General features: G+C 52.2%; 53 protein-coding genes and 1 riboswitch (1 of these 54 running past the window's edge). Of the genes, 44 read left to right on the top strand and 9 right to left on the bottom strand.

Going from position 1 to position 57,671, the window contains the following annotated elements; translation table 11 throughout:
- The 10 genes from TJ79_RS15990 to TJ79_RS15950 form a co-directional block, all read left to right on the top strand.
- Window positions 1–485, top strand: partial view of a hypothetical protein gene (locus TJ79_RS15990; RefSeq protein WP_040951335.1) — the 3' portion only. Its footprint begins 142 nt before the window's first position; only the last 485 of its 627 coding nucleotides appear in the window; the start codon falls outside the window, past its left edge; its stop codon occupies window positions 483–485.
- A complete protein-coding gene (dxs, locus tag TJ79_RS15985) occupies window positions 439–2,358 on the top strand; it encodes a 1-deoxy-D-xylulose-5-phosphate synthase (protein WP_040951334.1) in 1,920 nt (639 codons plus the stop codon). The genes TJ79_RS15990 and dxs overlap by 47 nt, the downstream gene beginning before the upstream one ends.
- A gap of 35 nt (window positions 2,359–2,393) precedes the next feature.
- On the top strand, window positions 2,394–3,221 hold the full coding sequence (locus TJ79_RS15980) for a TlyA family RNA methyltransferase (RefSeq protein WP_040951333.1): 828 nt from the start codon (window positions 2,394–2,396) through the stop codon (window positions 3,219–3,221).
- A 143-nt stretch (window positions 3,222–3,364) separates the two neighbouring features.
- Window positions 3,365–3,835 (top strand): hypothetical protein, encoded by a 471-nt coding sequence (locus TJ79_RS15975; RefSeq protein WP_052339646.1) that lies wholly within the window; start codon window positions 3,365–3,367, stop codon window positions 3,833–3,835.
- A complete protein-coding gene (ahrC, locus tag TJ79_RS15970; RefSeq protein ID WP_040951332.1) occupies window positions 3,832–4,281 on the top strand; it encodes a transcriptional regulator AhrC/ArgR in 450 nt (149 codons plus the stop codon). Before TJ79_RS15975 ends, ahrC begins: the two co-directional genes overlap by 4 nt.
- 7 nt (window positions 4,282–4,288) lie before the next feature.
- Entirely contained in the window at window positions 4,289–6,013 is a 1,725-nt protein-coding gene (gene recN / locus TJ79_RS15965) for a DNA repair protein RecN (RefSeq protein ID WP_040951331.1), read from the top strand.
- 113 nt (window positions 6,014–6,126) lie between these two features.
- Window positions 6,127–7,452 carry a SpoIVB peptidase gene (gene spoIVB, locus TJ79_RS15960; protein ID WP_238323031.1) on the top strand — a complete coding sequence of 442 codons (1,326 nt, stop codon included), beginning with the start codon at window positions 6,127–6,129 and terminating at the stop codon, window positions 7,450–7,452.
- Between the two features lie 251 nt (window positions 7,453–7,703).
- The gene (gene spo0A / locus TJ79_RS15955; protein ID WP_040951329.1) at window positions 7,704–8,510 is read left to right on the top strand and encodes a sporulation transcription factor Spo0A; all 807 of its coding nucleotides are present in this window, start codon (window positions 7,704–7,706) and stop codon (window positions 8,508–8,510) included.
- Window positions 8,511–8,712: 202 nt separating this feature from the next.
- Window positions 8,713–8,880, top strand: a complete 168-nt coding sequence (locus tag TJ79_RS28215) for a hypothetical protein (RefSeq protein ID WP_238323030.1) — start codon at window positions 8,713–8,715, stop codon at window positions 8,878–8,880.
- 161 nt (window positions 8,881–9,041) lie between these two features.
- Complete coding sequence (locus TJ79_RS15950; protein ID WP_040951328.1) at window positions 9,042–10,337, top strand: ammonium transporter; 1,296 nt, start codon at window positions 9,042–9,044, stop codon at window positions 10,335–10,337.
- Between the two features lie 87 nt (window positions 10,338–10,424).
- Here TJ79_RS15950 and TJ79_RS15945 read toward each other — a convergent pair whose 3' ends face one another.
- Window positions 10,425–10,811 carry a hypothetical protein gene (locus tag TJ79_RS15945; protein WP_052339645.1) on the bottom strand — a complete coding sequence of 129 codons (387 nt, stop codon included), beginning with the start codon at window positions 10,809–10,811 and terminating at the stop codon, window positions 10,425–10,427.
- A 374-nt stretch (window positions 10,812–11,185) separates the two neighbouring features.
- Here TJ79_RS15945 and TJ79_RS26785 point away from each other — a divergent pair, with 374 nt between their 5' ends.
- Window positions 11,186–11,521 (top strand): site-specific integrase, encoded by a 336-nt coding sequence (locus TJ79_RS26785; RefSeq protein ID WP_337588952.1) that lies wholly within the window; start codon window positions 11,186–11,188, stop codon window positions 11,519–11,521.
- 23 nt (window positions 11,522–11,544) lie between these two features.
- On the opposite strand, the gene TJ79_RS15940 is transcribed toward TJ79_RS26785, so the two are convergent.
- From TJ79_RS15940 to TJ79_RS15930, 4 genes are all read right to left on the bottom strand, one after another.
- Window positions 11,545–12,282: a C1 family peptidase gene (locus tag TJ79_RS15940; RefSeq protein ID WP_052339644.1), complete on the bottom strand. Its 738-nt coding sequence runs from the start codon at window positions 12,280–12,282 to the stop codon at window positions 11,545–11,547.
- Between the two features lie 175 nt (window positions 12,283–12,457).
- A complete protein-coding gene (locus TJ79_RS28210) occupies window positions 12,458–12,799 on the bottom strand; it encodes a class I SAM-dependent methyltransferase (protein ID WP_052339643.1) in 342 nt (113 codons plus the stop codon).
- 22 nt (window positions 12,800–12,821) lie between these two features.
- Window positions 12,822–13,064: a class I SAM-dependent methyltransferase gene (locus TJ79_RS28205; RefSeq protein ID WP_052339642.1), complete on the bottom strand. Its 243-nt coding sequence runs from the start codon at window positions 13,062–13,064 to the stop codon at window positions 12,822–12,824.
- A gap of 236 nt (window positions 13,065–13,300) precedes the next feature.
- Entirely contained in the window at window positions 13,301–13,963 is a 663-nt protein-coding gene (locus TJ79_RS15930; protein ID WP_040951326.1) for a hypothetical protein, read from the bottom strand.
- Window positions 13,964–14,218: 255 nt separating this feature from the next.
- Window positions 14,219–14,361: riboswitch (FMN riboswitch) on the top strand.
- 130 nt (window positions 14,362–14,491) lie between these two features.
- On the opposite strand from TJ79_RS15930, the gene TJ79_RS15925 reads away from it, so the two are divergent.
- The 12 genes from TJ79_RS15925 (at window position 14,492) to TJ79_RS15870 (ending at window position 26,908) form a co-directional block, all read left to right on the top strand.
- Entirely contained in the window at window positions 14,492–15,442 is a 951-nt protein-coding gene (locus tag TJ79_RS15925) for a DMT family transporter (RefSeq protein WP_040951325.1), read from the top strand.
- A 172-nt stretch (window positions 15,443–15,614) separates the two neighbouring features.
- Window positions 15,615–16,892: an MFS transporter gene (locus TJ79_RS15920; protein ID WP_040951324.1), complete on the top strand. Its 1,278-nt coding sequence runs from the start codon at window positions 15,615–15,617 to the stop codon at window positions 16,890–16,892.
- A gap of 107 nt (window positions 16,893–16,999) precedes the next feature.
- Window positions 17,000–17,563: an ArsR/SmtB family transcription factor gene (locus TJ79_RS15915; protein ID WP_040951323.1), complete on the top strand. Its 564-nt coding sequence runs from the start codon at window positions 17,000–17,002 to the stop codon at window positions 17,561–17,563.
- Between the two features lie 139 nt (window positions 17,564–17,702).
- Window positions 17,703–18,074, top strand: coding sequence for a GntR family transcriptional regulator (locus tag TJ79_RS15910; protein ID WP_040951322.1), 372 nt, complete (start codon window positions 17,703–17,705; stop codon window positions 18,072–18,074).
- Between the two features lie 67 nt (window positions 18,075–18,141).
- Window positions 18,142–18,912 (top strand): hypothetical protein, encoded by a 771-nt coding sequence (locus TJ79_RS15905; protein ID WP_040951321.1) that lies wholly within the window; start codon window positions 18,142–18,144, stop codon window positions 18,910–18,912.
- A gap of 24 nt (window positions 18,913–18,936) precedes the next feature.
- Window positions 18,937–20,271 (top strand): hypothetical protein, encoded by a 1,335-nt coding sequence (locus tag TJ79_RS15900; protein ID WP_040951320.1) that lies wholly within the window; start codon window positions 18,937–18,939, stop codon window positions 20,269–20,271.
- An 11-nt stretch (window positions 20,272–20,282) separates the two neighbouring features.
- Entirely contained in the window at window positions 20,283–20,975 is a 693-nt protein-coding gene (locus tag TJ79_RS15895) for an ATP-binding cassette domain-containing protein (protein WP_040951319.1), read from the top strand.
- 108 nt (window positions 20,976–21,083) lie between these two features.
- Window positions 21,084–22,148: an ROK family protein gene (locus TJ79_RS15890; protein WP_238323029.1), complete on the top strand. Its 1,065-nt coding sequence runs from the start codon at window positions 21,084–21,086 to the stop codon at window positions 22,146–22,148.
- Window positions 22,149–22,176: 28 nt separating this feature from the next.
- Complete coding sequence (locus tag TJ79_RS15885; protein WP_040951318.1) at window positions 22,177–23,397, top strand: MFS transporter; 1,221 nt, start codon at window positions 22,177–22,179, stop codon at window positions 23,395–23,397.
- Window positions 23,398–23,478: 81 nt separating this feature from the next.
- Complete coding sequence (locus TJ79_RS15880) at window positions 23,479–24,432, top strand: AAA family ATPase (RefSeq protein WP_040951317.1); 954 nt, start codon at window positions 23,479–23,481, stop codon at window positions 24,430–24,432.
- A gap of 20 nt (window positions 24,433–24,452) precedes the next feature.
- A complete protein-coding gene (locus tag TJ79_RS15875; protein WP_040951316.1) occupies window positions 24,453–25,592 on the top strand; it encodes a DUF58 domain-containing protein in 1,140 nt (379 codons plus the stop codon).
- The gene (locus TJ79_RS15870) at window positions 25,589–26,908 is read left to right on the top strand and encodes a DUF4129 domain-containing protein (RefSeq protein WP_040951315.1); all 1,320 of its coding nucleotides are present in this window, start codon (window positions 25,589–25,591) and stop codon (window positions 26,906–26,908) included. The genes TJ79_RS15875 and TJ79_RS15870 overlap by 4 nt, the downstream gene beginning before the upstream one ends.
- A gap of 92 nt (window positions 26,909–27,000) precedes the next feature.
- Here TJ79_RS15870 and TJ79_RS15865 read toward each other — a convergent pair whose 3' ends face one another.
- Window positions 27,001–27,561, bottom strand: a complete 561-nt coding sequence (locus TJ79_RS15865) for a GNAT family N-acetyltransferase (RefSeq protein ID WP_040951314.1) — start codon at window positions 27,559–27,561, stop codon at window positions 27,001–27,003.
- A 167-nt stretch (window positions 27,562–27,728) separates the two neighbouring features.
- Between TJ79_RS15865 and TJ79_RS15860 the strand changes: the two genes are divergently transcribed.
- From TJ79_RS15860 to TJ79_RS15810, 11 genes are all read left to right on the top strand, one after another.
- Complete coding sequence (locus TJ79_RS15860; RefSeq protein WP_052339641.1) at window positions 27,729–28,826, top strand: hypothetical protein; 1,098 nt, start codon at window positions 27,729–27,731, stop codon at window positions 28,824–28,826.
- 16 nt (window positions 28,827–28,842) lie between these two features.
- Window positions 28,843–29,892, top strand: coding sequence for a VanW family protein (locus TJ79_RS15855; RefSeq protein ID WP_238323028.1), 1,050 nt, complete (start codon window positions 28,843–28,845; stop codon window positions 29,890–29,892).
- A gap of 110 nt (window positions 29,893–30,002) precedes the next feature.
- A complete protein-coding gene (locus TJ79_RS15850) occupies window positions 30,003–30,950 on the top strand; it encodes an MBL fold metallo-hydrolase (protein WP_052339640.1) in 948 nt (315 codons plus the stop codon).
- 157 nt (window positions 30,951–31,107) lie between these two features.
- Window positions 31,108–32,079, top strand: coding sequence for a carbohydrate ABC transporter permease (locus TJ79_RS15845; protein ID WP_040951313.1), 972 nt, complete (start codon window positions 31,108–31,110; stop codon window positions 32,077–32,079).
- Window positions 32,076–32,909 carry a carbohydrate ABC transporter permease gene (locus TJ79_RS15840; protein WP_052339639.1) on the top strand — a complete coding sequence of 278 codons (834 nt, stop codon included), beginning with the start codon at window positions 32,076–32,078 and terminating at the stop codon, window positions 32,907–32,909. Before TJ79_RS15845 ends, TJ79_RS15840 begins: the two co-directional genes overlap by 4 nt.
- 93 nt (window positions 32,910–33,002) lie before the next feature.
- Window positions 33,003–34,421, top strand: coding sequence for an ABC transporter substrate-binding protein (locus TJ79_RS15835; RefSeq protein WP_040951312.1), 1,419 nt, complete (start codon window positions 33,003–33,005; stop codon window positions 34,419–34,421).
- Between the two features lie 179 nt (window positions 34,422–34,600).
- Complete coding sequence (locus TJ79_RS15830) at window positions 34,601–35,071, top strand: low molecular weight protein-tyrosine-phosphatase (protein WP_040951311.1); 471 nt, start codon at window positions 34,601–34,603, stop codon at window positions 35,069–35,071.
- A 228-nt stretch (window positions 35,072–35,299) separates the two neighbouring features.
- Window positions 35,300–36,121 (top strand): type II pantothenate kinase, encoded by an 822-nt coding sequence (coaW, locus tag TJ79_RS15825; protein ID WP_040951310.1) that lies wholly within the window; start codon window positions 35,300–35,302, stop codon window positions 36,119–36,121.
- 21 nt (window positions 36,122–36,142) lie between these two features.
- Window positions 36,143–36,844 (top strand): SDR family oxidoreductase, encoded by a 702-nt coding sequence (locus TJ79_RS15820; RefSeq protein ID WP_040951309.1) that lies wholly within the window; start codon window positions 36,143–36,145, stop codon window positions 36,842–36,844.
- Between the two features lie 25 nt (window positions 36,845–36,869).
- Window positions 36,870–37,409 (top strand): GNAT family N-acetyltransferase, encoded by a 540-nt coding sequence (locus TJ79_RS15815; protein ID WP_040951308.1) that lies wholly within the window; start codon window positions 36,870–36,872, stop codon window positions 37,407–37,409.
- A 16-nt stretch (window positions 37,410–37,425) separates the two neighbouring features.
- The gene (locus TJ79_RS15810; RefSeq protein ID WP_040951307.1) at window positions 37,426–37,947 is read left to right on the top strand and encodes an NUDIX hydrolase; all 522 of its coding nucleotides are present in this window, start codon (window positions 37,426–37,428) and stop codon (window positions 37,945–37,947) included.
- Window positions 37,948–38,022: 75 nt separating this feature from the next.
- Here TJ79_RS15810 and TJ79_RS15805 read toward each other — a convergent pair whose 3' ends face one another.
- From TJ79_RS15805 to TJ79_RS15795, 3 genes are read right to left on the bottom strand one after another with little or no spacing between them, the layout of a single operon-like run.
- Entirely contained in the window at window positions 38,023–38,823 is an 801-nt protein-coding gene (locus TJ79_RS15805) for an SDR family NAD(P)-dependent oxidoreductase (RefSeq protein ID WP_052339638.1), read from the bottom strand.
- A 48-nt stretch (window positions 38,824–38,871) separates the two neighbouring features.
- The gene (locus TJ79_RS15800; RefSeq protein ID WP_040951306.1) at window positions 38,872–40,074 is read right to left on the bottom strand and encodes an enolase C-terminal domain-like protein; all 1,203 of its coding nucleotides are present in this window, start codon (window positions 40,072–40,074) and stop codon (window positions 38,872–38,874) included.
- Window positions 40,075–40,092: 18 nt separating this feature from the next.
- Complete coding sequence (locus TJ79_RS15795) at window positions 40,093–41,202, bottom strand: substrate-binding domain-containing protein (protein WP_040951305.1); 1,110 nt, start codon at window positions 41,200–41,202, stop codon at window positions 40,093–40,095.
- Between the two features lie 192 nt (window positions 41,203–41,394).
- Here TJ79_RS15795 and TJ79_RS15790 point away from each other — a divergent pair, with 192 nt between their 5' ends.
- The 10 genes from TJ79_RS15790 to TJ79_RS15745 all read left to right on the top strand — a co-directional run.
- Entirely contained in the window at window positions 41,395–42,198 is an 804-nt protein-coding gene (locus TJ79_RS15790) for an SDR family NAD(P)-dependent oxidoreductase (protein ID WP_040951304.1), read from the top strand.
- 219 nt (window positions 42,199–42,417) lie between these two features.
- Window positions 42,418–43,233 (top strand): response regulator transcription factor, encoded by an 816-nt coding sequence (locus tag TJ79_RS15785; RefSeq protein WP_040951303.1) that lies wholly within the window; start codon window positions 42,418–42,420, stop codon window positions 43,231–43,233.
- Window positions 43,234–43,259: 26 nt separating this feature from the next.
- On the top strand, window positions 43,260–45,056 hold the full coding sequence (locus tag TJ79_RS15780) for a sensor histidine kinase (RefSeq protein ID WP_040951302.1): 1,797 nt from the start codon (window positions 43,260–43,262) through the stop codon (window positions 45,054–45,056).
- Window positions 45,057–45,184: 128 nt separating this feature from the next.
- Window positions 45,185–46,135: an ABC transporter permease gene (locus tag TJ79_RS15775; RefSeq protein ID WP_238323027.1), complete on the top strand. Its 951-nt coding sequence runs from the start codon at window positions 45,185–45,187 to the stop codon at window positions 46,133–46,135.
- Between the two features lie 39 nt (window positions 46,136–46,174).
- The gene (locus tag TJ79_RS15770; protein ID WP_040951301.1) at window positions 46,175–47,050 is read left to right on the top strand and encodes a carbohydrate ABC transporter permease; all 876 of its coding nucleotides are present in this window, start codon (window positions 46,175–46,177) and stop codon (window positions 47,048–47,050) included.
- Between the two features lie 48 nt (window positions 47,051–47,098).
- Window positions 47,099–48,754 carry an extracellular solute-binding protein gene (locus tag TJ79_RS15765; protein WP_040951300.1) on the top strand — a complete coding sequence of 552 codons (1,656 nt, stop codon included), beginning with the start codon at window positions 47,099–47,101 and terminating at the stop codon, window positions 48,752–48,754.
- Between the two features lie 392 nt (window positions 48,755–49,146).
- Window positions 49,147–50,193, top strand: a complete 1,047-nt coding sequence (locus tag TJ79_RS15760; protein ID WP_052339637.1) for a glycoside hydrolase family 88/105 protein — start codon at window positions 49,147–49,149, stop codon at window positions 50,191–50,193.
- 29 nt (window positions 50,194–50,222) lie between these two features.
- On the top strand, window positions 50,223–55,916 hold the full coding sequence (locus TJ79_RS15755; RefSeq protein ID WP_040951299.1) for an OmpL47-type beta-barrel domain-containing protein: 5,694 nt from the start codon (window positions 50,223–50,225) through the stop codon (window positions 55,914–55,916).
- Between the two features lie 129 nt (window positions 55,917–56,045).
- On the top strand, window positions 56,046–57,095 hold the full coding sequence (locus tag TJ79_RS15750; protein WP_040951298.1) for a LacI family DNA-binding transcriptional regulator: 1,050 nt from the start codon (window positions 56,046–56,048) through the stop codon (window positions 57,093–57,095).
- Window positions 57,092–57,671, top strand: a 580-nt coding sequence (locus TJ79_RS15745) for a Gfo/Idh/MocA family protein (protein ID WP_040951297.1), incomplete at its 3' end; no start/stop codon positions are given. The genes TJ79_RS15750 and TJ79_RS15745, both read left to right, overlap by 4 nt.

The raw sequence follows: 57,671 nt of genomic DNA, 5'->3' as shown, positions 1-57,671 counted from the left end.
TGATCGTCATGGTTGGCATTATTTTCGATATCATGGGGCTTGCGGCTGCCGCCGCTACCGAAGCGCCGTTTCACGGCATGGCTTCCAAGAAGCTTCCGGGTGCGAAGCATGCGATCTACATCGTGCGCAATGCGGACCGTTTTTCTAACTTTTGCAATGACGTAGTTGGCGACGTGGCCAGCGTCATCAGCGGTGCAGCCAGTGCAGCGGTCGTTATCAAACTGCTAGGCGGAAACGGCGGAATGGCGGAAACCTTTATCAGCATTGTATTTACAGCATGCGTTTCAGCTATGACCGTAGGCGGTAAGGCCCTTGGAAAATCATACGCCATTCATAATTCGACGAAGGTTGTTTTGTTGATCGGCAAGCTGTTCTATTTTTTGGAAAAAAGGTTGGGAATTCGTATTTTTACTCCGAAACGCAAAACTAAATCGCAGAATGGGAAGCGGGGAAACAAACGTGCTCGAACGAATCAATCGGCCTGAAGATTTGAAAGCCTTATCCATCCCTGAGTTGGAGCAGGCGGCCGAGGACATCAGACGTTTTCTCATCGAGAAGCTGTCGGTTACAGGCGGTCATCTATCCTCCAACTTAGGCGTGGTGGAGCTTACCCTGGCGTTACACTATCATTTTACAAGCCCCCGGGATCGGATTATTTTCGATGTCGGGCATCAGTCGTATGTCCATAAAATCTTGACGGGCCGGAAGGATCGGTTTGATACCTTGCGCAAGTCAAACGGGCTCTGCGGTTTTATCAAACGCAGCGAGAGCGAGCATGACGTTTGGGAAGCGGGTCACAGCAGCACATCGCTAAGCGCCGCTATGGGCATGGCCACCGCCAGGGATCTCACAGGGGGCCAAAACAAGGTCGTCGCCGTGATCGGTGACGGAGCTCTTACGGGCGGCATGGCTTTTGAAGCGCTGAACCATATCGGTCATGAGCAAACAAAGCTTACTATCGTGCTCAATGACAATGAAATGTCCATTGCTCCCAACGTAGGGGCGATGCACAATTACTTAACGAAAATCCGGGCAGACCGTCATTATAAAAAAGCAAAAGAAGAAATCGAAGCGCTGCTCAAAAAGATCCCGGCAATCGGCGAGTCCCTGGCCAAAACGGTGGAACGGGTGAAGGACAGCATGAAGTATTTGCTTGTTCCCGGCGTGTTGTTCGAAGAGCTGGGCTTCACCTATTTTGGGCCTGTTGACGGCCATAACCTGACGCAGTTGTTGGAAACCTTCAAGCAGGCAGATAAAGTAAAAGGCCCTGTGATGATTCACGTCGTCACCTTGAAGGGCAAAGGGTATACCCACGCCGAGGCGGACTCCCATGCTTGGCATGGAGCAAGCGCCTATAAAATCGAGTCCGGGCAGATGATCAAAGCCGTCGGTCCAGCCATGTATACCGAGGTTTTCGGCAGCACGCTCATCGATTTGGCGGAGCAGGACGAGCGGATCGTCGCCGTCACGCCGGCAATGCCTGGCGGATCGGGGCTTATGAAGTTCGCCGAGCGCTTTCCGAAACGAATGATCGATGTCGGAATTGCTGAACAGCATGCGGCGACACTTTGCGCTGCCTTAGCCCAGGAAGGCTTAAAACCGGTTTTCGCCGTTTATTCCACCTTCTTGCAACGGGCTTATGATCAGGTTGTGCACGATATTTGCCGTCCGAACCTCAATGTCGCCTTTGCCATTGACCGTGCTGGGTTTGTCGGTCCTGACGGGGAAACCCATCAAGGAGTTTACGATATTGCCTTTCTGCGGAGCTTGCCCAATATGGTGATCATGATGCCCAAAGATGAGAATGAGCTGCGGCGCATGATGAAGACGGCGCTGGACTATGACGGCGGGCCTATCGCTTACCGTTATCCTCGGGTTAACGGGTACGGGCTAAAGCCCCTTCATGAACTGGAGCCGCTTCCCATCGGAACCTGGGAAACGGTCCGTGAAGGCGAGACGGTTGCTATTCTGGCCGTCGGGCCGATGGTGAAGGTAGCGGAAGAAGCCGCCGATTTACTGCGTTCTCAAGGAATTCAGCCGAAGATCGTCAATGCCCGCTTCATCAAGCCGATGGACGAAGAGATGCTGCTGCAATTGGCGAAGGGGCGTTACCATATTCTTACGGTGGAAGAAGGAGTCCGGAAAGGCGGGTTCGGCAGTGCGGTGCTTGAGTTCTATGCGGACCGGGGCATATACGGTTTACACATCAAGAACATCGGTGTGCCGGACTATTTCGTCGAGCATGGCAGCATTCCGGAGCAGCGGCGGGAAGTGGGCCTCACTGCTGAAGGGCTAGCAGCGCAAATCCAATCCTTGTTGCCGCGTTCGGCCAGAGCACATGCCGCAAGGTCCATTTAACCGGCTAGCCGCCGGTAACCGAAAAAGGAGAGCTTATGTCCGCTATTGAGCGAGAGCGCATAGACGTCCTGCTTGTGGAGCAGGGATATTACGAAAGCAGGGAAAAAGCGAAGGCCGCCGTGATGGCTGGCCTGGTTATAGCCGATGGAGAACGGGTGGAGAAAGCCGGCACGAAGCTCCCCCGAACAGCAGCCATTACGGTAAAAGGCGCAGTACATCCCTATGTGAGCCGGGGAGGACTGAAACTGGAGAAGGCGCTTAAGCATTTTTCGCTGAATCTTGAAGGCGCGGTCATGCTCGATATCGGGGCTTCTACCGGCGGTTTCACGGATTGCGCTCTTCAGCATGGGGCTGCCCATGTATATGCCGTTGATGTTGGCTACAATCAACTGGACTGGTCACTTCGGTCGGACAAGCGGGTGACGGTGATGGAACGCACCAACTTCCGCTACTTGAAGTTGGCGGACTTGCCAGGTCCTCAGCCTGATTTTGCCAGTATCGACGTATCTTTCATCTCCCTGAAGCTGATGCTTCCTCCCTTGGCGGGCATCCTAAAGCCGGAAGGCAAAGTTGCGGCGCTGATCAAGCCACAGTTCGAAGCAGGGCGGGACAAGGTAGGCAAGTCGGGTATTATACGCGATTCCGCCGTTCATCGGGACGTGCTGGAGACCATTGTGATGTTCGCCTATGCTGCCGGATACGCTTTAGAGGGATTGACTTACTCCCCCATTACGGGCGGAGAAGGAAATATCGAATTTTTGGCGTTGTGGAAACTGGTGGGGGAACCTGTCGATTTCGATGAGCAAGAGGTACGGAAGCTTGCGGCTGAGGTTGTTGCTGCAGCTGCCCAGACCTTTGCCTGAGCCTGTCCTTTACGGATAGGTTTTTTGCGTTTAAAGATAGGTTATATTAAAGGTTCTCCGATGGAGGATACCGCATTCAGGCAGGAAAATGGACGGCACAAAGCGAATGTTAGCGAGTAAACCAACTTTCGGGGTGAGTTTTCATGCTGGAACCTGGGGACGGGCTCGTTTTCCTGCTGGTATTGGTAGTACTTGCCCTTTGGCTAGGCTGGGGGGCTAAACGATGGTGGATGGCTCCGCCCAGAAGAGCGTGGCCGGTAGAGACGGACCCGGAGATTCCCGTTACGGACGCCGTAGAGCTGTTGGAGCGAAACGGTTATGAAGTGATGACGGTGAAACGGCGCATCCCTTTATCCATTAAAATTGACGGAGGAGAGGCTGCCGGTGGGCTCAATATGGAAAGCCGCCTCTATATTGATCATTTTGCCCGTAAAGACGATAAACTGTATATCGTGAAAATCGCCAGAGAGCGGATGCCGCTGGAATGGACAGGCAGCGGACTGCGGGACCGGCTTTTGGTATACGGGCTTGTGTATGAAGAAGCGTCAGGTATTCTTTATGTAGAACCGGAAACAAAAAAAATCCGAAGTATTGAGTTTGAGGTGGAACGATGAAGGGTCAACGGCATGTCAAAATCAAAGAAATCTTAATGTCAAAGGAAATTGAGACTCAGGACGATCTGGTGGATGCCCTCCGAAACGCTGGGTTCAATGTTACACAAGCCACGGTATCTCGCGATATCAAAGAACTTCACCTGATCAAGACGCCAACGGCAGACGGGCGCTACAAATACGCTCTGCCTGCCGAGCAGAAATTCAATCCTTTGAACCGGTTGAAACGGGCCTTGGTCGATCAGTTTGTAAGCATCGATTATACGGACAATCTGGTGGTGATGAAGTGTTTACCCGGTACGGCTAACGCCATCGGCGCTCTCATCGACGGCATCGATTGGAACGACGTAATGGGTACGATCTGCGGCGACGACACCATCTTGATCATTTGCCGATCCAAGGACAAGAGCGTGAATTTTGTGAACGAGATTATGGCGATGCTGGGGTGAGATAACGTTGTTAACGGAACTGAACATCCGCAACTTGGCTGTCATCGAAGAAGTACAATTGTCCTTTGAAAAAGGTTTTCAAGTGCTGACTGGGGAAACTGGCGCAGGTAAATCCATCATCATCGATGCCCTCGGTCTTGTCGCCGGTGGGCGTGCATCCGCGGACCTTGTTCGCTACGGCAGCGACAAAGCCGAGATCGAGGCCATGTTTGACATGGACGCCGATCATCCCGTATGGACGGCTTTGGAAAGTCTGGGCGTCTCCTCCGACGCTTCCGAGCCCATCGTCATTCGCCGTGAGATTACGTCCTCCGGAAAAAGCACAAGCCGCATCAACGGCCAGCTGGTCAATCAGACGATGCTGCGCGAGATCGGCGATTGGCTGGTGAATATTCACGGACAGCATGAGCACCAATCGCTTTTGAAAATTGAACAGCATATTCACTGGCTCGATTTGTACGGGGGGACGGAACTGCAGGATGCCTTGACGGCATATCAGATCTCTTATGACCGGTACAGTTCCTTGAAGAAACAGTGGCGTGAGCTTCTGGAGAGCGGCAAACAAGCTTTGCAGATGCAGGATCTATACCGTTTCCAAATCGAAGAAATCACGGCTGCAGCACTTAAGCCCGGAGAGATGGAGGCCCTTCAGGAGGAGAAACGGAAGCTGGCCAATGCCGAGAAGCTGTATTCTAACATCAACGAAGCATATGACAGCATTCAGTCGGGCAAAGGCTTGCAAGCGGTGGGCCGCTCCATGCAAAAGCTGCAGGATATCGCCTCCCTGGATGCCCCAAGCTTGAACCCTCTGCTGGAGCAGATACAGTCAGCTTATTATCAGTTGGAGGATGCGGCTTTTCAACTGCGGGATTACCGTGACCAAATCGAGTTCAATCCGGAACGAATCAATGAGATTGAAAGCCGTTTGGACGTCATCGCTTCTTTGCGGCGGAAATACGGGGACAGCATCGAGGACATTCTTCATTATCTGGAAAAAATCAAGCAAGAGCTCTCCCTCATTGAGCATAAAGACGAGCACATCCAAAAGTTGGCGCAGGAAACGGAAGTGGAGCTGGCAGTGCTGACCGGTCTTGGGATGCAGCTATCCCGTTTGCGTCGGGCTGCTGCAGACACATTGTCGTCTGCCATTGAGAAAGAACTTGTAGATTTGCAGATGGAACGCACCCGTTTTGCGGTGCGCCTCGAATCGCTGGAGGATCATCATGGTCCCATGGTAGAGGGGCGCAATGTCAGGCTGACGCGTGGCGGATTTGACGAGGTGGAGTTTCTTATATCCGCCAATCCTGGGGAACCTCTGCGCGGACTAAGCAAAATCGCCTCCGGCGGGGAGCTCTCCCGAATAATGCTGGCGATGAAAACGATCTTTGCCAAAGTTGACCGTATACCCGTGCTTGTTTTTGACGAAGTGGATACGGGGGTAAGCGGCAGAGCGGCTCAAGCCATTGCCGAGAAGCTATCGCGTTTGTCCCGGGATTGCCAAGTCTTTTCCATTACCCACTTGCCGCAGGTCGCTTGTATGGCGGACGCGCACTACTTGATCCAAAAAACCGTTAGTGGAGAACGAACCTATACCAAGGTCATTCACCTGGATGATAACGGCAGGATTGAAGAATTGGCGCGGATGCTGGGCGGCGTGGAAGTGACGGGAACGACGCTGAGCCATGCCAAGGAAATGATCACCATGGCGGAGACTCGAAAATTTGCCGGGTAAGGGCGAAAAAGTTCAGGAATGACGCGGCTTATTCGGAATCATTTTCAGTAATAAAACAATAGGCACGGGGTTAAAGTATAGGTACGCCGACGACGAAAAGGAGCGTGATGTGCTTGAACCCCGGCAGCCTCAAACGTTTATTTGGACTCATTTTAGCTTCATCGCTTATTTTCTTCTCCTTCACCGCCCCTTTCCGCTGCCTTGCCAACTTTCCCAGGCAGCTCGATATGTTTTCCGGTCAAGACGCCAAGCTCAATTTGGATATGCCCGTCATGGGCCGGATCACCGTAAGCGATCCTTCGATTGTACAAATCAACGGCTCTAACCGGTATTCTTCCCAATTCAACCTGAAAGAACCCATTCGATTAAAGTCCGCCCATGCCGGACAAACGGAAATGCGCGTCAACTTGCTGGGCAAGATCCCCTTTAAAACGGTAAAAATCAACGTCATTCCCGATCTCAAAGTGATTCCCGGCGGTCAGACGATTGGTGTGAAACTGAAGTCGGAAGGAATTATGATTGTCGGTCATCATATGGTAAATGTTCCTGGGAACAAAAAGGTGTCGCCTGGTGAAATGGCCGGCATTCGGGTAGGCGACACGATACTCAGCATTAACGGCGTATCGGTGAACGATGTTTCTAAAGTATCGGGCTTTGTCAATACGGCCGGCAAGACCAAACAACCTCTACGGCTTATTGTAAAAAGACGCGGAGAAACGATGAAAGTGAATCTGAATCCGGTCTATGATGAGATGGAGAAAAATTACCGCCTCGGCCTTTACATTCGCGATTCGGCAGCAGGTGTCGGGACGTTGACGTTTTACGCCCCTGAGCAGAAGCGCTACGGCGCTTTAGGACACGTGATCAGCGATCTGGATACCCAGATGCCCATTGCGGTCGGGAGCGGCGAAATCGTCCATTCCATCGTCACATCCATATCCAAGAGCCAAAATGGAGATCCCGGCGAAAAAATCGCCAACTTTTTCAGGGAGAGCCGCAAGCTTGGCAACATTGAAAAAAATACGGCTTTCGGAATCTTCGGCAGAATGGCCAGCGTTCCGGACTTCGGCGTAGAGAATCGAGCCATTCCCGTTGCCCTCGCACATGAAGTAAAGGAAGGCCCTGCTCAGATTTATACAGTGGTAAACGGCCAGAAGGTGGAAAAATTCGATATTCGGATCACCAAGGTGGCCCGGCAGGATTATCCGGCTACAAAAGGGCTGGTAATCAAGATAACCGATCCCCGTTTGCTTGAACAAACCGGAGGCATCGTTCAAGGGATGAGCGGCAGCCCCATCATCCAAAATGGAAAAATCATCGGAGCCGTAACCCATGTCTTTGTTAACGATCCGACTTCAGGCTATGGCTGCTTTATCGAGTGGATGCTGCGGGATGCAGGGCTCATGAGTCGATCCACCTTGTCGCAACAAGCCGGATAAAGGGAAACCCCGCTCAAGCTTTGGCTTGGAAGCGGGGTTTTGTCTTCTTTTTTCTCAAAGGATGTCGTTCTGTTATCATCCTTGTCGAAAAAGTACGAAAATTAAAATAAATTATTCATTATAACCTAATTATAATGAATAATAAAGAAAAATGTTTTTCGACAGAAGGAATTGTATTTTACTTGTCGAATATGTGTTACTAGAAAGATTTGTAAATGGATTTGGACCCACTAAAAAGGAGGATCAGAACGTTGCAAAAGATTGATGTGCTTTTGGCTGATGACAACCGGGAGTTTACAGCTTTGCTTGCGGAGTTTATCAATGAACAAGACGACATGACCGTCGTCGGGATCGCTTATAACGGGAACGAGGTTCTCCGTTACATGGAACAGGCGAAGAAAGCTCCAGATGTGCTCATCCTGGATATCATCATGCCCCATCTCGACGGATTGGGCGTGTTGGAGCAACTGAGGGAATCGAATTTGAATCCGCAGCCGAAAGTCATCATGCTGACCGCCTTCGGTCAGGAGAATATCACCCAGAAAGCGGTGCAGCTCGGAGCTTCGTATTACATATTGAAACCTTTCGATATGGACGTACTAACGAACCGAATCCGTCAGCTTGTGGGCAACAACGTGCAATCCTCTATCACCACTTCTCACATATCCGCTCAGAAAACCAATGTCATTCAACTGGGCAAAACGAAAAATCTGGACGCCAACATCACCAGCATCATCCATGAAATCGGCGTGCCGGCTCATATCAAGGGATATCAATACCTGCGGGAAGCCATCACGATGGTGTACAACAACATCGAGATTCTCGGCGCCATCACCAAGACGCTATATCCGGCCATCGCCGAGCGTTACAAGACGACGCCGTCCCGTGTGGAACGCGCCATTCGCCACGCCATTGAAGTGGCCTGGACCCGGGGCAACATCGACAGCATCAGCTTCATTTTCGGCTACACGATCAACATCAGCAAATCGAAGCCGACCAATAGCGAGTTCATCGCCATGGTCGCCGACAAGCTGCGGATTGAGCATAAGGTGAGCTGAACGAAGAGGTGACGTGGGGTTGAGCGTGTCAATAGCAAATGCAGGGATGGCGAAAAATATCCGAAAACGGGTGTTTTAAGCCGATAAACTTCGAAATAATAAACCAACCAATACCGCTTATTTATTGGGTTTACAAAAACCTATGAATGGCGGTATTTGTGTTGACCGGATATGAATTTCAATTGGATAATTTCATGCTTTATTGTCGGGGGATGAAGGAGGGCCCCGGTGCGCAGAGTTATGCCAGCCGTCGAAGGAAGGTCCTCTCCGAGAAGGCGGAGGCGGCAAGTCGTCCGCCGTTCCGTTGGATGCCGAGCCGGAAGACGAATACGGCATCGGAGGCAGATCATCCGCCTTATGGCCGCTCTGATAGGCTATCACGAAAGCGTTTGCTGCTGTTCAAAAAAACCTCACATCACTTGTTATATATGTCAGTTTAGCTGTCATAAGTTCGTTGACATATTTCTTAACACCGACTTATAATGTGAAATGCGCCACAATAAGAAAACGCTTGTAAGGAGTGATTACATCATGGACATCAGTCCCCAACAGATTTCCCAGGGACTGGATACGATCTGGGTCGTCTTAACCGCAGCCATGATTCTCTTGATGGAAGGCGGCTTCGCCCTTTTGGAAGCGGGCTTTGTCCGCCAGAAGAATGCGGTCAGCATCATTATGAAGGTGTTCGTCGACATCGTCTTCGGCGCCCTGATTTTCTACATATTCGGCTTCGCCCTTATGTACGGGAAGGATGCTTCCGGACTGATCGGCACTACCGGTTTCATGTTGAAAGGAGATCTCTCCCACATCAAGCTTTCCATCAGCCACGATACGTACTGGCTGTTTCAATGCGCCTTCGTCATTGCCGTCATCTCCATCGTCTCCGGCGCGGTGGCGGAGCGGATCAACTTCCGTGCCTACATCCTTTATACCATCGTCATGACCGGCCTGCTCTATCCCACCTCCGGACATTGGATCTGGGGTACGGGCGGTTGGCTCAACAAGTTGGGTATGATCGACTTCGCCGGATCGGCGGCAATTCATGCACTGGGAGGCTTCGCCGCCCTTGCAGCTGCAATCTTCATCGGACCCCGGATCGGGAAGTTCTCCTCTAGCGGCACGGCGAACATCGTTCCGCCTTCCAACCTGCCCCTCGCCTCCGTCGGCGCCTTCATCCTCTGGTTCGGCTGGTTCGGCTTCAACGCCGGCAGCACCTTAAGCGCGAGCAACCCGGCCATCGGCCATATCGCCGTAACGACGATGCTGGCCGCCTCGGCAGGAGGAATGACCTGCATCCTGTTCACCATGTTCCGCTACCGCAAGGCAGACCCGCCTATGGTCATCAACGGAGCCTTGGCCGGCTTGGTGGGCATCACCGCCGGCTGTGCCTTCGTAACGGATACCGCCGCCATCCTGATCGGCGCCGTCTGCGGCTTGGCCATGGTCTTCGCCACGGAGTTCCTGGAGGGCCGCCAGGTGGACGACCCGGTAGGCGCCTTCGCCGTGCACGGCGTCAGCGGCAGCTTAGGCACCTTGGCCGTGGGCCTGTTCGCGACACCGGCCTTGACCAAGGGAACCGGCCAAGGCTATTACGGCTTGTTCTATGGCGGCGGCTGGAAGCTGCTTGGCGTACAAGCTTTAGGGCTGGCCACAGTCGCTGTATGGGGCTTCGTTCTTACCTGGATCGCCTTTACCTTGATCAACCGCATCGTTCGCGTTCGCGTCAGCCGAGACGAGGAGCTGGTCGGTCTGGATGTGGGCATACATGGCGTTCCGGCCTACAGTCAAGATCATGACTTCATCGATGTAGACAGTCTGAGATCATGAGATCATAGCGATCTGGTTTGGCAAAAGAAAGAGCCGGTTGTAAAGGCGACTACCGCCTTCTTCAACCGGCTTCTACTATGCTGCATATTACATATTCGAGATGATCTGATTGCGAATTTCTTCCGGCAGATCTTCTTTCTTCAGCGGATTCTGGGCCAGCGCCTCCTGGACGGCTTCAATCTCCGCACGCAGCTTCCGAACCTGCTCCATCGGCTTCTTCACATAGTGAATGTATTCGACGGCCAGATGATGATCCGGTTTCTTGCCGGACAGCATGCGGCGCAAGGGCGACATGGTTTGGTAGGCGCGTTCTTCCGCGGCCTGCTTCTTCTCGTAGCGTTCAACAACCTGTGTAATCTCATCGATCTGCTGCTGCTTCCGGGCGATATAGGCTTCCAAGAACGGCAGAAGCTCTCCGGGTTTGCTGGATATGGGTCGAGGAAGGGAATAATCCGCGATAAGCGCGAATATCATGATAGCTCACCTGTCTTCATATGTGAAGTATAATTACACTATGAATAGTTTACACCATTCTAGCGAGGATGAAAACCCCTAAAATTTAACCCGAACCCGAGGAGCAACAGCTTCCGAACAAGAAGAAAGGGCCTCACCTGCGCCCGTAAACGGCAGGGACAGGTGAAGATAACGATTACATTGCCGACTATATAGAAAACTGCTTTATTGCCATCCAAAAGGTGTGCTCCGATGCCGTCTTGCATCATATACCAACTCACTTATCAAAAGAACATCAGACAAACTCCGTTTTGCTCTGATTGCCTTCCTTGCAACATACAGTTACGGTTTGTCGAACATTGAGCGGTTTGTTTACTTCTCGTTCAATTCGTCAAATGAGATTAAACTGGATGCAATACAAAGACCGTTATTCCGATAGTCCGTTCTTAATTCCAACAACTAGAGGAACACAATTGGAGATTGGGAACTACGAAAGGGCATTGAGGGAAGCAGGAGAACGGGTAGGAGTGCGACTTTATCCGCATCAATTAAGGTCAAATTTCGCGAAGTATTACATTTTGAATAATGGTGATTGGTTCAGCTTATGCCGCAATTTAGGGCATAGCTCCGTGGAAGTAACCAAGTCCGCATACCTTGACTTCACCGATGAAGAGATCGGGAGGAACTATATTGGCTATAGAATTGATGCAGATCATCCACATTGGAGCTGATGGAGGCTGGCAAACCGGTGTTGTTATTGTGCAATCCACATGTCGGATATATATTGCCTGGTACTGAACATAGCGTACGGCAAGAAAAAGTAGCCTTTATCTCCCCAGCCTGCACCCCACGAATTGCGGACGATAACCACACGCTTCGTGTCGTCATAACCGACTGCAAGTACGGCATGACCGCCTAGATATTTTTCCCCCGCTCCCGGCATGGGTACGATCCCTGTATTAGCCACGCTCTGAGACTCGAAAGACTCATAAACCGCGATACCCAAAACGACAGGTTTATCAACAGCCAAGGCGCTTTTTAAGCTGCTCAGATTCGTTACGCGGTGATAGGTGCTAAGCCGATATTTCGGCGCATCAGCGTCTGCCTGCGGGGATGGTTTCTTCGTGAAGTTTTTGATGATGTACGGAAAGTCTTTTTCCAAAGCACAGCCGACAGAGGTAATCACTTTCATTCCGTCGCGGAGTGACGCACCGCTGTCCTCGTTAATTGTACCTTCCCGTTCACGCTCTTTATAGTAAAAATAAAGGCGGGAAAGCTGAGTATCATTTCCCATTTGGTGCATGTAATACTCCCGTAACCCAGAAACAATCGCATTAGCCGTGCAAGAACCTAGTTGCCCTTGGTCAACGATAGGTTGGAAATGCGGGCGCAAGTCCACAATTGGCGGGATTGCGATGTGGGTGGCATGGTTAAAGATATAATCCCTTGAATCATCAGCGTCTTTCTTTAACGAATAAACAATGTTACTCATTAGAATCGCTCCTTCATCACTTTGAAATCGGATAATAATCTCTATGAAATAATGGATGTTATTCTATTTGACAACATATTCGATAACTTCGTTCTGGTGTCCCCAAATTGACGTAGTGCCTCTCTCACTGCTAGGATGAGAACAATTGATTTACGCCGCTTTATGTCCTTCCGTTTTATACTTCACCCGGTTTCCCCCGGATTAGGTGGACCATGTTCATCCAGCGACTTTCCGAGCTGACGATTTCGATTCCGGACTGGTGCACCAATGCAGGAATGTTTCTTGTAAAATGACAGCCGACGGTTCGGTGCAGGAGAGGGTCGAGAGTTCGTTGGATGAGGGAAAGTGGTAAATTGGTGCTGATACCGTGCTCCATCAGCAGGATTTGTCCATCAGGCTTGCACCACCGGTTGATCTTTTCCAACACAACGGAAGGGCGCTCGTAGCTGCACATGGATAGCGTGGATACGATGGTGTCGAAGGACCGGTCGGGAAATTGCATCTCTTCCATGTCCATGCAGTGAAATTCTACATCTAGCCTATACCGGGTTGCGGCTTGGCGCTTTATCCAGCATAGCGGAGCTGAAGTCGGCTGCGGTGATTCTGACGGACGGAGGATAAAAAGGAAAATTGGCTCCTGCTCCAACCGCAAGCTCAAGTACGCGGCCTTTGGCATGAGCAATCAAATGTTGACGCCATAACTTCTGCTGGAGGCTTTCCCGGGACTTGTCGTATTGATCGGCTTGTTTGTCAAATATGCGGATTCGTTTCGCTTTTTCCATGGCTTGCACCTCTGGGATCAGAATGAATCGGAGATTGAGAAAAATCGACCATGTGAACGATGTCGCAACATTTACTCCATGTACTGGGTTTTACGGGGGAACGGGTATATAGTTGCACTAGCAATTTTACATCGGAATAGGATCTTCGGGATGGTAAAGACTTTTACCTTTGATAAAATAGAGGCGCCCACTAACGAGACCCTGTCGGGAGATTTCGTTGGTAGGCGCTAGTTCGATTATTTCTCGCCAACAAGTTTGAAATTGCCGGCAGTTGAATTGCCTATGGGGAAATTCTTGATCGTTAGGGTAATGGGAATCGAATTATCCCATTTTGGCAACTCTTCAGGAGCATTCTTCGAGTAACAATTCTTGACTGCGTCGATTATCGCCTGGCTTTTCGCTCGCAATTCGCGGTCGGAAAGATCGAAAGCACCTTTTCCCGTGTAGTGATGAGCCATCGGTGGTTGAGTATTGATGTCAATGATAACGTCCAATTCTCCGCTGTTATCCGAACTTAGGAATATCTTGTCTACATAGAAATCATCCGTGACGATTCCGCCTTCTATCTCGTGTTCAATTATGCCCAGATAGGCGCTTTTTGCGATTGAATCCGTCCTGTCATTCATATTGGAAAGTTCTTTTGCATTATCGGTTTTGTAGGTGTCGATCTTTCCGCTAAGATCCGTTAATGTCGTGCTCATCTTATGCAATTCGGTTTGCTGCGAATCGAAATCCTTTTGCAGACGCATATTCATCGCGAAGAGATAACCGGCGCTGGCAAGCGCCAAAACCGCGATGACTAGAACGGTGATGAAAAATGGTTGCCGGATTAGAGGTTTTTGTTTTTCCACTGCTTGCGCATCCTGCAAAGCCGTACTCGATTCCAATTCTAAATCCATCCAACACTCTCTCCTTATGGGGTCTTATGCAGTATATAATAGCTTTATTTCGACAAGAATCATCCAGATCCTTCCTAAATGGGGAAAATGGTCCTGAATCTCCGACCTTCTATCGTGGGGCTGAAGTCAGTCTTTCCAGGGAAGAATGTGATTGTGAAAAAGGTTACAATGTGAACGAATTCGAAACATTATGCTAAACCACTGGATTTTGTGGGCATATGGGTTTATAGTTGCTAAAGAAATATTACATCGGAATAGGATCTTCGGGGCAGGGTGAAATTCCCGACCGGCGGTGACGCTGTTCTTTAGCGAAGCCCGCGACTCTCACGTTGCTTAAGTGAGATTGATCTGGTGCAAATCCAGAGCCGACGGTAAAGTCCGGATGGAAGAAGATCGTCAAATGAAGCTTACTGGAATCCTGATTCCAATATAGGTTTCTATTGATCGGCCCCGTTTTGCTTTACGCGAAACGGGGCTTTCTCTTCGTCTTCGCGAAAGTTCCGGTTTCCGCAAAAGGAGATCATCTAGATGAACACTGTTTCCGCAGCACATGTTGTGAAAGCTCCAAGAATTAGTCGAGAATTTTGGTTCGTTGTATTGGGAGCGGCTTTATGGGGCGTCGATCCGTTGTTTCGGATCTTGCTTTTAAAAACTTTCACTTCCGCGCAGATTGTTTTGCTGGAGCATGTTGTCTTGTTTCTTGCCGCGGCGCCTGTTCTTTGGCGGCATCGCGACGACTTGAAAAATGTCGGCTTCAAACAGGTCGGAGCGCTACTGTTCGTTTCTTGGGGTGGGTCGGCTCTGGCAACGGTTCTGTTTACTTCCGCATTGTCAAACGGGGATCTGAATGCCGTACTTTTGCTGCAAAAAGTTCAACCGCTTTTTGCGATTTTGCTGGCGCGGATCTTGCTTAAAGAGATTTTGCCCAAGTCCTTCGGTTGGTTGTTACTCATTGCCCTCGCCGGTACGTATTTACTGACCTTCGGCTTCACAATGCCGTTCGGCAACGGAGGCGGATTTGTCAAAGCAGGCAGCCTGCTTTCCCTCGGCGCAGCCGTATTGTGGGGCGGTTCTACGGTAATGGGCAGGTTTTTGCTCAAGAATATGCAGCATGAAACGGTCACTTCTTTGCGGTTTATGCTGGCGCTTCCGCTTTTGGGCGTCTTGGTCGTCTTCGAGCATCAGGCTTGGAGCTTGCCCGGTGGAATGTGGATGGGCGTTGCCGCCTTGTTTAATCTACTGATGCAGGCGCTGTTGCCGGGACTGTTCAGCATGCTGCTTTATTATAAAGGCTTGAGCAAAGTCAAAGCGTCTTATGCGACTTTGGCTGAGCTGAGCTTTCCCATGGTTGGCGTGTTGATCAACCTCTTCGTATTTGGTCAAACCGTCACAATGGTGCAGCTTCTGGGCTTTGCCTTGATCTGGCTTACGTTGTATATGATCTCAACACAGCAGCGGGACGCGGTTGCAGTAGCGTAACATTTTTGTCAGTGTCCAGTTGTTTAGTATGAATGATGAAGTCTCCCGAAGCCGGGAGACTTTTTTTGCTGTATCGTGAAAATTTTTTTAACGAGAGGCTTGCAGGAAAAGAAAACCATGTTAAAATAAATTTAACGTTAAATAAATTTTATCGTATAAGGGGAGTGAGAGGATGGAAACGACTGCAGAGGCTCTACGTGAACAAAAAGGTTCCGGCGGATTTCGCCAACTGCTGCCTAACCGCAGCTACATGACGTTTCTTGCGGCTCAGGCGATTTCTCATTTTGGCGATTCCATCGATGCCATTGCTTACAGCTGGATGGTCTATTTGTTAACCGGCTCCAAGCTGCTGATGGGAACGCTGTTTGCGGTGAATTACATCCCGGCGCTGTTGTTCGGCCTTCCCGCAGGGGTGCTGGCGGACCGTTGGCCGAAAAAAAAGGTCATGCTTACGGTCTACGCGGGCCGTGGCGTGATCGTTGCCCTTACCGCTACGCTTTTTGCACTGAAACTGTTGCAGCCTTGGCACTTGTTTTTATTCACTTTTTTGAACTCAACCTTGGAATGTTTTTCCCGTCCCGTGGAAATGAGCGTCGTTCCTTCCCTCGTTGAAAAGAAGATGCTGCTCAGTAGCAACTCCTTTCTATCATCTGTATCCCGTTCGGCTGAACTGATCGGATCGCTTACGGCCGGACTCTTTATTACCCTCATCGGCATCTCCGGCGCCATTTATCTGGATGCCATTACGTTTATCGCGGCAGGGTTTTTGATATCTTTCATCCGGTTGCAGAAGCAAACCCAGACAGAACCGGAAGACGGCGCCGGAAAATTAAAGATTTACCGCTCAGAAATCGCCGCTGCCTATAAGTTTGTCAAAAACCATCATTTGATTTTGACGACGATTTTGCTCGCGTTCTTCGTCAACTTTTGCTTGGCGCCGATCAACGTTTTGACGACAGTGTATGTGAAGGATTTGCTGCAGACGGGGGCGGAAGGAATGAGCCTTTTATCCGTTTGCCTGCTTCTCGGGATGATCGGCTGCGGAGTGTGGATCGGTCAAAAAGGCGGCCGGTTTAAAAAGAGCTCGCTGATGATCGCCGGGTTGGTTCTCCTTGGGGCAAGCTTCGCCTTGCTCAGTCTACCGCCCCAGTTCTCCGGCACGTTAAGCCTGATCTTAGCCGGTTTGTTCTATGTCGGGCTCGGTATCGGTGTCACCTGCGCTTCGACCCCGCTGCAAACATATGTCATGGAAGTCACGCCCTTGGAGATGCTGGGCAAGGTAGGCGCCTTGATTAGCTTGCTCTGTACGGCATCCCTGCCACTTGGCAGCCTCATGACCGGAGCGGTGTCCTCCATCGTCAGCATACCGGTTTTCTATTGCAGCATGGGCGTACTGATCCTCATTCCTTCACTCATGATGTTGCGAAACAAAAAATTCCGCAGCGTATGAATGCGGCCAACTTCACCTTTTGTCATAGCTTTTGAACAATAGGTGGAAAGGCCGTATAATGAAAGGGAATGTGGAGACTTTTTTACAGCAAGTGATGAGGTGCAACTATGGAAAAAATGGTTCTCACCAGCCTTGAGGATATCAAAGTGTATTCCGATCCGTACCGATTGCAAATTCTGTATGCTTTTGACCGGTTCAGACGCCCGGCGACGGTGAAAGAAATAGCCGATGCAATGGGAGAAGTTCCGGCGAAGGTTCACTATCACGTGAAGAAGCTGGAGAAAATCGGCATCCTTAAAATGGTGGCAACGAAAGAGATCAACGGAATTATCGCCAAATATTACGAAGCTTTCGACGGGCAAATCCATATTTCCCATACAGACATGGCCGATCCGCTGCGAAAGGTCATCGCCTCCGAAGCGCAAAAAGTGCTGAGCAGCGTTTTTGAAGAAGCCAGGCAAAAGTTCGTCCGCAACACCAGCGGCGAGAAGCAGCCCTACGCCAATTTAACCAATAAGCTGCTGTTTATGACCAAAGAAGAAGCGATGGGCTTAATGGATCAAATCCTTACCTTATGCCAAGCTTATGAGAAGAAAAGGGAAGATGTCGAGACGGATACGTTCGATCTCATGATGGCGATTTCCCGCGAAATGCCGACTAAGGATGCGTAATAGATAAGCTTTTGAAACGCCTAATCAGCGGGTCCCATGAGATGGACTCGTTAGAGGCGTTTTTTTGTGACACATAATGTCTTGACAATTATACTGTATTACACGGATAATACAGTAAACGAATGAGGCGGTGAGACCGGTGATTTCCTTTCATGATGTGAAACTGAATACGAAGGATCCGGTGTACCTGCAAGCCGCCATGCATGTAAAACGGCAGATTTTGCTGAGGCAGGCGGTCACTGGCGACAAGCTGCCGTCCCGGCGGGAGATCGCCGCCCAATTGGGCATCAACCCCAATACGGTGCAAAAGGCGTTCAAGCTGATGGAGGATGAGGGGTATGTCCGCACCAACAGCACGCAAGGAAGCGAAATCTATGCGGATGCCGAGATATTGGAGCGTATCGAAACAGAGCTGACCCGGGACTTGGTGAAGGATTTCATCGGTTCGGCGAAGGAAATCCAGCTGCCTTTTCAGAAGGTGATTCAAATGATCAGCGAGCTTTGGGGATAGGCGGGACGAATGCTAAAAAAATTTTGCAGTCCTTGTATTATGATAATGGTACAAAAGAGGTGCCGAGATGAAATCCTTTTACCGATTGCTTCAACATGAATTTCAACTGCTGTTGCGGCCAGTTCTGGTGCTAATATGCCTGGCTATTTTGGTTCCCTTGCCGCTGCTTAGAGGGGTAACGAAAGGGTTCACCCCCTACGCTCCGAAGATGAGGTACGAGGAATTGTTTGCGTCATCCGGTGCGGAAACCATGTTTTTTGTGATGGTCATATTGTTGTTCGCAAGCTTTGCCGTTGTGTTCTATGGGAGTTATTGGCGCAGCAAGAGCATTTATACGTATTTGTCGCTGCCGGTGCGCCGGGAGTATTTGTACATCGCCAAGCTGCTTGCTTTTGCCATCTGCATTCTCCTCTTGATCGCGGCGGAGTTGATCGGAATTCGCTGGGGTTATTCGTATGCAATCGGCAGGCTGGAAACGGAAAGCGGCAACGCGTTGATGCATAACGGTTTGTTTCTTGCTTTTGTCCGTTCCGACTTTTTTCGCTTTCTGTTTCCCGTCAGTTTCAGCCGGATTTTCTCCAGCTTCTCTCTTATACTGTCGGCGGCGACAGGTACGTATTATGCCGTATTGTGCGAACGGAGCCGGCGGTTTTTCGGACTAGGAGCGGTTGCCGCTGCGTTGTACCTGATCCTTCGCGTCGCAAGCTATCGGCTAAACGAAACGGTTCTATATTACACCGCCAAAAGCTTGTACCCGAGCAGCATCCTGCTCCTGCTTCTGGGTGGTTTCTTTGTTTGGCACAGCATCGTTCTCTATAAAAAAGGGGCAATTGCCTAGAGCATCAGAACGGAGGAATGGCGGATGAATAACAATACGGACTGGAAGAAATGGTTGGGGAGCATCAGCCGTCATGCCGCAATACCCACTTTGGTATTGGCTGTTATAGCCATCGGCGGAATTGGCGGGGCGGTGTACGGCCAAAAGGATCAGAGTTCCTTTTATATAAAGGATATTGCAGGAGACCGGCAGGCCCTTAAGGAAGTGGTGATTTCCGGTGAACTGAAAGACGGGTTTCATTCCAACCGTTTTTCCATTTCGAATGGGCAGGTGTTGGTCGAAACGGACGTTTATGAGCAACCTGAGCAGCCGGATCTATATCGGTATTCACGGGGTGGTTTCAAACGTATCGGCAATCGGGAATATGAAGTACACGGACTTGGCACGTTTTCGATTATGGCGAGGGAAAAAACGCCAGGGGGAAGATATGTTGGCTCTACCTCAGCTGTCCATCCGGCTTTGGTTTTTCCACCAGGTCAATCGGAAAATTCCGCCAGTATCAGCAACGTATTGGAATACGGCCTGGCGGCGAGCGGCGACAACATCTATTTCACAGCGCCGGTAACGTGGGATTATGGCGGCCGGACGGCTATTTACGAGTGGAATCAAAAGGATTTTACGGCTACTGGCGATCCCGCCGATTTGCCCCCTGCCCGTACGGTGGCGGAATGGGACCTGACTCCGGCTGAGGAGGATTCTGTGAAAGCGATGGATGTGTTGGGCCTGGAAGCCGTCGGCGATAAACTCGTGGTTGTCACGATTCAAAACGGGGAACTGCTGCTCCGCGCTTACGACCGTAAGACCGGCAACTTTGCCGGCGAAGATCGGGTGCCTGGAATCGACATCGGTCACAACATCAACAGTGGCGAGAACCAGCCAAAAGGCGAGATGAGCTATGTAAGCGAACCGTACCAGGCATTCAGCGACAACGAGGCGGGTACTCTGACCTTGCTCTTCGATAAGACCGTCATGCCGGAGGGGGCATGGGCGATGAAAATCGTATGCTTTCAGTTTACGAAGGATGGCATAATCACGGCGCAGAACTTGGATGTAAACGATACGGATGTCCAGCAGGATCGGTACTACGGCCAAACTATGATGGATTACCGGGATGATAAGCTATATTGGGTGCGAACTGTTCAGGATAACCGGTTATATGAAGGGGATTATGCCCACGACCAGGTATTGCCCAAACACCTTTGGGTAACCGTGTATAAGGATGGGCAATCGCTCTATAAAGGAGAGTTGGTCACCGATCTCAATGAAGACACGAACGCGTTTCTGACGATGAAGGAATTCAATTACGATCAGATGAAAAACCGCAATTTTGCCAATTTGGCTATAAGCGGGGCCGAATAGGGGGAGCAAGAATGATCGAGCTTCATTATGTGGAAAAGAAATATGTTTCCGGCGAAAGGGCTCTTTACATCGATCATTTGACCTTAAATGCGGGAGAGATCGTTGGCGTCCTCGGAGATAACGGAAGCGGCAAAACGACGATGCTCAAGGCGATGGCGGGGATGGGCGAGCTGACGAATGGAACGATAACCTTTGACGGCAAGCCCGTTTCCGAGAGATATGCCGATCTGGCTTTTATTACGGAGGAGGGCAGTTATCTTCCGCAGATGACGCCTCATGAGTACGGCGAATTTCTCCGGGGTTATTTTCCGAAATTTGATGAAACGTATTATGAAGAGCTGCTTCGCTTTTTTCAGCTCGACCCATCGAAGAAAAACCGTTCCCTTTCCAAAGGTCAGCGGGCCAAGCTGGAGTTGGCTGCCGGCTTTGCCAAACGGGCGACGTATATCCTGATGGATGAACCGTTTCTCGGAATGGACCAAACGACTCGTACCGGTTTTCTTAAAATGATAGCGGCGGGGCTTACAGGAGAGGAGACACTGGTCATCTCTACGCATTTTACCGAGGATTTCGCCAACCTGTTTGACCGGGCTTTGCTGCTTCATCACGGCCGTATTCGGGATAACGTCGCCGTCGACGACCTGCGGCAAGAGGGGAAAACATTGGAGCAATTTTTGGCGGAGAGGCGTGCCATGTGGCTATAAAATGAAATTGTCAGTCTGACCGTTGTCAGCCGGAGGAAGAGTATGATATATTCTTCTCGACACTTATTAAACATATTTAAAAAGTTGTCGGACGAGGAGTTGATCAACTTGGAGGAAGAAATCGAATTTTACGGAATAACGAAACCGGCGAAAGCCGCTATTTTAAAGGGAATACGGGCATGTCTCATCGATAGGGAAAACGCGACGAAGGTGGAACTCAGCCAGAAGCTGGGCCTTAGTTTCCCGACCATAAGCAAATTTCTCGCGGAGATGGAAAAAGACGGAGAGATCGTTTCGGCGGGAATTGATGAATCCAGCGGCGGCCGTCGAGCGCAGCGGTACGCGTACAATCCGGAAAACCGCCTCGGGTTGGCGATCTTTTTGGAAGGAAACGAAACGAATTATTCGATCTTCAATTGCTTTGGGGAAGTTCGCGAGTTGGGGGTTGCACCCAGCTTGTTGAAGGGCGATATCTCCCAATTAACCGGAAAAATCGCGGATTTGATCGCGAGACGCCCCCACATACGGGCGATGGCCGTCGGCGTTCCCGGCTCGGTGGATAAAGGGAGGCTCATCCATATCCCCGGGTATCCCGATTATAACCGCTTTGACTTGAAGACGTACCTGGAAAACCGGTTCGCACTGCCGACTGCAGTGGAGAATGATATGAACGCGGCGGTGCTCGGTTTCTCCAAAAAGCATCCCAGCCGATCTTCCTTAGTTTATTTGTATTCCGGCCTTAACGGACCGGGAGCGGGAATGATCATCAACGGATCGGTGGTGCGCGGCAGCACTTCGTTTTCCGGTGAGGTCAGCTATGTGCCCCAGTACGACCGGTTGAATTTTCATCAGGCTTTGCAATCAAAAATGGACGGAAAAAGGCTCAAGCTGGATGACGACGGGAAGATTGACGCCATCAGCCGCTTAGTGGCTGCCTATACGGCTATCATCAACCCTCATGCGGTCATCCTTAATCAAGAGGAAGTGGATGATAGCATCGTCAGCAGGATTGCCGCAAGAAGCGCCGAGTATATTCCAGCGGAACATCTCCCGCAAATCGAGATCAGCAACTGGGAACAGGACTACTTGGAAGGGCTGAAAAGCATCGCCTTAGACCTCGTGATATCGGAAATAGCAGAGAAGCGGGAAGAAACGAACATCGAGCCTCACTAAACTTATACAAAAGGACAGATCAACGAACATGGCGACTTTTTTTCTGATTATCATCTATTTGGCATTTATCAGTTTGGGCTTGCCTGATTCTTTGCTGGGAACGGCTTGGCCCGTCATGCAGCCGGAGCTGGGAGCGAGCCTGGACACTGCCGGCCTGCTGTCTATGACGATTGCGGGTTGCACGATCATCTCCAGTCTCGCCAGCGCCAGAGTGCTGAAGCGATTCGGCACGGGCATGGTTACGTTTGTCAGTTGCCTGCTGACGGCCGCCGCACTCTTCGGATATTCATATGCACACTCTTTGTGGCTGCTTGTCCTGATGTCCATTCCTTTGGGCTTAGGCGCCGGGGCGATCGATTCGGGTTTGAATAATTACGTGGCTACCCATTATAAAGCTCATCATATGAGCTGGTTGCACTGTTTTTGGGGTGTGGGAGCGACCTTCGGTCCGATCATCATGGCCGGGTTCATTTCCGGAGCGGGCACTTGGAGAGACGGGTATTTAACCATTGCGGGCGTGCAGGGCGTTTTGGTGGTCATTCTCTTTTTCGCGCTGCCCCTGTGGAATAAAGTGGCCAGCTTAAGTAGCGGAGCATCCCAAACGCATGAAGCTGTCAGTACGGAAGAAGCGATTGCTGAAATGGCCGCAAACCCGGAAAAGCCCCTGCGCATCAAAGGGGTGAAGATGGCCATGCTTGTCTTCCTGTTCTATTGCGGCGTGGAAGCCGGGGTCGGTTTATGGGGAGCGAGCTTTCTCGTGGAAAAGAAAGAACTGGCGGCTTCATCTGCCGCCCACTGGATTTCTCTGTACTATGCAGGGATCACCGTCGGCAGATTCATAACCGGTTTTATTACCCTCAAAATGAGCAATAAGGCGCTGATCCGCTTGGGTCAAACTATCGCCCTAACCGGTGCCCTGCTAATGCTGCTTCCGCTGCCGGAAGGCTTTATGCTGGCTGGCCTCATCCTTACGGGGTTGGGCCTTGCGCCGATTTTCCCCTGCATGCTTCACGAAACGCCGGTGCGCTTCGGCAAGCGCCATTCCCAGGCGATCATGGGCTATCAGATGGCTTTTGCCTATACCGGAAGCACGTTTTTGCCGCCACTTCTCGGTCTTACCGCTTCCTACACGACCATCGGCATCTTCCCCTTCGTTATCGCGATTTTGGCTGCCGCTATGTTTTTGGCCGCGGAGCGATTGAACGGGCTTATGCAGCGAAAGCAAAATCCGCATTCCAAAGCGCTCTGATTCTCCTGTCAGATGAAGCAGGTTTGTGACGTTATAGGTAGAATAAGGAAAGAAATTAATTGAAAAAAAGGCGGACGGAACATGGCGCGGGAAAATGCGGTGATTACGACTATTTTTGCGGAAGTGGGAAAGATGGTGATTGGCCAGGAGCAGGGGCTGCGGATGATGGTGGCGGCGCTTTTGGCGGAAGGTCACGTGCTTTTGGAGGATGTGCCGGGAACAGGGAAGACGACGCTGGCGAAGTCGCTGGCCCGCACTTTTCAAGCCCGGTTCAACCGGGTGCAGGCGACTCCCGATCTCTTGCCCCAGGATTTACTGGGAGGGCTTGTTTATCGCCCGCAAACGGGCGAATTTGAGCTGCGTAAAGGTCCGATCTTTACGCAGTTTCTTTTGTTCGATGAAATCAACCGGGCTACGCCCCGTACGGCTTCCGCGCTGCTTGAGGCGATGGCGGAGGGTCAAGTGAGCCTGGATGGCCAAACGGAGAAGCTGGAGGAACCGTTCTTCGTCATCGCGACGCAAAATCCGCTGGAATCCCAAGGCGTATTCCCTCTGCCGGAAGCTGGTCTAGACCGGTTTCTCGTCAAAGTGAAGCTGGGTTATCCCGAGTTGGCTGAAGAATCTCGCATTCTGGAGCGTTTTCGCGGGGATAACCTGCCCGAACAGCCGGAAGCCGTCGTCACTCCTGAGCAGCTTAAGGAATTGCAACAGCAGTGCCGGCGAGTGCGGCTGTCCCCGGATGTGGAAACGTATTTACTCCAGCTCGCCCGTCGAACGCGGGACGGGAAGACTTTCACAGTCGGGGCGAGTCCCCGGGCTAGTCTGGCGCTGATGGCGCTATCTCAGGCGCTGGCTTGGATAGACGGCCGGGACTATGTTACGCCGGACGACATCAAGGCCGGGATCGTGCCGGTGTTTGCTCACCGGGTTCAGCTCACTCCGGAACGGCGGGCTAAGGGTGAAACAGAGGAGTCGGCGCTTACGGCGATATTGCAACAGCAGCCTGTGCCGGTGGAACTGGAGCAGTCGCGCTAACATCGGGAGGTTGATGGGCTGTGTTTTCACCTTTTTTATTGTGGATCATACTCACGCTTTTTCTTTATGCCGTGTGGCAGGTACCGGAAGTCTTAGGGAAACGGGTATATCCTCAGGTTCGTCTTGACGTGGAGGTGGAGCAAGACGTGGTGGATGTCGGCGAAGCCGTCATCGTTCGCTGCCGCTTGTCCAATCCGACCCGGTTTCCTTGCGCCCGCATAAAGCTAAACTTTCTCTTGCCCCAAGAATTAGGCGGCGCCGGATCGGATGATGACCGCATCGGGCTGGAAACCTATCTATCTTCCCGGCAAAACGCAGAGCTAGTTTTTACCGTTCATGCGATGGAACGCGGATTGGCGCGGCTAAACGATGTGACGCTGGAATTTACCGATGTGTTTGGGCTACGCAAGTCGGAGCGGACCGTGTTCACCGGAGCGAAAGTCATCGTCCGGCCGGAACGCGGTCAGCCCCTTCCCGTGGCGAACGCTTTTCACGAGCTGTTGGGTGAAATCCGCACCAGGCGGTTTTACCAGGAAGACCCGAGCTTGTTTACCGGCATTCGGCCTTATCAGCCGGGAGATGCGTGGCGGAATGTGAGCTGGCTTGCCACGGCAAGAAGTGGGGAATTATTGGTGAAGCAGTTCGGGTATACGACGGCATCTCGGGTGCTGATTTTGCTAAATGGGCAGATGCACAACCAATATTGGAGGCTGGCGCCGAAAGGCCAGACGGACATCCTGTGCCAGCGTCTGGTTCAAATCGCCAGCAGCCTGTGCGGCGAAGGGGCTGCTGTAGGCTTGTTGACCAATCTGAAGGACAGCTATACGATGAGTCTATATGAAGCTCCCGCATCCGGCAGCGATCAGCCGATCCGTCTTGCCAACCGTATGGGAGGCTTGTCGCAGTTTCCCATCATGCCTTTGACGGAGTTGATGCATATCACTTCCCGTTATGTTCATGCCGGAGATACGGTCGTTGTACTGACGTCTTATTGGAATGAAGAAGGCGCCCGGGCTCTTGGGGAATGGAACCGGATGCACCGAAACTTGATCGTCTATCGGGTGATCGGCGACGAGGAGTTGCTGCCGTTACCCGGCATTTCCGTCATGACCGAGCGCTTACCTTACAAGGAGAATAGAGATAAGGAGGCGGTCTCATGAAACTCCAAGACAGGCTTCCTTTGCTTTTTGCTCTTCTGGAAGGTGGCGTTATCTGGACTTGGGTGGCGCTCATGACTGGTTATTCCCGGGGGTCAGAGGAACTGGCCGCGCTGGCGGCTTTTCTGCCGTATATGCTTTTCGTCCGTTGGACGATGCAGATCGTCTATGAAAAACGGAACGTTCGAGATGCGGCAATTACCGGAGCGGTACTGATCGGTGCGGCGGCTTTTGCGCTTTTTCTCGGACTCGGGACGGATGCGTTTCTTTTCTGGGCGTTGATGGGCGGGTTATTCTTCGTATACCGGTATGCCGCTTTTTTAAGGGAAGATGAGAAGCTAGAGGATCTGTTCACCAAGCAGTTTCGTTTGGAAATCATCGGGGTTCCCATTTTGTGTGTCATCGGGATTGCAGGCGGCTCTCATAGTCTGACGGTTGGCGCTGCCATTGTCGGGTATTTTCTTTTTCGCGGTCTGTCGCTGGTTCTGGGTCAGAGCTATGAACGGGGAGCCTGGTTTTTTGAAGGCAAAAGCTTTATTTTCGCCGTAGGGTTAACCGCCGTCTCTCTCATCGTGCTGGTCGCTCCCGTCTTCCTGCTGATCCCGCTTGCTTGGGTAAGCGCAGGCATTCTTTATGTGCTGGGTCCTCTGATCCGCGCGGCGCATTTGAGTCTGCCCGAGCATAAGGGGGAGAACGGCGCAGGCAAAACTGCCGATTCCTTGCGCGAACAGTTGGAGCAAAGCCAGTCAAACGGTTCTCATGGATTATATGCGGTTCCCGCGATCGTATGGATTGCCGCTCTTTTCTTTGTTGGGGTCGCCATTCTCATCATCGTATTCCGGAGAGAAAAGCAGGAGGAGAAGGAGGATAAGGTGATGCCGATCGTGGATGTGCGCATTTCTCGCAGCAGGATTCCGGCAAAGCGGAAGGCGATTGCCTTCATGGGAACGGTATCGCCTGTTCGCCTGCTTTATCAGCGCATGCTGCGGGCGATGGAGCAAGCGGGATTGCCTCTGCGTGCTCATGAAACAGCCCGAGAATATGCGTACAGATTGCGTGAAGAAACGGGACAGGCCGGGTCGTCGTTCCATGGGGCCTTGGATGATCTGACCGTTATTTATGAAGAAGCCCGGTATGACACGTCTCAGGAGCAAGCAGGTTTTGGTAGGAACGGACAGGAAGATGGCGGGAACGGAAAGAGCACATCGATCCGACGTGAAGAGAGGGAAATTCAAGCAAAAGCGGCGTTGAACCGAATTTTGGGAGCAGTGGGTGACGTAAAGCAGCATCCTAAAACCGAAGGGGATCCTCATGGATAAAGGATGCGAGAAGCCGGTTTACACGAGTGGATTATATCGAATCAAAAAGCGAGGCATGGAGTAAAATCCTGCCTCGCTTTTTTGCGCGGGCATCAGCCTTTCCGAAAGGACCGCTCATGAAACGCCGTGATGTCCCGGAACAGCGACTTGCCGTCATCGGTAACGCGAAAGTCCGGCGCAAGGGGTAAATATAGCGCCCGGTACGGCTCTGGCACCCATATATAAGAATGGACATAGGAGGTGGGGATGAAGCCGCATCGTTTCCAGAAACGAATCCGTTCCGCGTTCTCCGCCGTATCCTCCGCTTCTGCTTCGATGATCAAGGCAGAGACATCGTGATTTTGCAACGCCCAATCGCGGATCAGGGCGACGAATTGCTGACCGAGTCCTTGCGACCTGTTTTCCCGGGCGACCGCTATATAATCAAGAATAAGTTTCGGTTGTTTTTGCGTATCTGACAATCCTGAAATCGCCATTACTGCAGGTTCCTGCCCCACATAGCCGGCATGCAGATAAGCGATTCCCCGCTCCACCATTTTGCGCAGGATTGCTTCCGGCTTGGCCCCATGAGGGAAGGCTTCCCTGTAAATGGGACTGAGCTTTTTCCAGAGTTCTTCGTTCCATTCCGTATACGTTTCGCATATAAGCTCCATTGTTTCTCCTCCGGCATATCATGATTTCTTTTTACCATCATACCCCTTTTCGGTCTGGCCTACGATGCTTCCCTTGCATAAAAAACTCTGTCGGTACAGAAGGTAAGCAGCGTGGTTTGTTTTACGCAGACTAGGTACCCGAAGATATGAAGGAGTATGAGCGGAAAATGAAACGGATGATTCGGTATATTCCCTTTTTTCTTTTATTGGCGATATTGACGCTAGCCGTTCCGGCGCCAGCGGTTCAGGCGGCACCTGACGATCGGATCGTGATTAAATGCTCGCCGGACGCCTTATACACGACTTCGATGCCGCTGCCGAAGAAGTGGAAGGTTCCCCTGCAAAATCTCCCACAATCCCTTACGGCGGTTGTACCCGTTTCGGATGTCTATTTGCAAACGGCAAAGCGAACTTATGTCCTTGATGAAGATTTCCGATTGTACGATCCAGCGGATTCAATTGTGTACACGCTGCCCGCTGCCATCCGAAAACAACTGCGCAAAGACGCCGCTGCTCTTAAAGTAAAGCACTATGGAAGGCTGATGTCCTGGCAAGAAGCACAAACGGCGATCCCGCGCATGGCCTTCATCACTGTGACGGATGTGGAAACCGGGCTCCAATTCCGCGTGCAGCGCCGGGCAGGCAGCAGCCACGCGGACGTCCAACCGTTGTCCCGGGCGGATACGGCGATTATGAAGGATATTTACAGCGGGGAGTGGAGTTGGAGAAGAAGAGGGATTCTCGTGCAAAAAGACGGCGGCGAAGTTATCGCAGCCTCCATGCACGGTATGCCTCACGGAGGCGACGGCATTCCCGACAACGGATTTGACGGGCATTTTTGCATCCACTTTTTGGGCAGCGTCACCCATGGCAGCGGGAATCAGGACCCGGATCATGAGGTGATGATCCATAAGGCGGCTGGCCAGCTCATTCCTTATGTCCGGCAATTCTCCCCTGAACATTTGGCGCAATTGGTCGTAATCGGTATTAATCAACAGGACGCGGAGCTGTTGTCGGTGTTGTTTGCTGATCGGAACAAAATGGTAACGATAGCCCGGCAGTTGGATTTGGCTCATCTCGGCTCGCTTCGGGATATCTCCATACGCTTAACCGAAACGCCAGAAAACGCTCCGCTTACCGCCGAAGCGGTCGTTCATGCTACGGCCCACCGCAGTGGGGGAAAGCGGCCCATCACCATGAACCTCGGGTTCGCAAGATCGGCTCCCGGCTTACCGTGGGCACTTGATACGATATTGCTCCGATAAAGGAGAGTCGACCTGATTGCACAAATTGATGATGATTCTAATATTCATGTTGACGCTATCGACAAATTTTGCCTATGCCGCTTCAGAAACGTCTTTACCCGCCGCCGCTGCTGCTCCGCCTTCTGCGGCACCTCATTCCTCAAACTCGAAGTCTGCTCCATCTGCTCCGACGGTTCCGTCTCCGGCCTTAACCAGCAGCAACTTGACCATTCAATACGATGATCAAGCATTGATCGTGGAACGGGATCAGCTGCAGTTTCCTTTATGGGGGCTGCCGGATATGGAGGCGGTGGAGCGGCTGACTGCCCGCTTTCGCAAGCAAGTGAATATTGCGCCGCTCAATGCGAAATGGAAGGGCGGAGACCATTTTATTTCCGGTCAAAACGGAAGGCGGCTGGACGATCATGCGTTTACGGAGCAGGTTCTCGGCTTTCTTATGCAAAGTGACTCGGCTACGATTGAAGCTCCGACGCATCTCATCCATCCGAAAGTGACGACGGAGCTGCTTACGGAGATTACGCATAAACCGATCGGCTACTACGTGACCTTCTTTAATTCAGGGAACAAAAGCCGCTCCCATAATATCCGCCTTGCTGCCGAAGCCATCAACAGCGCCGTTGTCTTTCCTGGAGAAACGTTTTCATTTAACGGGTTTCTTGGACCTCGCACGCTGCAAAAGGGTTATAAAAGCGCGCCGATCATCGTCAAAGGGGAAATGGCGGAAGGGGTTGGCGGCGGGATATGCCAGGTTTCCTCCACCCTATTTAATGCGGTGGACCGGGCCGGACTAAAGGTAGTCAGCCGTTATTCCCACAGTCGCAGCGTTTCCTACGTGCTGCCGGGCAGGGATGCGACAGTCAGCTGGGGCGGACCGGACTTCGCTTTTCGCAACGAGTATCATCAGCCCGTCCTTATTCGTGCCATGGTTTCCGGCGGCAGCCTGCATATCATGTTATATTCATCGGAGTCCATTGTAACGAAGCCGAAAAATGTGCCGCCCGCATCGCACCAGCTTCCCGAGGAAGTACCGAACTCCCAGGTGATTCACCCGAAAACGGAGGAGTAGCGGAAGCACGACGCTTGGCCAAATCTGTGAACAAACGTATATCCCGAACTGCCGCAATACCTTAATCTGGAGGATGGTTTGATGATCTTTCGGATAAGGGGCAAATTTCTATGAATCCATACTTCACTTTGCAGCCTGTTGGCAGCGGAATTTGGGCGGTATTTTCTGTACCGGGAAGTGGAAGCGTCGGTAATGCGGCCATCATCGATTTGGGCGGCACGGTGGTTATTGTAGACACCTTTGGGCTTCCCGAAGCAGCATCCTATTTGAAGGAAACGGCGGAGCAATTAACTGGTCAAGCCGTCGATTACGTGATCAATACCCATTATCACGGGGACCATCATTACGGCAACCAAGTATTTTCTGGCATTAGCCGTATTATTTCAACGGAGAAAACGCGGGATTTTCTGACCCGCAACGTTCCGGCAGATTTGGCTTCTTGGCAATCTGGATTGCGAGGTCAAATTGCATCCTTGCAGTCGGTTGCTGATGCTGCAACGGATTTTCGGTTGAAAGAGGCGCTTCACTTCGAGATTTCGGAAAAGACAATCTTGTTGGCAGCAACCCCCGAGATTCGCCGGGTGACGGCTGATCTGACGTTTACCGATGAAATGGTTCTATATGGCAAGGAACGATTGATTCGGCTCATCACATTCGGCGGGGGGCATACCCTCAGCGATGCGATGGTTTATATCCCCGATGCCGGAATGTTAATCGCCGGAGATTTGGTTTTGGGCCGGTTTCATCCTGCCATGCTGCATGGAGATGCGGAAGCCTGGAGAAAGATACTGGATCGGATCGAAGCCGAACTGCTGATCCAGTCCATCATCCCAGGGCATGGTTTTGTGACAGACGGCCGCAGTCTGGAAGAGATGCGACGATACTTGAGGGATATCGAGGATCATGTCCGGCAAGCTGTAACGAGCGGTGAAACGGTTGATTTTTGGCTGGGTCGGGGCATTCCTTCTCTTTATGATGAGTGGCAGGGGTCCCATGTTTACGAATGGAATTTTCGCTGGCTGTATGATCGGATGAAGGAAGGCAGCAATAGTTTGTAGATCATATTGGAACGATCCGCTCTTTAAATAGATGCGGGTCGTTTTTTTATTATTTTACAAATACTTTATGGTTCCGCTACAAAACCTTCAAATGAGGAAAATAATAGGAAAACATTCCCTTTTTATAATCAGACTCGTGAGGAAGGGAGGCATGTCGATGAATCGGGTGGAGAGCGAACTGCCCTTTACGCGGCTGCGGATAAAACGGCGTGTGAAAGCAAGATCCCGATCCAGCCATGCCCAAAGCATGCATCGGTTAAGGTGGAAAGAGAACATGTGGGGGTACCTCTTTTTATTTCCCTCCATCTTGATCTTCGGCATCTTTCAATTTTATCCGATGCTGGAATCGGTCTATTTAAGCTTACATATGACCAGTCCCACCGGAAAAATCGTCGAGTTCGTCGGCTTAAGCAACTTCAAAGAGCTTTTCGCCGGGGACGGATTCGTGGAAAGCCTGAAGGGTACTGGATTATTTACACTATATACAGTCCCAGCTGTGGTAGTCATGGCGCTGTTGTTGGCTGCGTTGACGAACCGCAATACCCGGGGGATGAAGCTGCTGCAGCTTATTTTCTCCATGCCGGTGGCTTTATCGGTGGGCACATCCTCAGTTATGTGGGGCATGCTGTTCCATCCGACGACAGGGATGTTCAATTATTTTCTAAGTTTGCTGTCCATTGATCCGGTGATGTGGTTGACGGACCCGAAATGGGCGCTGCTCTCCATTTCCGTCATGACGATATGGATGAACAGCGGATTTGCCTACATCGTGCTGTTAAGCGGTATGAAAGGAATACCTGCCGATTTGTACGAATGCGCCAAGTTGGACGGGGCTGGATCGTTCACGAGGTTTTTTCGCATCACACTGCCGCTTTTGTCTCCGACGGTTTTCTTTGTCGGCATTATCTCGATCATAGGAGCTTTTCAATCCTTCGGGCAGATTCACATTCTGACAAAAGGTGGCCCCATGCAATCGACGGACGTCATGGTGTACTCCATCTATCAGGAAGCGTTCACCAATTTTCGCTTCGGAACCGGCAGCGCACAAGCTTTGGTGCTGTTTGCCATCATATTGGTTCTTACCCTGCTGCAGTTCCGTCTGCTGGAGAGGAAGGTGCATTACCAATGATTCTCTCTCTGCCGCGTTACGCCGCATCCGTGATTCGTTGGTTGCTTTTACTGGTACTGGGCGTGCTGGTCTTGTACCCCGTCTGGTTTACGATTGTGGCATCGTTCTACACACCCGAGGAAACTGCCGGCTTCCCGCCTCCGTTTCTTCCGGACCGCTTGTATTTCGAAAATTTCGCCCAGGTCATTCATTTAGTGCCCATCGGCAGATTCATCGCCAACAGCTTCAAGATTTCTTTAGCCATTATGCTGGGGCAGTTGGTCATCGCCAGCATGGCGGCCTATGCCTTTTCCCATCTGCGATTCTTCGGAAAATCCTTCTGGTTTGCGCTCTTTCTTTCTACCATGATGATTCCGTGGGAAGTGACGATCATCCCCAACTACTTGACGATGAAACATTGGGGCTGGATGGATTCCTTTCAAGGCTTGACCTTGCCCTTCATGGCTTCCGCCTTCGGCACGTTTCTTCTTCGGCAGTTTTTTCTCCAGCTTCCGGCAGAGCTGTTCGAAGCGGCGCGTATGGACGGCTGCGGCCACGTCCGCACCTTCCTTCGCCTCGTTTTGCCACTTTCCCGCCCGGCTCTTGCGACGCTTGCGGTATATGCGTTCCTGAATGCATGGAATATGTACTTGTGGCCGCTCTTAATGACCAATAGCGAATCGCTGCGGACGGTGCAAATCGGCATCAGCATGCTGCAGTGGGAGGAATTTACCTCGTGGAATTTGGTGTTGGCGGGTGTGACCTTGGTTTTGTTGCCTTCTCTAGTGCTGCTGGTAGCCGGACTCAAGCAGTTAGTTGGTGGGATTACCGCCGGCGCGTTGAAAGGTTGAATGTTCGATTCGGTCCGAAGCGCTACCGTCCAAAGGATGCGTATGCGGCGGTCGATTGATATAAAACGATACTTAGTGGGGAGAGATTGAAGAATGAAAGCTGTAGGCAAAGCACTGTCCATTGTATTGGCGGCAGGAATGGCACTCTCACTAGCAGCATGCGGAGATCAAAAAGATGAAGGCAGCGATGCGTCGGCAGCAACGGCTTCGGCTTCACCTGACAAAACGGCAGCGACAACGGTTCAACCATCAGCATCGGCGGAGCCGACCAAAACGGCTGAGCCGGTTAAGGTCGTCTGGTGGCATTCTATGAGCGGCGAGTTAGGGAAAGCGGTGGACAAGCTGGTGGCGGATTTCAATGTGTCGCACCAGGATGTTCAGGTGCAGGCTGTTTTTCAAGGGACTTATGACGAAAGCCTGAACAAGATGAAGGCATCTATGGACTCCAAGTCGGGTCCGACGATGATCCAGGTCTATGAGATCGGCAGCCGCTTCATGATCGACTCCAAAACGGTGACCCCGATTCAAAATTTCATCGACGCGGAAAGCTTCGATACCAGCTCCTGGGAACCGAACATTTTAAGTTACTACACGCAGGACGGCAAGCTGTACTCGATGCCTTTCAATACCTCGAATCCGATTCTCTATTACAATAAAAACATGTTCAAGGCTGCCGGCCTGGATCCGGAAAAGGCTCCCGCAACCTTTGAAGAGGTAACAGCAGACGCCAAAAAGCTTACGGCAAATGGGAAATACGGCGCTTCCTTCGCCATTTACGGCTGGTTTATGGAGCAGTTTTTTGCGAACCAAGGCGCTGAATACATCAATAACGGCAACGGCCGCACCAGCCTGGCCACCGCATCCAATGCGGCGTCCGACGCCGGCGTCAACACGCTCACCTGGTGGAAAGATCTCGTTGATAAGAAAAACGCTATAAACCTGGGACGAAAAACCGACGACACGAAAAAGGCTTTTGCCGCCGGTCAAGTAGCGATGGTTCTCGACTCTACTGCTTCTTTGCGGGGAATCGTCACCTCGGCGGAAGGCAAGTTTGAAGTGGGCACCGGCTTTTTGCCGAAGCCTGCCGCAGCGGGGGAAGGCGGCGTTATCGTCGGCGGAGCCAGCAACTACATTTTGAACAACCGCCCGGAAGCTGAACAAAAAGGCGCCTGGGAATTCATCAAATACCTCGCCTCACCCGAAGTGCAAGCGGCTTGGCACATCGCCACAGGATATTTTCCGATCACGACTAAAGCTTATGATGTGCAAAGCGTAAAAGACAACATGGCCAAATACCCGCAATTCAAAACGGCTGTCGACCAACTCCATGCCACCAAAATCAGTAAAGCGACCCAAGGCGCCGTGATGGGCGTGTTCCCGGAAGCTCGGCAAATTATGGAGGGTGCCATTGAAGAAGCGCTGAACAACAAGAAATCGCCGAAAGACGCTCTGGATGGCGCCGCCAAAGAGATTACCTCCAAGATCGAACAGTACAATAAATCGGTAAAATAGTAGGACGATGCAGTCCCCTAATAAAAGCCTTGCGATTTTCCGGCTGTTTGCCGATTTCGCAAGGCTTGTTTCTTTTCCTCGGAGCAAAGATTTGGTACGATGGACGAGACGTTTGAGCATATCGTAGGAGACGGCAAAGCCGTCGTTCACCTGTGAAGATTGAGGAGGTTTTTGGTTTTATGATCCAAGTGCTGTTCGTTTGCCTTGGCAATATATGCCGTTCGCCCATGGCGGAAGCAGTTCTGCGGCACAAAATAACGGAAGCGGATCTCGATGACCGGATTCGCGTCGATTCGGCGGGGACGGGCAACTGGCATGTCGGGCATCCGCCCCATAAAGGTACCCGGGATATTTTGAAGAAAAATAACGTGTCCGATTCCGGCATTTTCGCTCGTCAGGTACAGGAGAACGATTTTCGGGATCAGCATTATATCGTTGCCATGGATGCCGCCAATCTGGCGGATTTGCGGCGTATAGCGCCGGCTTCCCATCAAGCCGAGGTTTCCTTGCTGATGGATTATGTGTCAGGCAAGGCGGGGGCGGAAGTACCCGATCCTTATTACACCGGCAATTTTCAAGAGGTTTATGAGATGGTGGATGCCGGTTGTGACGCGCTTTTGGCTCATATTCGGGTAAAAGAAAAGATCTAAAAAAGTTGAACGGAAGAAACGGGTGAAGGAGCGGTGAAACCGATTGTTCTGGTAAAGAATCAGCGGTCGCCTTTGCGATCAGATTCCTACCTTTAAGGAATTGCCTAATCAGGGAATCTGTGCGTGGGCAGCGACTCTCCAGAATAATCAGGTTTTGCAGGGGCTGAATCCATACAATCTTAAGTTCAACTTATTTAATGATGCAAAACGGAATAGGTGATGAGAGAGATGAGCTTGAACAGAGTGGGGATCGACGCGGGAGGTACATTGGTTAAAGTGGCGTACAGCCGGGACGGAGAGCTGCATTACCGGAAGTTCCCGTCGCGTTATTTGGCGGAAGCGGCCGCTTGGGTAAAGGAATATGTTCCGGAAGCGGCGGTATGCGCCACTGGCGGCAAGGCGGAGTGGCTGCAATCCATGTTCGCACCCGAACAGTGCAGCATCCTTCCCGAATTTACAGCGACATGCAGCGGCGTTCAGCACCTTTTGAGTCTGACCAAAAATCCGCCGGAATCCTACATCTTAACGAACGTTGGAACGGGAACGTCCATCCATTACGTGGAAAAAGATACGCAAATCCGTATCGGCGGAACCGGCGTGGGCGGAGGAACGATGATGGGACTTGCCGCTCTATTGACGGGCGTGGACGACTTTTCCCAAATGGTGGAGGCGGCCGCAAAAGGCAAACGCAGCATCGTCGATTTGTTGGTACAGGACATTTATGAAGGATCGACGCCGCCGATCATTGGAGATTTGACGGCTAGCAATTTCGGGAAAATCCCGCTAGGCAAAGGGGACGGAGTTTCACGGGAGGATATGCTGGCCGCGGTCGTCGGTTTGGTCGGGGAGACGGTTGCGACCACGAGTATTTTCGCTTCCGGCCAGTACGGAACGTCGGACATCGTTTATATCGGTTCCACTTTCGCCGATAATCCGGTTTTGCAGGAAGCGGTAGCGGGCTACACCCGCTTTAAAGAGGCGAACCCGCTGTTCGTGGAGCATGGCGAATACAGCGGGGCCATCGGCGCGCTGCTCGCTTGCCAATCTTGATCCTCTAGGAGGTAATCAGTCGTGAATATTTTCATCACCGGGGCAAGCCGTGGATTGGGCTTATCGTTGGTTGAACACGGACTAGCAAAAGGACATCGCATCGCAGCGGCAGTCCGTGATCCGGATTCGCTTTCGGTACGCTTTCAGGAACTAGAACGGAGTTATCCGGACAAGCTGCTCATCGTCCGCATGGAAGTAAAAGATGAAGATTCGGTTCGTGCGGCATCGGAACAGGTGCGGAAACAATGGGGAACCGTGGATGCCCTAGTTAACAATGCCGCCGTGTTGTTGGGACGGGAACAGCTCTTGGAAAACCTGTCCCTCGCCGACATGGAGGAGACGTTCCAGATCAATCTTTATGGACCCGTTCGGGTGTGCAAGCACTTTTTACCGCTCATCTCTGCCAGTGGAGACAAGGTGATCGTCAACATCAGTTCGGAAGCGGGAAGCTTCGCGAATGCTTACGGCGGTGATTATTCCTACGCCTTGTCCAAAGGCGCCTTGAACTTGTTCTCCGAGCATCTGCGCCGGTACACCACCGGGCGGGGCATCCGGGTATATGCCGTGCATCCCGGCTGGATTCGGACGGACATGGGCGGCGCTGCCGCTCCCGGCGATCCCGCGGAATCGGCCAAAGGAATACTTGCTCTTATCGAGGGTGAGGTCATGGCAGGGAATGTAGGCGTCTTCATCGATCATCGGGGAGAACCGATGGCTTTTTAATCTTGTTGGGGAGGCGGATTCTTAAGTGCAATTGGAAACCGAGCGGCTAATCATCCGCGAATATGAAGCGGCAGATGTCGATGCCATGCAGCGATACTGCGCAGATCCGGAAGTGCTCCGGTATACACTATGGGGACCGAACACGCCGGAGATGACCCTTAACTTCATTAATATGGCAGCGGACTATCGGGCAGAATCCCCCCGTATGAAATACGAGGTGGCTTTGACGCTCAAGGATAGCGGAGAACTCATTGGGGGTTCAGCGTTATACATAACGGGATTCAACGGGGAGATCGGGTACACGCTCAACCGAAGCTTTTGGGGCAAGGGTTATGCCAGCGAAGCTGCGGATGCGCTTCTTGCTTATGGGTTTGCCCATCACGGGCTGCACCGTATCTTTGCGACCTGCCGCCCGGCCAATGCCGCTTCCGCTGGCGTCATGAAACGAGTGGGTATGACCCGTGAAGGCCGAATGAGGGAGCATCTTTGGGCGAAAGGGCAATGGTTCGATTCGGAGCTGTACTCCATTCTGGTACATGAGTACGCGGGGAAACAAAAGGCGTAAAGCGAGGGACGTTTTCATGGAACTGCTTGCTGAAATCGGCGAAGAAGTGTTAGAAGTCGAACATTTGCCCGTTTCGGGCAGATATGGCGTTAGAAAGGCGTCCCGGGCCATCGTCTTGAACAGCGACAACGAAATCGCCCTGCTCTATGTGGCAAAAAGAGACTATCATAAACTGCCGGGAGGCGGCGTTGAAGAGGGGGAGGATGCCCTCGCGGCGCTTCACCGGGAAACCGCAGAGGAAGCCGGAGTAAAAATCCGTGTGACTGGCGAAGTCGGAGCCATCATCGAATACCGGGCGCGGCAGGAGCTGCTGCAGCTATCCTATTGCTATACGGCGATGGTGGAACGGTTTTTGGACGGACCGGCATTCACGGAAAAAGAGCAGCTCAACGGATTCTCTCTCATTTGGGTGCCGATTGATGAGGCTCTGGAACGGATGGCAAAGGACAGGCCTCAGGACTACACCGGACAATTCATCCATAAACGTGATTTACTGTTCCTGCAAAATGCGATGGAGTTGATTCAGGAACAGGCGTAAACATAAAAAGCTGCAGTTCACAGGCCGACGTTACGGGCTAGGAACTGCAGCTTTTTTTGCGTTGTGCGAGCTTTGTTACCGGAAGAGATCAGGTGCAGCCTGGGGCGTATCCCAGCCGGGTCCCCGGCCATATTCCGGCATGCCCGGCAGGGTCATCCCGCCGTCTACCTTCAGGGTGACGCCGGTGATGTGTCCCGCCCGGCTGGAAGCCAGATAGGCGACGGATTCGGCCACTGCCTCCGGGGATCCTACGCCTAGTGGAATCCGGGAGCCGACATCTTGCCCGGCTGCACCTCCGGCGGTGATGCCCGAAGCGATGCAATTGACCCGGATTCCGTGAGGGGCAAGCTGCAGCGCCAGCGATTCCGCCGTCCGATGCAGGGCGGCGGAGAAGGAACCGGGCAGTACGTTGTTTTTGTAAGCTTGCAAGCCGTGAACAGTGGTGACGAACAGGATGGAGCCGGATACCCCAGCGTCAATCATCCGGTTGGCGGCGGCTTTGGCGAACAGAACGGCGCCCCTGTAGTTGATCCGGTACAGCCGATCCATCTGCTCCGTTTCCGTTTGCGTTAGCAGATCAGGTGCACCTTCAATGGCGCAATAGACCAAAAGCTCCGGCACGCCTAACTCATCTGCCGCTTGTGCAAGAATCCGCTCAGCCTCCTCGGGTTGCTCGAAATCAACCGGATAGGCGGCGAGCTGGCTGGCCGGTTTCCCGTCGGCATCATTCGCAAGCCGCGCCATTTCCGCTTCGGCCGCATCCGTGTGGGACGGGTAAACGAGAGCGGTTCGGTAGCCCTCTGAAGCGAGAGTTTGGGCGATTGCAGTAACGATTCCGGAGAGAGGCCCGGCTATAAGTGCGGTTTTCGCTGTCATGGATATACCTCCAGACGTTCCGTAAGTTGGCTTATGAGTTCGATGGTATTACGGCGTGTTATACGTACCGTCGGGTAGACGGGTTTGTGTCCAGCGAGTCACGGAGTCGTCGCATGGGAAACGGGCGGCCATTTTTTCGTCGAGTTCGATGCCGAAGCCTGGCTTGTTGTTAGGATAGACATATCCGTTCAACAGCATGGGGCTTCCCGGGAACATTTCCGCCAGCCGGTCATCGATGCCGCTCCATTCCTGTATGCCGAAGTTATGGGCGTTTATATCCAAATGAACGTTGGCAGCATGGCCGACAGGGGAGACGTCACCGGGTCCGTGCCAGGCGGTTTTCACTCCGAACTGCTCGCAAAAAATAGCCAGCTTCCGCGCCGGCGTCAAACCGCCGATTTGGCTGATGTGCACGCGGATAAAATCGATCAGCCGCTTGGCGATGAGGTGCGTCCATTCCTGGGGATTATTGAACAGCTCGCCGATGGCGATGGGAGCGGCGCACTGCTGGCGCAGGATTTCGTACCAATGGTCCTGCTCCGGCGAAAGCAAATCCTCCAGGAAAAAGGGACGGTACGGCTCCAGGCTCTTGGCCAAACGGACAGCATCTACCGGCGATATTCGCTCGTGGGAATCATGAAGCAGCTCTAAATCGAAGCCCACTTGGGAGCGGACGTGATCGAACAGCTTCAGCGTGTTTTGTATGTATTGATCCGGGCAGTAATAGATGCCGTCCGCCGAATGGGGCGGAGTATTGAGACTGCTGGCTTTGCCGCCGTAGCCGCCGAATTGGATGCGGATGTGCCGGACGCCTTGGGCTTTGTAGCGGTGGACGTTTTCCACAACCTCATCCAAGGTAGCCCCGTCGGCATGGCGGTAAACCGCGGCACCTTGGCGGGACTTGCCCCCGAGCAAATCGTAAACCGGCATGGATGCCATTTTTCCCTTGATATCCCACAGCGCCATATCCACGCCGGAAATAGCGTTGTTGCTGATGGGGCCGTTGCGCCAGTAGGCGTTGCCATTCATGAGATGCCACAGATCCTCGATATCGGCGACAGACCGGCCGATAAGAAGCGGACGCAGATACTCTTCCACCACAAGGGTGACGGCTTTGTAGCGGTAGGCGAAGGTGGCGCAGCCAAGGCCGTAGAGGCCCGGCTCGGTGGTTTCAATTTTGACCACCGTCAAATTGGCGCCGCTCGGGTTGGTGTTGATGACCCGGATATCGCGGATTTTTACGATCGACATGGATGATTCCTCCTTGGGTTAGCTTCTGGCTGGTCCCGTGGATGTACGGGGAATTAAGTCGACTGGAATGATGCGAGACGACGGACCGACTTCGCCGGACAAAATCAACTCCGCGAGGGTTTCGCCGATTTTCGCGAAGTTTTGGTCGACGGTGGTAAGCTGGGCGCTGCCCGTGACAGCCCAATCGATGTTATCAAAGCCGGTGATGTTCATCTGCTGGGGAACGAGGATCGACAGGCTGCGGCAGCACATGTACACATTGAAGGCGACTTCATCGTTCTCGCATTCGATGGCGGTCACTCCCGCTTTGTACAGGGAGTTGATGATGTGCTTGAGCATCGGATAGTCGGAGTTCAGATTCATGTTGATGAATTGGGGTTGGACAGCGATACCCCGGTCTTCCAGACATTTCGCGAACCCGTTGTAACGCTCCCGGATACTGGACACGTCGTTAGTCGAATAACGGGACAAGTAAGCGATATTCCGGTGACCGTAATCGACCAGATGCTCCGTGAGTTTGTAGCCGCCGCTGAAGTTGTCGCAGACGACGTTGCTCAAATAATCGATGTCATGGGGCTTGTCGAGAATGATCACGGGTTTGCCTTTGTCCGTAAACTGTTTAAGGATGTCCAGATGCAAGTCATTCCCGGAAGGATAAAAAATAAGACCATCCACATGCTGCGCCAGCAGCCGCTCTATCAGCTGTTGTTCTTTCCGCGGGTCCGGTTCGCAAATGTGCATGGTCAAATGGCAGCCTCGCTCGGAAAGCCGGTTGGTGGCGGCTTCGATGGTGCGGAGCATGCCGCCTTGGGTGATGGCGAAAGGCAGCGCGAAGGCGATGATTTTACCCTGTGCAGCAACTGGTGATCCTTTGGATCTCATCCCATCGGTACCGGAGTCCGCCTCTTTGCGGACAAAGCTGCCGACGCCCCGTTTGCGGTAGAGAATGCCTGCCCGCTCCAACTCTTCGATGGCGCGCTTGGACGTAATGCGGCTGACGCCGTATTGATCGGACAAGCTTTTTTCGGTACAGATGGGCTCGTCGTAGCTGAACTGCCCTCGTTTGATCGTTTCAAGAATATCGTCAATGATAATTTGATATAAAGATTTTCCTGGACTGGTTTGCATTTTCTCTCCTTGGAAACGAGAATGGGAACGGTTATAGTATATCAAACGAGAAGGTGAAGTCAATTCTTTACTCGCAAAAAACACGGTTAAAACGGGATTGTTTTAATAACACTTCACTCAAACCGTTGACAGGAGCCCCAGCAAAATGGGATGATATGATATATCAAATTCGTCTTGAAGGAGTGCGGAAGCATGGAGAAGACGGCATTCGTTACTGGAGGCAGCAGGGGGATCGGTCGGGGAATCGCCCAATTGTTGGGGCAGAAGGGCTACGATATCGCCTTCACGTACAACAGCAAGCTAGAGGAAGCGGAATCGCTGCAAAGAGAACTCCGGGAGATGGGACGGCGATGCTTTTTTTACCAGGCGTCTCTGGAGAGGGAGGAGGTAGCGGAGCAGGTAACAGACCAGGCCATTGCCGATCTGGGGCGGTTGGACGTGATGATCTGCTGTGCTGGGCTTACCGCGCATAACAATTTGCGCAAGCTGACGGCGGAGGACATCGATTTCGTATACCGCCTCGATTATCGCAGCTATATGCTCTGCGCCAAAAAGGCGGCGACTCATATGATCGAGAGCGGTATTGCCGGCAATATCGTCTTCATCACGTCGACAAGAGGCGAACAGGCGTATCCCGAAGACCCGCTGTACGGCGGGATGAAAGCCGCACTCAACCGGGCTTGCGAGTCGCTGGCGCTGGAGTTGGCCGAATACGGCATCAGGGTTAACTGCGTCGCTCCGGGGGCAACGGCAGTGCGGGGGAGCTTTACTCCGGAGGAGCTGCGGGGAAATCCGTTCGCCCGGCAGATTCCGCTGGGACGGTTAGGAACGCCGGCGGAGGTAGCGGGGCTTACGGCGTATTTGGTTTCGGAGGAAGCGGCGTACATAACAGGGACGGTCATGCGGATGGACGGCGGGCTGATCCTGCCCGGCATCCCGATGGATGCCGAGGCGGAAGCCCCCTCTTGGTTCCGGCTTCCAGACCATTATTTATAAGAGTCCTTCCGGTTCCATTCCCGGGATTTGGTGAAACAAGAATGAAGACTGATCATCCAGCCGGGCAGGCTCTGCTGTGAACGGATTGTCTTTCTGAAAAAATCGGTCTGTTTTGTCGGTTCTACCGGCAAGCAGATCGTTTTTTTATAAGATGGGATGCGCCTTCCTACACTTGGATTATTTTGGAATTCATAGTACTGTTTTGGAAGGAGGTGGAGCATGATCAAACTCATGATCGTTGAAGATGTGAAAATCGTCCGGGAAACGCTAGTCCATCACGTGAATTGGGCGGCGGTCGGACTTACGGTTGTCGCCAGCGCCCAGGACGGAGAACAAGCATTGGCACTCATGCAACACCCTGGGAACGTTCCGGATTTGCTCATTACCGACATCGGGATGCCCGTCATGGACGGGATCGAGCTGATCCGGCGGGTAAAAGAGATGAACCCCCGAATCAAATGCATCATTTTATCCGGACTCAGCGAATTCGAATATGCCCGGGAAGGTCTGAAGATGGGGGTTATGGATTACGTGCTAAAGCCCATTGACACGGAAGAAATTTTACGCATGGCCGAGCGCAGCGTCCGGTTTATCAAGAAAGAGCAGCAACAGCTTGCGGTGTTACAGCAGGCAAAGGAAATCGTAAAAGAAGCGCTGCCTCATGTCGTGGGAGAATCAGCGGGTTTGCCGGAATTGCCGGGGAAACTGAAGAACAGCAAGCTCGTCGAGCAAATGCTGAAGTACATTCACCAGAATATCCAGGGGAAACCTTTGGCCCTACAGCAAGTTGCAGCTCAAGCGAACTTGAGCGAAAAGTACGCCGCCCATCTGTTTAAGGAAGCGACCGGTACGACAGTCAACAACTACATCATCGCCCGAAAAATGGAGCTGGCCTCACAACTGCTGAAGAATCCCGAGACAAAAATCTATGAGGTTTGCGATCAAATCGGCTATTCCGACATCGATCACTTTCGGGACAGTTTTAAACGGCATCACGGCTTAACCCCGTCGGAGTACCGCAATCGGTATCTATAGTCCGGAGGCAAGGAGGTAACGAGATCATGCTTCCGCCGAAACCGACCCGATTGTACCGGAAAATCGTTTTGCCTGTCACCGCAGCCATAGCCGCCATTATCGCCCTGTTCACCATCCTCGCCACTTCGATCATTATCTCCTTTCAAAACGATCAGACCCGCAAGTCCGTGGACCGTTCCATGAACTACCTTTACCGCAGCCTTTGGTACCAATTCAACAGCCTCAAAAACATATCCGGCATCGTGATTTCCAGCCAGGAGATCGAAAACGTACTGGAAGGCAGCTACGCTAACAAAGCGGACGCTGTTTCTGACTATTATCGTTTGTTCAGTGAATTCCAGAACCTCTCCCTCATGTCCTTTTTAAACGAAATCGATCCTTACAGCCAAGCGCAAATTTCTTACTCCATTATGATGGTCGTCGATCAAACCAGCGGTCTCTACGATTTGGCGACAGATCATTACGCCACGGTCAACGGAATCTATAAAAATGACGATGTGAAGCTCAGAGATTGGTATAAAGAGCTGATCGATTCGGACAACTCCGCAGTATGGTGGACCGAATCCGATGGCGCTAGACGGTATATTTACAATGCGAAGCAGAAGAAAAGCATCAAAAACGGCAATGCCTTAGGCGTTGTCGTCATCGGGTACGCCGTCAACAATTTGCAGGGAATCATCCAGCGTGGCGGCTTACCCGGGGGCTCCTATCTTTTGACGGACGAGAAAAACCATGTGGTCTACAGTGATCGTTATCCCTTTCAATACGATGCAAGCCAATCAACGGATCTGCGAAAAACGATGGAGGACGAACAAGGGCTATACTCATTATCCGACAGGGGGGCCAAACGGATCGTGGCCTACGACCGCTTCGACAATGGCTGGAAGCTGATCGCCGTCGTCCCGGAAAACCGCTTTAGAGCGGCAGCTCCTGTCGCCGGTATTGCCCTTGTCGTCGGTTTGGCGGGCATGGCGATAACCGGATATCTGATCCGCCGAACCACGGCTAAAGCGACCGGTCCAATTACCAAGCTTGCCCGCACGATGAAAAGAGTGGAGCTCGGAGAGCTGTCCGGGGCGGAACGGGAAGAGCTCACGTATATTGAGGAAATCGACCTATTGAACCGCGGGTATCGGTTAATGTTGGAGCGCCTCCAGGCTCTGATTGAAGAAGTGTACGTTAAAGACATCACGCAAAAGCAGCTCCAGCTCGATCTGCTCCAAGCGCAGATCAATCCCCACTTTTTGTACAATACGCTGGATATGATCAACTGCAAAGCGCTGTCCATCGGCGACGAAGAAATCAGCGCGATATCCCGCTCCCTGGCCAATGTACTGCGTTTGGGTCTTAACAAAGGGCAGCAAGTTATCCCGCTGAAAGATGAGCTGAAGCAGGTGTCCAGCTACCTGGACATTCAGAAGCTGATGCATGACAGCCTCTCTTATGAAATCGATATGGATGAAAAGCTGGCGGAACGGAGCATCATTCATTTTATCCTTCAGCCGCTGGTGGAAAACAGCATCGTTCACGGCTTCCGCAGCATGAGAAACGATCAGCGCATCCGCATACGGGCGGAAGCGGCCGATCCCGATCTGATTCTGGAGATCTGGGACAACGGCTCCGGCGTCGATGCCGACACGATGAACCGGATGCTTGCAGGAACAGAGCCGGAAGGGGAGAAGCGCGAATATGAAGGCGGCTTCGGAACCCGAAATGTAGATCGGCGGATCAAGCTGCGCTATGGCGACGATTATGGCATAACCTATCAGATCGTAGACGAAGGGACATGCGCTGTCATCCGGCTTCCCCTTTACCCCTCCTAAAAAGCCGGGATATCCCGGCTTTATTGTCTGATTCCCGGGTGTTTCCAATGCGATGATTCCCGTATGCTAGTGTTGTAAAGGCTTTCTTTCAGAAATAATCCAAAACGGATGCCTGGAGGGGAATGACTGTGACGCTGGTAAAAACAAGAATGGAGCTAAAGGGAGGGATTCGGGCGGGAAGCCGGTTGCGGCGCATTTGGAAATTTCGGCTGTTGTACCTTATGCTGCTGCCTGCTGCCATATGGGTCATACTGTTCGACTATATGCCGATTTATGGGGTGAGCGTTGCCTTTCTGGATTACAACTACGTGCAGGGGATATCGGGAAGCAAGTGGGCGGGGTTGACCTACTTCCGCCAGCTGTTTGAATCGGATATGTTTCGGGATGCCTTCATCAATACCATTGTGATCAATTTGTACAAAATGGTAAGCGGTTTCATCTGTCCGATTTTGTTGGCTTTAGCCTTAAGTGAAATTCGCCGGGCCTGGTATCGAAAAATACTGCAAACTGCCGTATACCTGCCCCGTTTTGTCTCTTGGGTCGTCTATGGCGGCATTATCGTTCTTTTGTTATCCCCGGAAACCGGCGTTGTCAACAAGCTGATCGAGTGGCTGGGCGGCCATGGCATCTATTTCCTGGCGCAGCCCAATCTGTTTCGCCTCATTCTCGTCGTCACCGACGCCATGAAAGAGATGGGCTGGGCAGCCATCATCTATATCGCGGCCATCGGGGGAATCAACCCGGAAACGTATGAGGCGGCCATTGTCGACGGAGCAAGCCGGTTCCAAAGGGTTACCCGCATCACGCTGCCTGGCATTGTACCGACGATCGTGGTGATCTTTATTCTCCGGGTCGGGTTCATTATGAGCGCCGGCATCGATCAGGTCATCAATCTGTATAATCCGATTGTCTACCATGTCGGCGATATTCTGGATACGTATATTTACCGGATGGGCGTCGAACAGTTCAATCTCAGCCTGGCGACGGCGGCGGATGTGGTGAAGGGCTTGATCGGCCTCGTGCTGGTGCTCCTCACGAACAGCATCGCCAAACGTCTGCAGGGTTCCGGCATTTTCTGACGCGAGCCGTATGAATAGCCTATCCGGGGAGGAACCGACATGAAGCTAACGCGGAACGAAAAGATTTTTGTCACCCTCAATTACTCCATCCTCACGCTTATTACGATCATCATCCTCGCGCCATTTTGGTATGTGCTGGTGGTATCCATTACGCCCTATACCGAGTACATCCATCGGAACGGGTTCATCCTGTTTCCGAAAGAAATCAGCTTGCAGTATTACGATTTCCTGTTAAGACGCGGTTCCACCATATACAGCGCCTATCTCAATACGATCCGCAATACGGTTTGCGGCGTTATTCTCGCCTTGTTTCTCACATCCACGGCAGCCTATGCATTGGCGGAGAAAAGGCTGCCTGGAAGAAGATGGATCATCCTGTTCTTCGTGCTGACGATGTTCTTCCGGGGCGGGATGATTCCGCTGTACATTACGGTGCAAAAGCTGGGGCTGTACAATACGAACTTCGCGCTCATATTGGTCATGGCCTACAGCGCATTTTTGATGGTCATCATGAAAACGTTCTTCGAGGGGCTGCCGGAAAGCTTGCGGGAATCGGCGGAAATGGACGGTGCTTCGGAATTCCGCATCTTTTGGCAGATCGTTTTGCCGCTGTCGACGCCGGTCATGGTGTCTGTCGGGCTCATGTACATGGTGACTTATTGGAACGATTTTTTCAACGCGCTCTTGTATATTTCCGACTGGAACAAAGCACCGGTACAGCTAGTGCTGCGCACGATCATCAGCAACTCCAGCCTGCCGCCTGAACTGTTAGAAGCTGCCGGGTCGACGCCGTCGCCGACGATCGGCATCCAGATGGCTGGTATTATCATTGTTGCCGCTCCGATGATGATTCTCTATCCGTTTTTGCAAAAACACTTTCAACAAGGGATGCTGCTCGGTTCCATTAAAGGATGAAGCGGAGAAGTTCCCGTTCTTCACGAAACGAATTGGGAGGGTGTATGAATGAAAGGTAGCAAAAAGTGGATTACGCTGGTTCTGTCCTTTTTTCTTGTGGTTATGGTCGCTTTAACAGCTTGTTCAAAGGAAAAGAGCGCAGAAACTGCATCACCTGTGCCGAGCGCAGATAAAGCAACGCAAAAACCGGAGCCGACGAAACAGCCGGAGCCGACAAAAGCTGAACCATTCGAAATCAAATGGCTGCGTCCTATCGATATCTCGAAACCGTACGATCCCAATAAAGACGCGGTGAAGGATGCTGTAGAGCAAGCGCTTGGCGTCAAGTTCAAAGTAGAGCTGGTCGATACGCAGCAGTACAAAACGAAGCTAAATCTGAAAATGTCCAGCGGCGACGTCCCCGATATCGTGCGCATGGATGTAGCCGACGATTTTCAAAAATACGCTCCGCAAGGCGCTTTCGTCGATCTGACAACGATGATCAACGAGAAAGACACGCCGAATATTTGGCGGGAAATCCCGCAAAACATCTTCGATCTGTTGAAAGTGAACGGGAAAATATACGGTATCCCCTATGTCGGCGGTCCAGGCTCGGGATACCGGTGGAATATCGTCATGCGCAGCGACTATCTGAAAGCAATCAACGTAGAAGTACCGAAAACGCTTGATGAATACTATAACGACCTGAAGAAAATCAAGGAAACCTACCCGGATGTCATTCCACTTGGCGGCTATACCTCCCAGATTGGAGAAGTCAAATACGCTAACAACTCCTTTGATCTCGTGTTTGGGGCGTTCGGCGTTACCCCGGGCTATTTTACCGAAAAAGACGGCAAATTCAGCAGCTACGATATCGATCCGAGGATGAAGGACGCACTCTTGTTCCTGCAAAAGATGTATAAAGAGAACCTGATCGATAAAGAATTTGCCACGATAAAAGAAGAGCAGCTGAGGGATAAATTGTATTCCGGCAAGCTGTTCTCCTGGATGGGCTGGTGGTCCACCGCTAGTGATTACGATACCCAGATCGAAACGTTCCTGCAGAAGAAAGATGGCAAACTGGGTAAGGATGCAGCCCTGCCGGATCAATCGCAGCAGCCTTATATATATTTAGCTCTAACCGACGCACTTCTTGGCAAAGACGGCATTTATGTCGCTCCCCAAGGCGCGCCTTTCGGGCAAGTGAATGCCATCAGCGCCAAAACCAAAGACCCGAAACAGCTGCTGCAGATAATCGATAAGGGATTGACGGAAGAAAATCAAATGCTGTCGGTATGGGGCGTTGAAAATACCGACTATAAAATTGCCGACGGAAAGCTTGCGCAAATCACGGATGCTGTCAGCCCGGATACGCTCGTCGATAAGGATGGGAAGTACCGGGGCATTCAATCTTACACCTGGGCGCCCGGACTGAAAGGCTGGCCGCGTTATCTGGAAGCTGTGCCGCTCAGAAAAAGCCAGTCCTTAGGGATTGCGATCAACAACAAATATCAAATCCAGGATGCTTCCAACTACTTGGATTCGCCAACGAAGATTGCCAAGATGAAAGAGATCAACACCATCCGGGATTCCTATTTCACTCAGATCATCATGGGCGCGGATATCAGCAAGTTTGACGAATTTGTCGCCAAGTGGAAGAGTCAGGGCGGCGATAAGATCTTGCAGGAGCTGGAAGATAGTTTCAAGAAAAAAACCGGGAACTAACGAAGCACACAGGGCGGTTTTCACCAGACGAGATATCTTTCCTATGGTGGGGGCCGCCTTGAATCTATATGAATTGAACGAAAGAAAGGGATGAAGGAGCGGAGAAACCGATTGTTCTGGAAAAGACACACATGCCGCTTGAACGTCACGAGCGAATGTGTGAAAATCGGCGAAGCCGCCTGAAACCAATCTTAGATTGTCTAAGATTAGTTCAGGATAGCGTCAGCGGTCGCCTTTGCGATCGGATTCCTACCCTAATGAAATTGTATAATCATGGAATCTGAGCGCAACAGCGATTGGAAGAATAATCAGGTTTTGCAGGGACTGAATCCTTTCAAACTTTCGTTCAATTTATGTATACCAAGCCGGAATGGAAAGGGGGGAATAGGGTGATGACTGAAACCCATGAAATCAATGATTCACTGCGCAGGTCCTTGATTGACCGTTTAATCCGCCGAACCACGGATGTACCTTACGACGGGAATATTGCTTTGAATCAGACGGAGTGGGATTGGCCGTCAGGCGTGGGGTTATACGGAATCTATCAAGGTTGGAAGTTTACAGGCGAATCCTATTACCTGGATTATCTGAAAAAATGGGTGGATGAGCATCTCCATGAAGCCGACCGATTACGCAACGTAAACCGGACGGCCCCGATACTGGTCGTTCATGAGCTCCATGCCCTTACTGGCTTGGAGCAGTGTGGGCATGCCTGCGAGCAAAGGGCGGACTGGCTGCTCCATGCTGCGCCGCGCACGCGGGAAGGGGGATTTGAACACACCGTCAGCGATCCGGAGCATCGTTTTCCGGAGCAGATGTGGGCAGACACGTTGTTTATGGCGTGCCTGTTTCTTGCCAAAATGGGAAAGGGCACCGGCAACGCGGCATATACTGAGGAAGCTCTTCGGCAGCTGCAGGTGCATGTCAAAGCGCTGCAGGATTCGGAGAGCGGGCTGTTTTATCACGCCTACAGCTGCGAAACGAGGAACTGGCTGTCCGGCGCTCATTGGGGCCGAGCTAACGCCTGGATGCTGGCGGCAGGGATGGAGATGCTGGATCATCTGCCGGATTTTCCGGAGCGGGAGCGGGTAATCGCCGCATATGTCAAACAGGCGGAAGCTTTGCAGACGTATCAGCGGAAAAACGGCATGTTCGGCACCTTGCTGGATCATGAAGACGCTTACGATGAGGCATCGGCTACGGCAGGCATCGCCTACGGGCTCAAGCGGGGCATTCGCAGCGGTTTTTTACCTGTCAGCTTCCAACCGGTTGCCGATCGAGCCGAGCTTGCCGTCATGCTGCGGATCAACGGGAAGGGAGAGCTTACGGAAGTTTCCCATGGCACCGACGTGAAGCGAACGCTGGCGGAATATAAGACGGTGCCTATTGTTCCTGCTTTTTGGGGTCAGGGCTTGGCGCTCATGATGCTGTCCGGGTAGCGGTTTACCATCTTGGGAGGGGAAGGATCATGAGTTTCTTTTTCGAGGATTTTTCGGTCGGAAGCGGGAAATGGGACGGAACGGCTTGGAGTATGTCGGCTGATCCGGACATCGGTTCTCAGGTGGGGATGTTGACGTCGTCTGGGAGCGCCTATCCGACGGTTCGGGCTAAACCTGCCGCATGGGCGGATTTTGCTGCCAATGACCGCGATTACGATTTTCGTTTTAAGGCGAAGTATACGGACGCGCCAAGCGGTACGCCATCCTATTTTCGCGCTTTGTTCCGCTATCTCACTCCTTCGGCGGCAGTGAACGATTACTATTTTGAATTCCGCCAGATCGGCCGATTGGTCTATTTCGGAAAATATGTAAACGGCGTCGACACCCGCGTCGGCAGTTCCTATCCGATCTTGAGCGTGCTGCCCAATTTCGACTTCAGCCAATGGCATTCTTACAAAATCAAAGTAAACGGAAGCCGGTTTCAGTTGTATGTGGACGAATTCCTCATCGCGGATATCCCGGAAGACAGCACGCATTTGGAAGGCACGATCGGTTTCGGTTTAAAGAATGCCACTTTGCTGGTCGACAATATCCAGGTCGATCCCTATCAAGTGGAGCCGACGATCACCCATGTTCCGCTTACTCAAGCCTACTATAATACGGATGTGTCCGGCAGTTTCACTGTGACAGACGGCGTGGAGCCTTACTCGGCCTTCGTCTATTACCGTTACGGTGCGGAAGCTTCGGAGATTGCGCTTCCCGTTCCCGCTGCGGACGGCGTGTTTGCTTTTACCATTCCGGGTACGAACCGCTACAGCAGCATCAGCTACCGGATTCAAGTCGAACAGACGGATGGAACCATTATCCGTTATCCGGCATTAGGCTTTGCAACGTTTCCCGTCAGACCTTTTCTACAATATACGGAAAACTTTGAGGATGACTCCGAGGGCAGCATCCCGGCGAATTGGGTTGCGAGGGGAGTTGCGCCGCAAATTTCTGTTTATTCCGATGAAGGCAATCATGTCCTGTGCTTCGCAAACAGCAGGACCGGCGATAATTGGTCGCTCAAATTTGTTCATCCCTATTACCGCAACCTCGACAACTTCCGCATCACCTTACGTGCCCGCTACCAATTGACAAACGCAGATCCCAACGAGGTTTACAATCTGTGGCGGCTGCGCTACCGCTGCTCGGATTCCCCTGTATCCTACTGTACCATGGAGTGGGGCACCCACAACAGCAAGTACATCATGTTCAAGCGCACTGCCCTGGGCGGCTTTACGAACGGCAGTTATTTTTCCTCCCGCTTGGACGAATGGCATACCTACACGGTGGAAGTATCGGGCATCATCCACCGGCTGTTTATCGACGGGACGAAGGTAATCGAGTTCGACGATTTTTCTGCCGACGCGCCGCAAAAGGGCTACATTCAATTCGATACCGTGAACGGCTTGGAGTTGCGGCTGGATGACCTGGAAATCGCTCCGGTTCCGATAACGTACACAGCTTATTTCAAGCCGCATCTGGATTTCGCCGGAGTTTATGCTCTTGACCAGGCTGTTGGCGTTGATGCCGTTTTAATCGGCGGAAGCGCGGCACAGACGTTTCGGGTTAAATGCTCCGTTTTCAAAGCAGATGGGGATCTATCGCTGGCTCTTGAGGATGAAAGAACCTTCACCGTCGCTGCTTACGAGAAGCTGGAGACCGCGATCTTGTTCGCGCCGGAGGCATTGGGGCTTGGCACTTATCGCGTCGCCACTCAGCTTTATGCCGACGATATCAAGCAGGATGGGCAAGACCGCAGCTTTCCCATAGCCATTGTCAAAACCTTTGCCGATACAAGCCGGGAGCTGGACTTGGATAACGAAAGCAACTTTGGTTTCAACGTTGGGTATGATCCGACTTGGGATGAGGATATGCTGCGGGCGGTTGGGCAGATGGGCGTGCGTACGGCGCGAAAAAGCGTAGGTTGGAGCGATATCGACAAACCCGCTGGCGTATACGATTACACCTCCTTCGATGCCTTGGCAGCGAAATTCGCCGGATACGGCATCAAGCTGATCCCGATCATGGGAATCGGGTTCCACTCCGGCTATGATGCCAGCGGCACTGTGGATACCCCCGCCGGACTGAAAGCGCTGGAGAGCTTTGCTCAAAACCTGGCGACTCATTACAAGGGATCCATCCGCCAATGGGAAATGCCCAATGAGCCGGAGCTGGAGATGCACCCTTATATCCCGCAAGAGATGGTTCAGCTTCAGAAGTTCTTTTACGTCGGTTTGAAAGAAGCGGATCTTGATGCGTCGCTGCTGGCTGGCGATCATACCTCCGGCGTGGCCGGGGTGCTTCCGGGGGAACTGGATTTGGGTTCTTACGCTTATGCGGACGCCTTTTCCTACCACCGCTATACCTATGGCGTCATGCCGGACGGCTTCATCCAAAATCAGACGGCTAGCGTGAAAAGCCTGATCAACGAGATGGGCGGCTGGAAGGACTTTTATGTGACGGAAGCAGGTTGGCCGACCGCTCTTTCTGGCTATCCCAATGTGTCTCAGGAGGTTCAGCGGGATTACGCGGTTCGCGGATTTCTTATCGACCGGACGACGGACCAAATGGCGATGCTGGAGCATTTTACTTGGAATGACGCGGGCTTTGACAGCCAGTTTTACAATACCAGCTTTGGCGTGACAGACGGGTTGGGCCGGCCGAAGCTGGCTTATGCGGCGCTCACCACGCTGATGACAACGTTAGCTGACGCCCTGTACGCGGGGAAGGTGGATACCGGCGATTCATCAGTGGAAGATCATGTTTTTTTGGCGCAAAGCGATGTCGTCATGGCGGTCTGGAAAAAAGTAAACTACGGCAGCACACCAGTCGCTCTAGCCCCGGTATCGCAAGTGTCGCTGCCGGTGTATTCGGCGGCGGGTCCTATCGTACTCATCCGGGGAGACGGCAGCGAAAACGAACTGACTGTAACGGCTGGAACAGTGGAATGGACGATCGGGGGATCGCCGGTTTATTTGAAGGGCTTTGGCATGGGGCTGCTTTATGTGGCGGCGCTAAACTTGCTAAACGAAAAGAAGAATGATGCCGTTCAGAAAATGGCAGCTTCCGGAGACTCTGATACCACTGTACCGCTCATTGCGGAGATGGCAGATATTCACGATAGGCTGACTCAGAGCTTGAATGAAACGCTTCTTGAGGATAAAGCCGCTCATTTGGAACAGGCGATAAAGGATGTGTTTCAGCTGATGAGAACCGCTGCCGGTATGATTGGAACCGGAGCTTTATCGAAAAACCCGGCTTTTGTAGCCTTGGAAGCTCTCTATAATTATGCGGAACGGGCAGCGGCGTCGCTGATTGCGATCAAGCAGGAGCAGCAGCTTTCCATGGTCAGTCTTGATTATTTGGAGTGGCTGGGCATCACCGGATCGACCGATAGTCTGACGGCATGGTACTCCTACGAACAGAAAAAGGGCCGCTTCGGTTTGCTGCCGGTTTCCACGTCCGCCATGATGCGGGCAAGCCGGTTTGGGCGGATCGCCGAAAAGGCGGCTGCGGAAAACCGCCCTGCCAAAAGCTATGGCTACAATCTGCTGGCCAGGGAATTTGCTAAGACCATTCCTTCCATCGTCGCTTCCGAAGAGGGGATTTCAACGGAAGTGATGGTTTCCGCCACTCCTTTGCAAAGCGAGATTGAGGCGGGAGGAGAGTTGGCGCTGGAGGTTACTTTCTATAACCGCTCCGACCAGGCGATTACGGTGCAAATCCTTTGGGACCTGCCAACCGACTGGGATACCGTGCAGACAGAAGCGTTGCAGCAGGACGTTTCGCTTGACGCAAATACGTATATTACCCGCACCTTTACACTACACGCGCCTCTTGTCGCCGCCAAGGGCATCTTTTACGCCTCGATGAGTCTGATGCTGAATGGTAAGCAGTTGGATCTGGTTCGGGTGCGGCTTATTTTAAAGGACGCTATTTCCTTCCGACTTATGCCCGTGCTAGTTCCCATTACAGAGCTGAACGAAGTAACAGTACGGCTGACGGGAACCTCTTCATCGCCCAAATCGGGCCGTGTCGTCCTGAAAGGCCCTGATGGCGTTCTTCTTGAACCGGTCCAACCCGGAGGTGCCGATTTCACCCTATCAGCCGGAGAAAGTTTGGATATCCCTTTTCATTGGACCTTTCAGGAGTGCAAGCCCTTCAATGAGTATCGCTGTCAAGTTGATGTGTTAGAAACACCGGGAGACCGGCTGCTGTTTCGGGATCATGACCTGCCCCTCGATTTTCTCATCGTTCAACGTGCGCGGACGACGATGGCGATTGACGGGGATTTGCAGGATTGGGTGGACGCTTTTCCCATTCATTTGCGTGGGGCTGAGCGCAATGCTACCGGTGTGTACAATAAAAACGATCTTGATGCCACCGCCTATTTAAAATGGGATGATGATCAGCTCTACCTCGCCGTCGACGTGACGGATGACATTCATAAAGCTTCCGAGCCGGCCAGCAGCATCTGGAAAAACGACTCGATCCAAGTCGCCATCGACCCGCTCAACAATAAAGGCAGCTCCTACAAAGCTGACGATGTGGATTTTGGCTTGGCTCTGAATGATTTCGGGGAAAAATTAGGCTATGTCTTTGCGGCTACGGCTCCAAACGCTACCGGCGATATATCGGATACTATCCCATTCGCAATCGTCCGCCATGAAGCGGAACACCGGACCATCTATGAAGCCTCCATACCTGGCGATTCCATCGTTCATGACCTGCAGGGAAGATTGGTCCTTGGCGGAATCATCGGATTTAATATAGTCGTAGGTGACGCCGATTATCAGGAAGGCCGGCAAAATTACACCGGTTGGACGAAAGGCATCGCCGACAGCAAAAATCCGGGGTTGTTCGACAGCTTCACTTTCGTGGACTGTGATTTTCAGCTTCCGGATCAAACACCGCCGGTTAGCTTGCTGACGGTGCAAGGCACAGCCGTGAATGGCTGGTACGCCACTCCTGTGACCGTTGTTTTGGGAGCGTCGGACGTTGAATCAGGCATTGCCGCGACCCATTACAGGCTTGGCAGCGGCGAATGGCTGGTTTACGGGGGGGCATTCTCTCTGACCGCCGACGGAATCTATGTCATCGATTATTATTCCGCCGATCAGGCGGGCAACGAAGAAGCAATCCGCTCTACCGAGTTGAAAATCGATCAAACGGCTCCACTGGTGACACTGCCTGCCAATCTCGTATTCAGGCAGATCGATCCTATCGTGATCCCGTTTAGTGCGAACGATCCCCTAAGCGGCGTGGCAGTAGTAGCTGGAAACTTTCGCGGACTGCCGTTTGGCGCCTCTCCGGTACAGTTCGACCCGCTGCAGCTTGCTCCCGGCAGCTACGTCCTGACGATAACCGCTGCGGATAACGCCGGAAATGAGACTTCGGTCAACGCCGCCGTTCAGGTGACAGTAACCTTAGATATGCTACCGGACATCATTCAAGCCGGAGCTGACAAAGGCTGGATAACCAGCTCGGTCATCTTGAAAAAGCTGCTGAATAAGGCGAGAGAAGCCAACCGGAAATATCCGAACCGATTTGCCGTCAAACTGGCGCTGCTAACTATCCGGGTCATCGTGCAATTCGAAAGGGGCAAGCATATTCAATCAGCTTTCGCCAACCTGCTGATTGCCGATATCGATTATTTGCTGCAGCATTTACCTTCATAAAGGCTAACGTTAAAACAAAGCCGACAGAGCCGTCGGCTTTGTTTTTTTGAATAATCAGGCTCTCTTTCCCGTTGACAGAGGAAGAAGCCAGTGAGATAATGTACGCGCGTACATAATACGAAAGGACTGATGGCTATCGCCAGTCGGAAAGAAGTTGCTGAACGGGCCGGCGTCTCGGAAGCGACGGTTTCCCGAGTGTTGAACGGTGTGGGGCCGATGAAGGAAGAGACGCGGCAGCGCGTACTGGCGGTTGCCGAAGAGCTGGGCTACACGCCAAGCGCCATCGCCCGCAGCTTCGCTAAAAGCAAGAGCGGCAATATCGGCGTGGTTGTGCCGTATCTTTCGAAGGCGCGCATCTTTTCAGCTTACTATTTCTCTGAAATTTTAAGCGGCATCGGCAGCGCTGTACGGGAAGTGAATAATGATCTTCTTCTCCTGTTCCGGGAACCGGGGAAGACCATGGATTATGAAAGCATCTTCCGCATGCAGAAGGTAGACGGCATGATTATTCTCGGTGCTAAGGAAGAACCCGGGGAACGCGACGCGCTTCGGCGTTTGCAGGAGGAGGGCCGCCCCTTCATTTTGATCAACCAACGGTTTGCAGGGGAAAGCTTCCCCGAGATCGACGCGGACCACGTAGCGGGCAGCCGATCAGCGGTCCGGCATTTGCTTGGCCGGGGCTACCGCCGCATCGCGTTTCTCAATGGGCCTTCGGAATATTCCAACAGCCAGGATAGAATGATGGGTTACGCTCAAGCCTTGTATGAAACGGGCATCGAACTGGACGAGGGGCTGCTGTTCCAGGGCAACTTCAGCCGGACCAGCGGTATATCCGCGGCTAAGGCCATCGCGCCGCTGCTGGGACGGATTGACGCCATATTCGCCGCCAACGACCGAATGGCCATCGGCTTGCAACAAGGATTCCGGGAGTTGGGTGTGACCAAGGACGTGATTCCCGCCATGGCCGGATATGACGATTCAGATGTGGCAGTACTCGGAATGCCTCCCCTAACTAGCGTGCGGGTGCCGTTTTACGAGCTGGGCTTGCAAGCGGCAGCGTATGTACTGAAGGAAATCGGCGGAGATTTGAGAGAGGGAGACTCCCCGCAACCGTTTCATCACAAGCTTCCGACGGAGCTGGTGATCCGGGCATCATCACAAAAGGAGGAAAAAAGATGAAGGACAAGCGGATTCGAGTCGGCATGATCGGCTATAAGTTTATGGGCAAAGCTCACAGTAACGCGTATCGCAGCTTGCCGATGTTTTTCCCCAATACGAAGCTGAAACCAGAGATGACGGCCATCTGCGGCCGCAATGAACAAGCGGTAGCGCAGGCGGCGGCCCAGTTCGGCTGGGTGGACAGCGTCACGGATTGGCGGGAGCTGATAAGCAGGGACGACATCGACTTGATTGATATCAACGCCCCGAGCAATGCCCATAAAGAGATTGCTCTTGCCGCCGCCAAAGCGGGCAAGCATATTTTCTGCGAAAAACCGCTGGCCCTTACCTTGGCGGATGCCCGGGAGATGCTGCAAGCGGCGGAAGAGTCGGGCATTACTCATATGGTTGGGTTCAACTACCGTTTCTCGCCGGCGGTGCGTCTTGCCAAAAAGCTGATAGAGAGCGGCCGGTTGGGCAAGCTGTACCATTTCCGAGCCTGGTTTCTACAGGATTGGATTATCGATCCGGACTTTCCTCTGGTCTGGCGGCTGCAAAAAGAAATCGCCGGTTCCGGCTCCCACGGCGACCTTGGTG

This window comes from Gorillibacterium massiliense (genome assembly GCF_000455485.1).
In the GTDB taxonomy this organism is placed as follows: Bacteria; Bacillota; Bacilli; order Paenibacillales; family NBRC-103111; genus Gorillibacterium; species Gorillibacterium massiliense.
Note: the sequence above shows the minus strand (reverse complement) of the source record. Positions and strands in the feature narration are given on the sequence as shown.

Excerpts from the sequence above, each read along its gene's own strand:
- dxs (WP_040951334.1), top strand. The coding sequence starts at position 439 with ATGGGAAGCGGGGAAACAAACGTGCTCGAACGAATCAATCGGCCTGAA.
- TJ79_RS15980 (WP_040951333.1), top strand. The coding sequence starts at position 2,394 with ATGTCCGCTATTGAGCGAGAGCGCATAGACGTCCTGCTTGTGGAGCAG.
- TJ79_RS15975 (WP_052339646.1), top strand. The coding sequence starts at position 3,365 with ATGCTGGAACCTGGGGACGGGCTCGTTTTCCTGCTGGTATTGGTAGTA.
- ahrC (WP_040951332.1), top strand. The coding sequence starts at position 3,832 with ATGAAGGGTCAACGGCATGTCAAAATCAAAGAAATCTTAATGTCAAAG.
- TJ79_RS15950 (WP_040951328.1), top strand. The coding sequence starts at position 9,042 with ATGGACATCAGTCCCCAACAGATTTCCCAGGGACTGGATACGATCTGG.
- TJ79_RS15945 (WP_052339645.1), bottom strand. The coding sequence starts at position 10,811 with ATGATATTCGCGCTTATCGCGGATTATTCCCTTCCTCGACCCATATCC.
- TJ79_RS26785 (WP_337588952.1), top strand. The coding sequence starts at position 11,186 with ATGAGATTAAACTGGATGCAATACAAAGACCGTTATTCCGATAGTCCG.
- TJ79_RS15940 (WP_052339644.1), bottom strand. The coding sequence starts at position 12,282 with ATGAGTAACATTGTTTATTCGTTAAAGAAAGACGCTGATGATTCAAGG.
- TJ79_RS28210 (WP_052339643.1), bottom strand. The coding sequence starts at position 12,799 with ATGGACATGGAAGAGATGCAATTTCCCGACCGGTCCTTCGACACCATC.
- TJ79_RS28205 (WP_052339642.1), bottom strand. The coding sequence starts at position 13,064 with ATGGAAAAAGCGAAACGAATCCGCATATTTGACAAACAAGCCGATCAA.
- TJ79_RS15930 (WP_040951326.1), bottom strand. The coding sequence starts at position 13,963 with ATGGATTTAGAATTGGAATCGAGTACGGCTTTGCAGGATGCGCAAGCA.
- TJ79_RS15925 (WP_040951325.1), top strand. The coding sequence starts at position 14,492 with ATGAACACTGTTTCCGCAGCACATGTTGTGAAAGCTCCAAGAATTAGT.
- TJ79_RS15920 (WP_040951324.1), top strand. The coding sequence starts at position 15,615 with ATGGAAACGACTGCAGAGGCTCTACGTGAACAAAAAGGTTCCGGCGGA.
- TJ79_RS15915 (WP_040951323.1), top strand. The coding sequence starts at position 17,000 with ATGGAAAAAATGGTTCTCACCAGCCTTGAGGATATCAAAGTGTATTCC.
- TJ79_RS15905 (WP_040951321.1), top strand. The coding sequence starts at position 18,142 with ATGAAATCCTTTTACCGATTGCTTCAACATGAATTTCAACTGCTGTTG.
- TJ79_RS15900 (WP_040951320.1), top strand. The coding sequence starts at position 18,937 with ATGAATAACAATACGGACTGGAAGAAATGGTTGGGGAGCATCAGCCGT.
- TJ79_RS15895 (WP_040951319.1), top strand. The coding sequence starts at position 20,283 with ATGATCGAGCTTCATTATGTGGAAAAGAAATATGTTTCCGGCGAAAGG.
- TJ79_RS15885 (WP_040951318.1), top strand. The coding sequence starts at position 22,177 with ATGGCGACTTTTTTTCTGATTATCATCTATTTGGCATTTATCAGTTTG.
- TJ79_RS15880 (WP_040951317.1), top strand. The coding sequence starts at position 23,479 with ATGGCGCGGGAAAATGCGGTGATTACGACTATTTTTGCGGAAGTGGGA.
- TJ79_RS15870 (WP_040951315.1), top strand. The coding sequence starts at position 25,589 with ATGAAACTCCAAGACAGGCTTCCTTTGCTTTTTGCTCTTCTGGAAGGT.
- TJ79_RS15865 (WP_040951314.1), bottom strand. The coding sequence starts at position 27,561 with ATGGAGCTTATATGCGAAACGTATACGGAATGGAACGAAGAACTCTGG.
- TJ79_RS15860 (WP_052339641.1), top strand. The coding sequence starts at position 27,729 with ATGAAACGGATGATTCGGTATATTCCCTTTTTTCTTTTATTGGCGATA.
- TJ79_RS15850 (WP_052339640.1), top strand. The coding sequence starts at position 30,003 with ATGAATCCATACTTCACTTTGCAGCCTGTTGGCAGCGGAATTTGGGCG.
- TJ79_RS15845 (WP_040951313.1), top strand. The coding sequence starts at position 31,108 with ATGAATCGGGTGGAGAGCGAACTGCCCTTTACGCGGCTGCGGATAAAA.
- TJ79_RS15840 (WP_052339639.1), top strand. The coding sequence starts at position 32,076 with ATGATTCTCTCTCTGCCGCGTTACGCCGCATCCGTGATTCGTTGGTTG.
- TJ79_RS15835 (WP_040951312.1), top strand. The coding sequence starts at position 33,003 with ATGAAAGCTGTAGGCAAAGCACTGTCCATTGTATTGGCGGCAGGAATG.
- TJ79_RS15830 (WP_040951311.1), top strand. The coding sequence starts at position 34,601 with ATGATCCAAGTGCTGTTCGTTTGCCTTGGCAATATATGCCGTTCGCCC.
- coaW (WP_040951310.1), top strand. The coding sequence starts at position 35,300 with ATGAGCTTGAACAGAGTGGGGATCGACGCGGGAGGTACATTGGTTAAA.
- TJ79_RS15810 (WP_040951307.1), top strand. The coding sequence starts at position 37,426 with ATGGAACTGCTTGCTGAAATCGGCGAAGAAGTGTTAGAAGTCGAACAT.
- TJ79_RS15805 (WP_052339638.1), bottom strand. The coding sequence starts at position 38,823 with ATGACAGCGAAAACCGCACTTATAGCCGGGCCTCTCTCCGGAATCGTT.
- TJ79_RS15800 (WP_040951306.1), bottom strand. The coding sequence starts at position 40,074 with ATGTCGATCGTAAAAATCCGCGATATCCGGGTCATCAACACCAACCCG.
- TJ79_RS15795 (WP_040951305.1), bottom strand. The coding sequence starts at position 41,202 with ATGCAAACCAGTCCAGGAAAATCTTTATATCAAATTATCATTGACGAT.
- TJ79_RS15790 (WP_040951304.1), top strand. The coding sequence starts at position 41,395 with ATGGAGAAGACGGCATTCGTTACTGGAGGCAGCAGGGGGATCGGTCGG.
- TJ79_RS15785 (WP_040951303.1), top strand. The coding sequence starts at position 42,418 with ATGATCAAACTCATGATCGTTGAAGATGTGAAAATCGTCCGGGAAACG.
- TJ79_RS15780 (WP_040951302.1), top strand. The coding sequence starts at position 43,260 with ATGCTTCCGCCGAAACCGACCCGATTGTACCGGAAAATCGTTTTGCCT.
- TJ79_RS15770 (WP_040951301.1), top strand. The coding sequence starts at position 46,175 with ATGAAGCTAACGCGGAACGAAAAGATTTTTGTCACCCTCAATTACTCC.
- TJ79_RS15765 (WP_040951300.1), top strand. The coding sequence starts at position 47,099 with ATGAAAGGTAGCAAAAAGTGGATTACGCTGGTTCTGTCCTTTTTTCTT.
- TJ79_RS15760 (WP_052339637.1), top strand. The coding sequence starts at position 49,147 with ATGACTGAAACCCATGAAATCAATGATTCACTGCGCAGGTCCTTGATT.
- TJ79_RS15755 (WP_040951299.1), top strand. The coding sequence starts at position 50,223 with ATGAGTTTCTTTTTCGAGGATTTTTCGGTCGGAAGCGGGAAATGGGAC.
- TJ79_RS15750 (WP_040951298.1), top strand. The coding sequence starts at position 56,046 with ATGGCTATCGCCAGTCGGAAAGAAGTTGCTGAACGGGCCGGCGTCTCG.